The 42,892-nt window shown below is 51.8% G+C and carries 27 protein-coding genes; 8 read left to right on the top strand and 19 right to left on the bottom strand.

Annotation, left to right across the window (positions count from 1 at the left end; genetic code table 11):
• Positions 1-123: 123 nt before the first annotated feature.
• The 6 genes from QEH52_RS14300 to QEH52_RS14275 form a co-directional block, all read right to left on the bottom strand.
• A complete protein-coding gene (locus QEH52_RS14300) occupies positions 124-1,962 on the bottom strand; it encodes an ABC transporter substrate-binding protein (RefSeq protein WP_308951338.1) in 1,839 nt (612 codons plus the stop codon).
• Between the two features lie 18 nt (positions 1,963-1,980).
• The gene (locus QEH52_RS14295) at positions 1,981-2,889 is read right to left on the bottom strand and encodes a tetratricopeptide repeat protein (RefSeq protein WP_308951337.1); all 909 of its coding nucleotides are present in this window, start codon (positions 2,887-2,889) and stop codon (positions 1,981-1,983) included.
• Positions 2,890-3,059: 170 nt separating this feature from the next.
• Positions 3,060-3,935 (bottom strand): hypothetical protein, encoded by an 876-nt coding sequence (locus QEH52_RS14290; protein ID WP_308951335.1) that lies wholly within the window; start codon positions 3,933-3,935, stop codon positions 3,060-3,062.
• 353 nt (positions 3,936-4,288) lie between these two features.
• Entirely contained in the window at positions 4,289-7,240 is a 2,952-nt protein-coding gene (locus QEH52_RS14285) for a glycoside hydrolase family 16 protein (protein WP_308951333.1), read from the bottom strand.
• A gap of 11 nt (positions 7,241-7,251) precedes the next feature.
• Positions 7,252-8,655: a GH1 family beta-glucosidase gene (locus QEH52_RS14280; protein ID WP_308951332.1), complete on the bottom strand. Its 1,404-nt coding sequence runs from the start codon at positions 8,653-8,655 to the stop codon at positions 7,252-7,254.
• Between the two features lie 136 nt (positions 8,656-8,791).
• Positions 8,792-10,966 carry a golvesin C-terminal-like domain-containing protein gene (locus QEH52_RS14275; RefSeq protein ID WP_308951330.1) on the bottom strand — a complete coding sequence of 725 codons (2,175 nt, stop codon included), beginning with the start codon at positions 10,964-10,966 and terminating at the stop codon, positions 8,792-8,794.
• Positions 10,967-11,534: 568 nt separating this feature from the next.
• Between QEH52_RS14275 and QEH52_RS14270 the strand changes: the two genes are divergently transcribed.
• Positions 11,535-13,301, top strand: coding sequence for a GH1 family beta-glucosidase (locus tag QEH52_RS14270; protein WP_308951328.1), 1,767 nt, complete (start codon positions 11,535-11,537; stop codon positions 13,299-13,301).
• Positions 13,302-13,315: 14 nt separating this feature from the next.
• Here the strand turns inward: QEH52_RS14270 and QEH52_RS14265 are convergent, their stop codons facing one another.
• Both QEH52_RS14265 and QEH52_RS14260 read right to left on the bottom strand, forming a co-directional pair.
• Positions 13,316-13,936 (bottom strand): hypothetical protein, encoded by a 621-nt coding sequence (locus QEH52_RS14265; RefSeq protein WP_308951327.1) that lies wholly within the window; start codon positions 13,934-13,936, stop codon positions 13,316-13,318.
• A gap of 92 nt (positions 13,937-14,028) precedes the next feature.
• Entirely contained in the window at positions 14,029-17,715 is a 3,687-nt protein-coding gene (locus QEH52_RS14260) for a hypothetical protein (protein ID WP_308951325.1), read from the bottom strand.
• Positions 17,716-17,912: 197 nt separating this feature from the next.
• Between QEH52_RS14260 and QEH52_RS14255 the strand changes: the two genes are divergently transcribed.
• Both QEH52_RS14255 and QEH52_RS14250 read left to right on the top strand, forming a co-directional pair.
• On the top strand, positions 17,913-18,053 hold the full coding sequence (locus QEH52_RS14255; protein WP_308951323.1) for a hypothetical protein: 141 nt from the start codon (positions 17,913-17,915) through the stop codon (positions 18,051-18,053).
• A 67-nt stretch (positions 18,054-18,120) separates the two neighbouring features.
• The gene (locus tag QEH52_RS14250) at positions 18,121-19,476 is read left to right on the top strand and encodes a sulfatase family protein (protein ID WP_308951322.1); all 1,356 of its coding nucleotides are present in this window, start codon (positions 18,121-18,123) and stop codon (positions 19,474-19,476) included.
• Between the two features lie 113 nt (positions 19,477-19,589).
• Here QEH52_RS14250 and QEH52_RS14245 read toward each other — a convergent pair whose 3' ends face one another.
• The gene (locus QEH52_RS14245) at positions 19,590-20,480 is read right to left on the bottom strand and encodes an AraC family transcriptional regulator (protein ID WP_308951320.1); all 891 of its coding nucleotides are present in this window, start codon (positions 20,478-20,480) and stop codon (positions 19,590-19,592) included.
• Between the two features lie 113 nt (positions 20,481-20,593).
• Here QEH52_RS14245 and QEH52_RS14240 point away from each other — a divergent pair, with 113 nt between their 5' ends.
• Positions 20,594-21,538: an SDR family oxidoreductase gene (locus QEH52_RS14240; protein WP_308951318.1), complete on the top strand. Its 945-nt coding sequence runs from the start codon at positions 20,594-20,596 to the stop codon at positions 21,536-21,538.
• A gap of 19 nt (positions 21,539-21,557) precedes the next feature.
• Here QEH52_RS14240 and QEH52_RS14235 read toward each other — a convergent pair whose 3' ends face one another.
• The 6 genes from QEH52_RS14235 to QEH52_RS14210 all read right to left on the bottom strand — a co-directional run bounded on the left by QEH52_RS14235 (position 21,558) and on the right by QEH52_RS14210 (position 29,796).
• The gene (locus QEH52_RS14235) at positions 21,558-23,912 is read right to left on the bottom strand and encodes a glycoside hydrolase family 31 protein (RefSeq protein ID WP_308951316.1); all 2,355 of its coding nucleotides are present in this window, start codon (positions 23,910-23,912) and stop codon (positions 21,558-21,560) included.
• An 87-nt stretch (positions 23,913-23,999) separates the two neighbouring features.
• The gene (locus QEH52_RS14230) at positions 24,000-25,784 is read right to left on the bottom strand and encodes a polysaccharide deacetylase family protein (RefSeq protein ID WP_308951314.1); all 1,785 of its coding nucleotides are present in this window, start codon (positions 25,782-25,784) and stop codon (positions 24,000-24,002) included.
• A 10-nt stretch (positions 25,785-25,794) separates the two neighbouring features.
• Positions 25,795-26,835 (bottom strand): polysaccharide deacetylase family protein, encoded by a 1,041-nt coding sequence (locus tag QEH52_RS14225; protein WP_308951312.1) that lies wholly within the window; start codon positions 26,833-26,835, stop codon positions 25,795-25,797.
• A 130-nt stretch (positions 26,836-26,965) separates the two neighbouring features.
• Positions 26,966-27,634 (bottom strand): SGNH/GDSL hydrolase family protein, encoded by a 669-nt coding sequence (locus QEH52_RS14220; RefSeq protein ID WP_308951310.1) that lies wholly within the window; start codon positions 27,632-27,634, stop codon positions 26,966-26,968.
• 10 nt (positions 27,635-27,644) lie between these two features.
• Entirely contained in the window at positions 27,645-28,823 is a 1,179-nt protein-coding gene (locus QEH52_RS14215; RefSeq protein ID WP_308951308.1) for a glycoside hydrolase family 130 protein, read from the bottom strand.
• Between the two features lie 70 nt (positions 28,824-28,893).
• Positions 28,894-29,796, bottom strand: coding sequence for a helix-turn-helix transcriptional regulator (locus tag QEH52_RS14210; RefSeq protein WP_308951306.1), 903 nt, complete (start codon positions 29,794-29,796; stop codon positions 28,894-28,896).
• 100 nt (positions 29,797-29,896) lie between these two features.
• Between QEH52_RS14210 and QEH52_RS14205 the strand changes: the two genes are divergently transcribed.
• Positions 29,897-30,673 carry a hypothetical protein gene (locus QEH52_RS14205; protein ID WP_308951305.1) on the top strand — a complete coding sequence of 259 codons (777 nt, stop codon included), beginning with the start codon at positions 29,897-29,899 and terminating at the stop codon, positions 30,671-30,673.
• A 432-nt stretch (positions 30,674-31,105) separates the two neighbouring features.
• Here QEH52_RS14205 and QEH52_RS14200 read toward each other — a convergent pair whose 3' ends face one another.
• Complete coding sequence (locus tag QEH52_RS14200) at positions 31,106-32,143, bottom strand: LacI family DNA-binding transcriptional regulator (protein WP_308951304.1); 1,038 nt, start codon at positions 32,141-32,143, stop codon at positions 31,106-31,108.
• 23 nt (positions 32,144-32,166) lie between these two features.
• On the opposite strand from QEH52_RS14200, the gene QEH52_RS14195 reads away from it, so the two are divergent.
• On the top strand, positions 32,167-32,883 hold the full coding sequence (locus QEH52_RS14195; protein WP_308951303.1) for a hypothetical protein: 717 nt from the start codon (positions 32,167-32,169) through the stop codon (positions 32,881-32,883).
• 137 nt (positions 32,884-33,020) lie between these two features.
• On the top strand, positions 33,021-34,412 hold the full coding sequence (locus QEH52_RS14190) for a sulfatase family protein (protein WP_308951302.1): 1,392 nt from the start codon (positions 33,021-33,023) through the stop codon (positions 34,410-34,412).
• A 78-nt stretch (positions 34,413-34,490) separates the two neighbouring features.
• Here the strand turns inward: QEH52_RS14190 and QEH52_RS14185 are convergent, their stop codons facing one another.
• From QEH52_RS14185 to QEH52_RS14175, 3 genes are all read right to left on the bottom strand, one after another.
• Positions 34,491-36,884, bottom strand: coding sequence for a glycoside hydrolase family 94 protein (locus tag QEH52_RS14185; protein WP_308951301.1), 2,394 nt, complete (start codon positions 36,882-36,884; stop codon positions 34,491-34,493).
• Positions 36,885-36,905: 21 nt separating this feature from the next.
• The gene (locus QEH52_RS14180) at positions 36,906-39,248 is read right to left on the bottom strand and encodes a GH36-type glycosyl hydrolase domain-containing protein (protein ID WP_308951300.1); all 2,343 of its coding nucleotides are present in this window, start codon (positions 39,246-39,248) and stop codon (positions 36,906-36,908) included.
• A 161-nt stretch (positions 39,249-39,409) separates the two neighbouring features.
• Positions 39,410-40,462 (bottom strand): LacI family DNA-binding transcriptional regulator, encoded by a 1,053-nt coding sequence (locus QEH52_RS14175; protein WP_308951299.1) that lies wholly within the window; start codon positions 40,460-40,462, stop codon positions 39,410-39,412.
• A gap of 136 nt (positions 40,463-40,598) precedes the next feature.
• On the opposite strand from QEH52_RS14175, the gene QEH52_RS14170 reads away from it, so the two are divergent.
• Positions 40,599-42,242 (top strand): autotransporter-associated beta strand repeat-containing protein, encoded by a 1,644-nt coding sequence (locus tag QEH52_RS14170; RefSeq protein WP_308951298.1) that lies wholly within the window; start codon positions 40,599-40,601, stop codon positions 42,240-42,242.
• The last annotated feature ends 650 nt before the right edge of the window (positions 42,243-42,892 follow it).

Genomic DNA, 42,892 nt, shown 5'->3' with positions numbered 1-42,892 from the left:
AAGAGCTTACTCTTTTGAAAGAGCTTGGCACGCATTTTACCCTTGGCATGAGCGTCAGGCACAGGGATCGGAGGAACGTCGGATTGAATGGGCATCTAGAGATATGCTGTTAGAAAGTATGTATTAATACGATGGATACTCTTCTTCGGGGTAGAGCTCATGCCACCAGCGCTCGACATGAGCACCTTCGCCTTGAGTCAGGCCGATATAGAAAAGTGCACGTTCGCGTTGGCCTGCGCTTTCGGAGCCAAGTTCTACATTTAAGCGTTCGACGGATAATGTGCGGTCATTGGCGCGCGTGTTATCGACCGCATCTTGTTTGGCTTTGAGCCAAGCTCTGCGGGTGCCGATTTTCGGATTATTGAGTACCTCGGCCATACGGGCTTTAAACTCTGCGGCTTCAATGTCGCCCGTCAGATACAGTTTCATACTGTGACCGTATGCATTACGAATTGAGGCCGGTGCGTCGTAGCGTTGCATGTTGAGAATAAAACTCTTAGGGAAGCCTTGCACGATCGGAATGAATGCCTGCATGGTGGCCGGCGGTTTCGCTCCGACGATCACAGGCAACCACTCGGAACGTTGATTGAAGGCTTCGTTGATTCGGTGCGAGGAAATATACTGTAAGAAGTCGAGTGCCCAATCGAAGTTAGGGCTGCGTTTATTAATGGCAAAGGGCACACCGCCCTTTGCATCGGCTTCCGTCACCCGTTCATCGATCCAATTATCCCAGCGTTCGCCAGGGGCTGCGATGAGGCTCGGGGCGACTTCGATGGGGAAGCGATCTTCAATCTTATCGCGACTATTGACGCCCTTGTAAATGCTAGAGGCATCCCAGCCGCCCGCGTAGTAAATGGCAGCCTGGCCGAGCACAAAGCGACGGCGAGCTTGCTCACGATCCAGACCGAGGAAGCCATTTGGGTAGTAACTGGTGAAGAGTTTGAGGAGTTTAAAAAACTCGAGAAATTCCGGAGAGTCGAAGTCCCATATGCCTCGTTCGTAGCCAGCGATGAACTCCATGGTGTTTAGGCTAGACCCCAGATCGAGACTGAGTGATTTCCAGTTTCTAGATAGAAATTGCTCACCGTAAATGTTGCCGATTTGGTCGAGGCCGTAGCTACTCGCCGAAATGGGTGTCAGATAAGGCTGTTGTGCCGCCTCCGCATATTGCTTTACCGCTTGGCAATAGAGCATGAATTGCCCCAGTGTTTGCGGGACCTGATCATTTTCTAGCCATGCGCGACCCGCAGCTTGCGGAATGAAGCCCTCTGTCTGCTGGGGACTGCGCCATAGTGGCTGAATCCATGCATCGTTTGCAGTGGCCGCTGCCAAAGCAAAGGATTTGACCGCTTGTAGAATTTCTAAATTATAGAAAATGCGGTACCCGCCCCAAGAGCTGATGGGGATGGTGTAGTAGTCGCTCAGTGATGGATCGTAGGCACTCTGCATGCCATCGAAGTAGGTGTCGCGCCATGGTGCATTGGCGAGGAATTGAGATAGCTCATTCGGCAAGTTGGGCACTTGATATTCGGGAGCATTGTATGGGTTGGGCTGTTCGACGTAGCTCCCTAGCGGTGTGAAGAATTTGGATAGTGCGTTGCCTTTAATGGTTGCGGTGTCTCGTTTGACTGCGATGTCAGGCGCAGTTCCACTAATCATGTGTACGTATATGAACTGATTGTAGAACTTTGAAGGCAGCGCCAGCTGTGCAATCTCGATATTGGCAGCTTGTACTTCCGGACGCGCGTTGTAGGTGTCGATGGCCCACTGCATACTCTCTCGGAAGCCCGGTTCTAATTGCCAGTGTGCGATACGAATGACGCGCTTGCCCGCTGCGTCGGCCTCGGCACTTGTATTCTCATCGGTGATGAGGTAGAAGCGGACTGCGCTGAAAATAAAGGCTCCCAGCAAGAGTGCGACTGCGATCCAATTTAGGCTAAAGTTTTTAAAAAATCGTTTCATCTATGGTGGCGCTCCGTGTTATCTGCCTAGGCGAACTTCGGCGAGTTCGGGAATGGTGATGTTTGCTTCCGGGTGTTGCTTGGCGATTTCGATGATACGCTTGCGTGCTACACTGCCGTAGACACTGCGTGGGTGTTCTTCGACGAGTTCGGTAAATGTCTCGGCGGCGGCAAGGTCTTGCTTCGCTTCTTGCTGCCAGAGCCCGAGTTGCCAGAGCGAGAGATCGGTATCAGAGCTGCGTGGGAATCCAAACTCTTTGGCAGCAGAGTAGTGTGTGATGGCGGGTTCGAGCTCATCTAGATAAAATGCATACAAATGAGCGATGTATTGCTCGATAGTTCCGATCCACTGGCTGCCTGCTTGCTCTTTGGTCAGCTTTTCCAGTAGTTGAATCGCTTGTTTCACTTGCTGTTCGTCGAAAGAGCGAGCGAGCGATTGAGCCTCCAGCAAACTCGCACGCACGGCCATTTCAGTGCCCGGGAATTTATCTTGTACTCGTTTGTAGTAGGCCTGTGCTTGTGCTGCGGCATCGTCGGCCTGACTGAACTCGGCGATTCTACCTAGGTCGATTAGGGCACTTGCTGCCAGATTGTGTTGTGGCGCTTTTTCGACTAAGGCGTGAAAGAGCACTTTGGCATCGTCGATTCCTTGCTGTGTGCTGGGAGCTTGATGCCAAGTCGCCAGTGCCAAACTATATGTCGCGAGCGGCCAGTCCAAATCCTCGGGGCTGATGTGCTGCGCATGTTCGAGTAAAATGGCATGAGCTTGATTGAAATTAAAGGCGCGCAGCTCGCTGATTCCGGTTTCGAGGGGGTCTTGTGTCGCTTCAGTTGAGCTGCTTTCGCTCTCGGGGGCACAGCCAGTCGTCCACAGCAGGGTAACTACACTGAGAATAAGGGCGCATCGTATGAGTTTGTGTGGATTCATCGTACGATGTATGCGGGGATTAGGTGTCGTTAATTTAGAGGTCATTCGATGAACTATTAGTATAGCATAGCTGCTTTGTATCTTGGTAGTCGCCAGCTGATGAAACTTATGTGTTTCTCCGACTACTAGAGCCGATGTTTTAGCCTAGACTCCGTTTTTGTTGGTGCGTTCTATTCAGAGCTGAGTTGTCCTTGGTCTTGATACATTTGCCAAAATAGAATCCAAGGGTCCAACAAGATCGTCTCTCCGTAGTCATGGACTTTAAATACGAAATGGCTGTGTTCTGCGTCACCTGACCACACGCCTGCGCCCCACGCAAATTGTTCTCCTGGTTTGAGCGGTTTGTGCTCTTGGACCGTGAGTTCCGTCATGTGGTGCGCCTGAAGGATCCACTCGGATCCATTCTTCCAGCGGTGCATGCCGCGCCAGCGATTATTGTTATGGCCCATCTCTACGCTGTTGAAGTAGTAATGATCGTCGATGTTGAAGGGCGCCCATAGTGGAGTGCCTGCAGGATGATTGATGTCCAAACCTCCATGGGCGGAAGCTCCATTATAGGCTCCTAGCCAGCAATCTTCTCCTCGATAACATTGCTCAATCTTTAATCCACCTTTAGGTAATGGGCACCAGGGATGGATTAGCTCGGGGCAAATTCGTAAGCTCGCATCCTGGATCGCAAAACGGGCATGTTTGCGGGGGCAACATTCGCCGTGTGCCTCTGTGAGGAATTCAAAGATGTCTTGCACGGCATCGAACCAGATACGTAGGCCGTCGATCTCCCATGGCTCGTAGAAGCTGCGCTGGGTGGACACCTCGCGTTCGAGGCTGTGTTCATGATCGTTGATTTTTAGCACGCATTTGAAGCTGTAATCCGTCCGTGCGGCGTGTTCTTCGACTTTTAATTGCTTTAGCGTCGTCCGTAGCACGCGTGCGGAGGTGCTGATTAGTTCGATGCGTATGATCTCTCCGGAGTGTAGTTCAAACTCCTCGATTTCGCCTCGATTCATTTCGAGTGCCGTCAGTGTATCTTTTGCTTTACGTTTCATGGCTGCTGGAAGATTGATTTTTCGGCCTAATTAGAGATGGGGGATGTACATTTTAAATAAAACAGTATAACTTATCTGCGGTGGTGATGTTAGCGTTGTGCTGTATTGCCATGTGTCATTCGCTGATCAACACTGGCACGAACCCGCATAGTTCCGATCTGTTGGGGTATCTTGCCTGCGTAGAAGCTAAGCTCTTTTTCAAATCGATATAAAGAGCTCATGGTGTCAAACGGACAAAACCTTCAGCGCTATCTGCATGATGATCGAGATTCTCGAATGATTTTATAACGAAAAAGCCGGCCACCTCGATAAGGTGACCGGCTTTGAAAAATGTCTTGTTTCCGTGCGTTTATTTAAAGGCGTTCTTTAAGCTGCCACGCGCGCACGTAATCGATCTTGAAGTAGTCCGGTAGGCTTGCGCGGTCGACGTCTTTGGTGGCCCAGCGGCCCATTTGGAGGTTCAAAATGAGATAGCTCGGGACATCAATAATCCGTTCGTTTTCCCAGACGCATTTAAGCTGTCCATCGATGTACCAACTCAATTTGCCTGGTTCCCATAGTAGGCCAAAGGTATGCCAACCATCTGGAGTGGGGCCGTAATACATGTGGCTATAGCTCCAGCTTTTGTGGTTTTGGCCATAGCCATCCCAGTGGGTCGCAACGTTATTGCGACCGCGGCCCCATTCTGTGAGGTATTCGAGAATGTCGATTTCCATGCCTTGACCGTGTGCATTGGCTGTGGTGCGACGTTCCCATTTGCCGAGGCCGCTTTCTTCGCCACGGTCGGGCATGGTCCAGAATGCAGGCCATAAACCACGTGCTTTGGGCAGCTTCATGCGAGCTTCCATGTAGCCGTAGCATTGGGTCCATTTGTCGTAAGTGGTGACTGCGCCTGAAGAATATTCGCTGGTCGGTAGCTCGGGGTCATCGTGGTGGTGGCCGGTTCTCACTTCTGCTTTGATGACCATCGCTCCATCTTCGATATAGACATTATCCGCGGTATTGCGTGCTTCGCCGGGGTGCAGGGCATCGTGGGAGAGCTTGTAATTCCAGACCTCAGGGTTGGGTGCAGTCCCTTCTTCGAAGTCCTCATCGAATGTGACGACCCAATCACCTTCAACAGGCGGGCGTGTGCCCAGCCATTCCGGTGGCGTGACAGGCGTGTTGCGATCTTCGAGAGAGGAGGTCCACGCAGCAGTAGGAGTTGATTTCGGGCTGCCAAATGCGCGTAGGTTTTTCAGTAGCAGTGTGCTGTCTTGCTTCAGGTGAGCTTGAAAGATTTGAACGCCAGAGATCTTTGTCGGATCGAGTGGATATTTGGGGCTCTCTTCCGTGCCACCGAAGTAGAGTTCGAGTGTCTTCGTCTCGCCTGGTTCAAGTGTGATTTTCTCATTGTTCCAAGGAGATTTATTTTGAGGAGTTGAGGGATTGTCCACTCGCATGGTGATGTTGCTGAGCTTACGGTCGCTGAGGTTAGTGATATCGACTTTGATACCACCAAAGGTTTCCATATTCCAGCCACCATCGGGGCAAGGGAAGGTCACGTTGGGGTAGTGTGTGCTGGAGTCGAAGTCCACCTTGAGTGCTGGCGAGCCAGTGCTCTCATCGTAGCTGACGCTAGTGTGGTTTTGACCGAGCTGTGAAAGGTCCGCTTCGGCGTGGATCTTATAGAATACACCGTCGATTGCAGGCACATTGAAGTTGGTGGAACCGGATGCACCGCCACTGCTCTTAGCCACACAGTTCAAGCTGAGTAGCTGTAAGTGTGGTGCGGTGCTGTATTTATCAGTGGCAAACAGTTTGATTTGCGTGATCTTGGATGCATCGAGCGGGAAGCCTGGAGCATTATTGTTGTTTTGACCAAAGGTCACACGCAGGTCTTTAGTCTCGCCCGGTTGTAGGGTAATCTTGCTGGTGTTCCATGGCTGGTTTTTCCAGTGACCTTTGTTATCTACGCGCAGCGTCAGGCGTAGCTTCTTGGAGCCTGCATTGTGCAGTTGTGCATTCACACCGCCAAAGTTGGAGAGATCAATCGTTTGGCCCGCTGCGAGGAAGTTGAGCCCCGGATACTGGGTGTCGGTTGCAAATTTGATGTCGACGGCCGGTGCACCTTGATGGCTACCTTTGCTCAATACCGTTCCGGTCTGCTCGATATGAATATTGTTGATGTCCGAGCTCGTCGGGTCGAAGAGCACCCCGTTTTGAACCTTCACAGCACTGCCCGTGGCAGCGTTTGCAGATTGCACAGGTTTGATTGAGAGCAAGCGCAACTGAGAGCCAGGTTTGGGAGAGAGAGCCATCAATTTGACATTGATTATCTTTGCTGGATCGAAGCCAGTGCTAGGCTTTCCGAATTTCATACCGAAAGGAACAGTCAAAGTTTTGGTGTCTCCCTTGGCAATGGTCAGCTGAGCCGTGCTCCATGGCTCGTTTTTCCAGTGGCCTGCGTTATCGATGCGTAGGCCGAGTCGGATCGACGAGTTGCCAGTGTTTTCGATCACAGCTTCCACTGCATTGTATGCAGATAGGTCCCAAGAGCCGTTGTCGCTCTCGAAGTTAATCGCGGGATACTTGCCACCTTCTGGAAAGCGCACAGTGAGTGCTTGCCCGTCGACTGATATCTGTGGGGCTTCCTCGATTTTGATACCATCGACACCTTGCGCTGGGTTGTAAATCGTGAGGCCGCCACTGCCGGTGTTGCTGCTTGTGGATGCTTGTGTAGGTTTCGCCTGGGGGGCGGCCTGTGTCGTGGCTTTGCCCACGCCCTGAATGGACTTGATCTGGATACTGCCATTTGTGGGCGGTTGGCTAACAAAGAGTTTCACCGCGCTGATCTCACTGCTGTTCAACTGGTAGGCAGGCTTCCCAAAGGATTGACCGAAGGTCACCCTCAAGCGAGTGGAATCGCCGGGCGCTAGCCACGCATTATTGCTATTCCACGGCTCGTTTTTCCAGTGGCCTTTGTTATCGACTCGCATGCCTACATTGATACGCGCACTGCCCGTATTGACGATCTCTGCTTCGAGGCCTGCGTAGGCGGAGAGGTCCCACCCGTCGGCAGGCACCGGAAGATTGATGCCCGGGTATCCGCTACCTGTGGGAAAGGCGAGCTCTAGCACTTTGGACTGGTCCAAGTCGATGATGGATACACTCGCCTTGTTTTCTGTCAGAAAACTCGAGAGCTCCGCCGATGCGGGGGCCATGACTACCGGGGATGCCGGCGTGGTGCTGGCAGCCAGTGGTAGCGTAATAGCGGTGAGTAGCGTTAATAAACGCAGATTGAAAGCTTGTTTCGTGGAGATCATATGGGGGGGGATTATGTGGATGCGAGTGCTGGGGAGGTGGAGACGACAGGTGTCTCATGCAAAGTCGCACCATTGGATTTAATGACATCGCGATACCAGTAAGCCGAGTCTTTAAGTGTGCGAACCTGAGTATTGTAATCAACATGGGTTAGGCCAAAGCGGTGTTTGTAGCCTTCAGCCCATTCGAAGTTATCCATGATGGACCATTGGAAATAGCCACGCACATCGACGCCGTCCTTAATCGCGCGCTCTAAGCCAAGCAAGTAGCGTTGGAGGAAGTCGATACGGTGCGTGTCGTGTACGCGGCCATCCAGTGAGACCCAATCCGGCATGGTTAGACCGTTTTCGGTGATGACCACTGGCAATTTGTAGCGCTCGGATAGGTATTTTGTGCCCCAGTAGAGCGCGTCGTCAGATCGCTCCCATAAGAAGTGCGTGCGTGGGCCACCAACTTCCTTTTCAGTTAGTTCAGGTTTTCCGTCGGGACCTGCTTGTGTTTCACTGCCGTGATAGATATTGCAGCCGTAGAAATCGAGCGGTTGTTGGATGGTGTCAAAGTCAGAATCCTTGAATTTCGGTAGGTGCTTTGCGTAAGCCTGAAGCCCTTGTTCGGGGTAGTGCCCGAGCACAGGCGCGTCGCCCCACCAGCGGTTATTCCAGCAATTATCGCTCCAGACGCCATCCATTGCCTTATACGCAGCTTCGATATCTTCAGGTTTGTCGCTGGCAGGATAGTTGATGCAGCCGACAGGTGCCCAACCAATCGAAGGCGTCTTTTTAGCGCGTGCACGAATGGTTTGTACGGCAAGGCCGTGAGCGATCAACGAGTTATGACCCGCCTTGAGTACTTCACGCATGCCGAGCTTCAGGCCGGGCGCATGGTCACCATGTAAGTGGCCTAAACCGATGAAGCATTGTGGTTCGTTGAGTGTGATCCAATTGCTGACACGGTCTGAAAGGCGATCAACGATGACTGCGGTGTATTCCGCAAACCATTGTGGGCTTTCCGGGTTGAGCCAGCCGCCGCGATTAAACAGTTCCGTGGGGTAGTCCCAGTGGAAAAGTGTGACCCACGGATCAATGTCTGCAGCCAAGAGCTCGTCGATGAGGCGATCGTAAAAGCCGAGTCCGGCTTCGTTGATCTTGCCTGTTCCATTGGGGATGACGCGTGGCCAAGAAACAGAGAGACGGTAGGCTTGTAGGCCCACTTCAGTCATTAATTTGACGTCATCTTTGTAGCGATTGTAGTGATCGCAAGCAACGTCGCCGGTGTGCCCTTCCCATACTTTTCCTTTTTGATGCGCGAGCATGTCCCATACGGACTCTCCTTTACCATCGGCTTGCCAAGCCCCTTCGATTTGATAGGAAGCGGCGGCGGCGCCCCAAGTGAAATTTGACGGGAATGATGTACTCATGTGAATGTTTCTATTGATCTGTAATGTTTACCACGATGCTTGAGTGGGGCGTGGGCTATTTGTGAAGGCCCTAAGATAGCACTTTTGCCTTCAAACTAGTTAGCTGTCTGCTGATTGAGTATGTGTCTTATACTGATTAATTACCGACCCGTAGTAGGCGTATGCCATCGGCGATCACATAGCCATCGGTGCCATCGGTTCGGATTTCGACGCTGCCGGTGGTGGCGGCATCGAATTCTTTTTCGCCTAGCAGTACCCATTTGCCGCCATCTTCCTGTTGATTTACAGTAACTGTGGTGGTGCCATCGCTGCCTGTCAGGTCGATGGGCACATTGGTGGCTCTGTTTGTATAGCTAGTCCAGCGAGCATATACCCAATAGGTTCCAGAGAGGGGGACATCGATCTGATAGTTGAAGGACTTGTTGCCCTTGTCTGTGTTGCCGTCATGCGAATAATTACTGCCGTAGTAGCCGTTGTTGGTGCTAGAGCTGCTCCATGTGCCCGTTTGGCTGACCTGGGAGCTGTCCGTATTGTCGATGATGAGTTCGCTGATGGTAATCGGAGTGCGTGTGCCAGTCCATGCGCGAACCCAATCGACTTGCATGACTTGATCGTCTATGAGGTCAGTGACGCCGTTATTATCCCATCCACCGAGTTGCATGGAGAGAATCATGAAAGCAGGCGCACTTGGAATGCGGGAATTGCTCCATTCAGCAGTCTTTCGTCCGTCAATGTAGAACTCGAGTAAGTCGTCTTGCCAGTAGACGCCATAGGTATGGAAGTCGTCTGTTGTGGCTGGGTAGGTGATTTTCCCCCAATTGGTATGTTGATGCTGAGAGCCGTAACCATCCCAGTGAGTGGCGTGTTGGGTGGTGTCTTGGCCCCAAATTCCCAGTGATTCCATGATGTCGATCTCCATGCCGTCGCCGTAGGTGTGAGTGCCGGAACCGTAACTGTCTGAAACGAAGTTTTCTGTCGCGCTCCCAAAGTTTGTGTCGGCGTAGCTGCCCCGGCTGACGTGGGCATCCTCGCTTACGTAGTAGGTGACGCCATTGATGATCAATTGCGGTCGATCCGCTTGATTCGCAGCTTCCTTACTGTGGAATTTTACCGATCGGTTGCGCATAAATGTATCCGCCAAAACAATACTGATAATCTTGTCGTCGTCCATTTGCTCACTGACGAAATCGGTAATGTCTAGCGTGACCTCTTGGCCCACGGTGTTGATCTCGCCCCATTTTTGTTCGATCCAAACAGGATCTGCGGCCGGTTTATTATTCCAGGTGAGAGTGGATTCGTTCCATGAATCATCACGCAGCTTCATGTAAACCAAGTTATTCGGGACGGAGCCCTGAGTTTTAATTGCAGATGCCTTTAGTTTAAGCACCGCACTGGTGATTGTCCCGGGGCTTGCATTGCTGAGGTCAAACTTGAGGTAGGAGCGATAGTAGCCTTCCAACCAGCCGTAATTAGCGCGGTCAGGCATCATCCAGAAGGCGGGCCATAAGCCTTTGACTGCTGGATATTTGATACGCGCCTCAAAGTATCCATACTGTTGGCGATACACATCGTAGGTGCTCACTTGGCATCCGGAGTTACTATAGCTACTGCCCCCTATACTGCCGGAGTCGGTGCTCGCTTTAAGATTCAGGTATCCATCGGCTACGGTAACATTCTTATGGTTGTTGCCGCCGCTGCCGGGCATGCCGGCATAGGTGGTGGCAAAGCGCCATTTGTTTCCGTCTAAAGCCGTGCCATCAAAATTATCTTCAAAGGTGAGTTCCCAGTCCCCTTCAATAGATGGGACTGGTTCGACAGGCTCTGGAGCAGTCACAAAGCGCACGGCATCGGCGATCACGTAGCCATTGGTCAATTCATTGCCGATGCGGACAGTGCCCGAGTTGCCGGCATCGAAAGGGTAGGTGCCTAGCAGGACCCATTCACCGCCGTTGGCTTGCTGATTCACTTCAACATAATCGATACCTGAGGAGTGTGTGATGTCGATTGGGACGTTGCTGGCTCGGTTTGCGTGCTCGGACCAAATCGCATACACTTCATAGGAGTCGCTGCTAGGCAAGGTGGGGGCGAAGAGCACACTCTTGGCTCCCTTGCTGGTATTGCTGTCGTGCAAGTAGTCTGCACCATAGCGATCGCTGGAGTAATTGCCGGTAGTCCATGTTCCGGTGCTTGTGACGCCGCTCGGCGCGGCATTGTCTAGGATGATTTCGGCGGCATGAACTTCGCTGCAAACACATGCAGTGAGTAGGGCGCGCAATATGAATTGGGGGCAGCTCGTTTTTTTGAGAGGCATAGTGGGGATCTTATTTTGGGGTTAATTTGAGTCTTTCGGGTAGTCAAAAGACTTCAGGCATAGAATATACATCAGAACATGGACTTTAGGGGAGTCAGTCGCTGTTTAGGCATGTGGGGATCGCTGACTTTGGGTGTGCTTAGCGAAATTATTACAAATTTTCGCTCAGTTTGGCGGCAAGTGGAGGCGTAGGAAGCCTTTGTCCTTTGCCTTTACATCGATGGATACTTTTAGGGTTCGGTCTGCGCTTTCGCTTTCGTAGTGCAGCGTCTCGGAACGGTTGCTGAGTGTAGTCCGTAGCTGCAGTCGATGAACCTTTTATCGTGAAAAATGCTGCCATTCTCCATGTGTCAAAGGCTTGCTCCGCACTCGAGGCTTGAAGCGCGTGTTGCCGACCACATCGAAAGTGCATGAAGTGTTAGCCGTCTGCTAGCTAAATATGTGTGATTTGCTGATGATTTGTCTTCTATTGGCAGTTTACTCTTTTTTTATTGAACAGCATTTGACAAGGAGTGTGCTTTGTGGGTTTGTGGGCCTTGGTATGATCCATTCCTCTGCTACCTGAATTATGACAAAGAGCTCGAGCCTATTTCCTGAAGATTTCATGTGGGGAGCATCGACTTCCTCCTATCAAATTGAAGGGGCGCATGATGCGGATGGCAAAGGTGCGTCTATTTGGGATGCGTTTGTGCAACGTGAAGGCCGTATTTGGCGTGGGCAGAGTGGGCGAGTCAGTTGCGATCATTATCATCGCTTTAAGGAAGATGTTGGGCACATGCAGATCATGGGGCTGAAGGCTTATCGTTTTTCCATTTCGTGGTCGCGTATCTTGCCTAATGGCACCGGTGCCATCAATGAGGCTGGGGTCGCGTTTTATGATGCCTTAATTAATGAGTTACTTGATAATGGCATCGAGCCTTGGGTGACGCTTTACCATTGGGATTTACCCTACGAACTCTTTCTCAGAGGCGGTTGGCTTGATCGTAATAGTTCGCTTTGGTTTGCGGAGTATACGAAAGTTGTGGTGGATCGTTTTTCGGATCGAGTGAAGCACTGGGTGACGATCAATGAGCCGCAGTGTTTCATCGGTCTAGGGTATCGAGATGGTTTGCACGCCCCCGGGATGACTTTGAGTTTTAAGGAATGCCTGATGGCAGGCCATAATGCGCTGTTGGCACACGGACGATCGGTGCAAGTGATTCGTGAACATGCGAAGCAAACTCCGATCATCGGCTGGTCTCCATCGGGTTCGGTGTACCGACCAGCTACAGGTAGCCGAGATGACATTAGCGCGGCGCGTGAAGCGACCAGTGCCATTTATTCTGATAATGTGTGGAACACGCGTTGGTGGTCGGACCCCGCGATTCTTGGGCACTACCCCGAGGAAGGCTTGAAGGCTTATCAGCAGGCATTGCCGAGTTTTCCTGCATCGGATTTTGAAATTATTCAGCAACCGCTGGATTATTACGCCTGTAATATTTTTCAGGTTTCGTCTGTCCGCATGAGCGATGAGGGCACGCCGGTTGCCGTCCCACTGATAGAGGGTGAGGAGATCACGCTTTACGAGTGGACGCAGCATTCCGATAGCCTCTACTGGGGGCCACGTTTTATACATGAGCTCTATGACCTACCGCTGGTGATCACGCAGAATGGTTTCTCGACCTTAGACCGAGTGAGTTTGGATGGCGCAGTGCATGATAGCAATCGTACGGACTTTATCATTGGGCATTTACTGGCCCTGCGAAGAGCGATGGATGAGGGGGTGGATGTGCGCGGTTACTTCCATTGGTCTCTACTTGACAATTTTGAGTGGCAAGAAGGGTTTAAGCACCGTTTTGGTTTGATACATGTGAACTATCAGACCCAAACTCGAACGTGGAAAGATTCGGCTTACTGTCTGCAGAAAATTATCGCTTCGAATGGCAACAGCTTGAAGGAGTATATGCATTCAGACTCGGAGCCCGTGCCTTTTGTGGTTAAAGAAGCAAAGCGCTATATCGATGCCAATTTGGCGGAGACCTTTAATGTGAAAACGATCGCAGCTCATTTAAACTGTCACCCGGATTTCCTAAGCCGACGCTTTAAGCAGTTTGTCGGTACCAGTCTGAGTGAGTATATTCGGCAAATTCGTTTAGATTTTGCACGTAATTTATTAAGAGACCCCGATGTCCATATCGGAGATGCGGCGGATCGAGCCGGCTTCTCGGATCGCATCCATTTCAGTAAAGTATTTCGTAAAGAAATGGGGATGACCCCCAGCCAATATAAACAGCAATTCCGAGTGCCTGTGGGAACCCCAGTGGCTGAAGTGGCCAAGAACCCTCGTCTGACATAAAGGGGGAAGAATCATTAGCGGACGTATTGGCGGCCTTGGTCGTCGGTGCGGATTCTCTCTCTCATTTCTCGGTCAATAATTCCAAGTGGATTGGGGTCTCGCTTAGATGGGGGGATGTCGACTAGAAAGAGTGTAGTGCGGTAGTTATTACCTGTTGTTTGAGGTGCTGAACGAACGACTAGCCAGCCTTCATCCTGATCGTTGGCTGCGACTTTAAGCCAAGTCTTTGAGGTCTCTGGGTAGGGGATGCTTCCGGACTCCGCCGTGTTCAGCAGCAGGTTTTTTCCGGCAAGTTGAACCGCGAGTTGACGTTTTGAAAAATTATAAACGCGATATGTATTGGCTGGGAATTTTTCCAATGAGTGATCCATGACCACTGTTTTATATTCCAGTATGGAACCCTCGGGGTTACGGATGAGGAGAATAATGTAGGGCCCCCCGTCTGATAGTTTTGCCTCAGCCAATGTGGTTTTAATCGGAGGCAAGTTGGGATCCTCAGGATTGGGAGTTTCTTTGTAAAATACGACCTCTCCACTCTTCGGTGCAGGATATAGTCGAGAGAACGATCCAAGGCTAGTTCTTAGAACGACTGGCTCTTTATCGATATCGAAAAGCACAGTCTCGAATGATGCCATAGAGAGGACCCGGAATTGAGCCGGTTCTTCGGGAGCTGTCTGCGCAGTGCCATTTGATAGTAGCAGGCAGAAGGAACTGATAAGTGTAAGTGCTAGATGTCTGATGCTGAGAGCCATTGGAGGGATATGATTTTGAATTTACGGCCGAGTGTTTGATTGATGCTTCCATCTGTGGGGGCTTCATAGGCCTCTAAGGAATCGTCTACGTATTCGGGCAGACGTTGAACCACTGCTTCACACCAAGCCTGCCCGTCGACGACATTGGTCACTGGATTCACTGTCTCCCCATAAGTGCGAATCGTAAAGGTGTCTGAGCGAGCGCTGAGACTCGCTCCGATTTTGGCTAGGATGTCCGCCTGAGTTATGTATTTAGGAGCAAAAGCGGAGCGATTACCGACAGGGCTTGAGGGGCTGTCGCCGCCTTCGAGCATAGATTTGTCGTATGCATTGGTATACTGCGAGTTTTGATTGTGCTTACTGCCATCACCAGTGGCGAGTTCATCTTCTTGCCAGAAAGTGTTGGGACCTGCATCATTGGCTGCAAAAATACCAGTTTCTGTTCGATCGATTGCTGCTTGTAGCGGTCCTTTAAAGTTTTCGTGTTCCCACGATGCGTCTGTAGCTTGAGGGGCGCCATCATCTGTATTTGGATTGTCGTAAAGGCGTCGATTTACGAAGTCAGCGACTGATACGAATGGGCCACGGTTGCGAATTTCGGCGACGATATTGCGGGCGAGCTGGGCGATCTGGTTCTCGTCAAGCGTGCGATAGCCTTTCCATGGGTCGTCAGGATCATTGTCACCGTAGGGGCGACTGAAGCGCGGGAAAGAGGCATCTAGTTCGGGATTGGAGCCAGAGTCGGCATTTTCTGGGGTGAAATCCAGTTGTTTGCCTCCACCTAAGACTGCTCGCCAGGCTTGTTCGGATGTTGAATTGATATTGAAGCCTCCAGCCATCACCAGTGCGGCCGCCGACTTATCTGGGTCTTGAAGATCAATACTGTTTGAGTGGCGTTGATAGCGGGTATTGGGAAGTGCGTCTGGTACCGTGCCGGTGGCAGGCACTGTCGAGAAGTAATATTGGTCCCAGAGCGTACGATTGAGTAAATACGAAATGTCGTAGTATGCATTCATATCTCTCCTTAGAGAATAATTGTTGTCCGTAGTGATCTCATCAATGCGTGTCAGCTGATAACCGATCTGGTCTGGGTGTTTATTGTGCAGGTGGTAATCTGCTAAACTATTTCCAATGGGGTAGGAGGGGTAGCTGCCAAAAAAGGACAAGTTGGCGTGTTGTAGTTGTCCAATGGAGAAGAGATCTTGATCTTCATAGGGAAACTCAAAGAGCATGACATCGACAGCAGTGTTACCGTTGATTGAATCAAATCCAGAGCCTGCGGAAATGCGTTCTGGGGTGGATGAAGCTGCGTTGAACTTTTGCCATTTAACATTCTGCGCGGTCATACCAGATGTGGCGATGAATAGTACGTTAAAATTTTGATCTCGTATCGTTCGCCCGGTTCGCGTCGCACGCATGTTGCCTTGAGCGATCCAGCGTGTGGTGAACATAAATTGATCTTCATTGAATCGAGCGGTTAGGCCTGCTCCAGAGAACAAGGCATGGCCTAAGGCCACATAGGCTGGTTTATCCAATGAGTCGTATTCGAGGGGGTCTGCCAATTGCAGGATTTGATCCGCTTGACTATCGGTCCAGTCAATCGATTGATGTGTGTTATACCAACGTCGATTAAACTTATCACCAGTCGGAGCGCTGCTGGATGGGTTTTTCAAGCGATCGTGGTTTGGGCCAGTCGAAGCTTCCTTAAGTGTCCAGCTGGCGTAGAAAACGTTGTCAGCATCGACAGGTTCGCCCAGATACATGTTCCAACCGCCGCTACTGGTTAAGCTAGAGCCATTTGTTGCGATGAGTTGGTAGGCGACATCTTCTTCGCCTGCCTCAATTAATAATTGCGGCTGAGTGCCACTGCCTGCTTGTTTGAAAGGTACTGTTACGTATGAGTATTCGTTGGGCGCTTGATTTTGAAGCACGTTTTTCTGAGTATAACTTTTACCCGATTCAGTCTCTGGTAGTGAAAAAATCAAGCTTTGCCCAGGAGGGATATCTGGACAATCCAGTCGAAAACGTATAAACATTTGTTGGTTTTGACTATCACCCAGGCGCGAAAAGTCGAGTTGTTGACTGGCATCAACCATAGCTCCATCGGTTCCTGTCGCTTTTTGCACTTTAACATTAACGTTGTGAGTCGGGTAGCAGCCCACTTCGTAAGTGGATGCTTTGATTGTGAAGTTATAAGGATTCCAAAGAACCACTAGTGGATAGAGCTTGAGGAAAATGTTATCTCCTGCCTCAGCTACGTAATCGCCACTCGGTTTGCTTAGACCCATTGCAAAGCCCATAGCGTGGTATGTCAGAATGGGGGCGAGGCCGACGTGGTCTTCTACTCCATTTGTATTGATTGGAACACGGTCGGATTTGTCATGCGCAGGTAGAATTGGGTCGATTTCTCCGGAACTCGGGATGCGTGTTTGATAGAAGGTGCGTAGGTGCTTCCACGTCGGCATACCGTAGTTCTCCGAGAAGCCTCCTGTAGCGCCTGAGTGTCGCGGCCAAAGGGTGTTGGTATCGTAGGTTGGGTCACTGGAGGCGGGACTATAACTCTCGTCCAGTAGGATGCTCAGGTCGCGTTTCAGCCCCCCTGCATAAGTGTCCGATAAAACTGAGAGCGAATAAGGAGTGACATCATGGAAGCGGTATTTGAGTGCGTCAGCCATTGTATCTGTATCACTGGAGATGAGTGCCGCATGGGCCGGAGATATGATCGAGTTGAGGGATTGGTCAGGCGTGTAGAGTGTGTCAATCAGTGGCCCGCTGGAAGCAGAGCTCTCAGACCAGTCCTGATTATCCAATGCCATGAGCTCGATGGCCGCACGTTCTGTGTTTGAAAATGCGTTACGCTGTTGTTCGACTTTTTCTGAAAATGATAAGGAGCTATCAGTGCCAGCCTGTGGTAAATTGATACGGGCCTTCATGCCATCGTCGCTGACCCACCATGCGTAGCGGTTGGCGGTGCCGTTACCTGAGTCGATGTCCACCGTCGGGGCCACTACGTAGTCGACGGGTGTATTGGAAGTATCTAGCGACGAGTGGACGCTATTAGGGCCGACCAAAAGGCGAGCTGGTTGTTCGCTGCCAGATGTGTCTGTAATCGTGAGTGTGGTGTCGGTGGCTTCGGTTGTCGCGCTCAGGCCTGTGACGGTGCCCAATGGCGTGGCCGTCACATTCGGTTTGCTTAGGATTTGTCCCTGACTGCTGACATCAGAATCGGGGCTAAAGTCCGATTCACTGCCGCTGACGAGCCAATTCAGTAAACGAGCGGGGGAGCCCTTCGAACTGACAATATTAGTGTCTGTAAGGTCTGCCGGGATTTTTTCAGGGCTTAAGTTATAGTCCGCTGCCACGGCGCTTCCATAAGCACCGATCCAGTGAGAATTGGGCGTGTCGGCTCCGTTCTCAACGTCGGCTCGGGCGGTGGTGCGTTGATCGGGACCGGTGTATTTCTGTAGTTGGCCAATGGCTACATTGAGTGCGAGGAGTGCATTCTGCTCCGCTTGAACTTGCTTGATCGCGATTGAACTCGACTGTGATTCGATTTTCGTGAGCGCGATAATGGATAGCATCAGCAGCAGCACGAAGGCCATCAATGAGAGTGCAAGCACCAGAGCAAAGCCATGCTCCTTTTGCTGGCGTGGCTTATGCATGTCTGGTTGCATCTCTGGTAGAGGCTGTTTTTTTTGTTTGGGGCACATTAAAATTACAGGGCATTGTTAAATTTGGGCTGATTAAACGAGGCATTATGTATAGAATAGCATCTCTAAGAGGGGCGGTGTTAGGCTTCTGCTGATTCAATATTAGTTCATTGCTGACTGTATTTTGAAGTTCGATCGAGCGCAAAGTCGTGAATCGTCTGCGTCAGGCGACTGCTTCGATGCGAAAAGACGGTGAGAATCGAGTTGCGATTATCAGTTCCAATGCGGAAAAAGAAGCTTCACCTCGTCTCGGACAAGCGGATGCGGTGCGTCCGAAAACGATACGCTGATTGCAGGGAGGAGGGCGGTAACTTTGCGTTGCATCATGCTATTAGCGGCATAATTTAATCTTCTTGTATGTCAGTAGAACACCCTAATATCCTTTATTTCGTCTGTCACGATCTTGGGCGGCATCTGGGCATTTATGATGCCTTGGTGCAGAGTCCGCATTTGGATGCCTTTGCACATTCGGGCACGACTTTTACTCAGGCTTATTGCAATTCGCCGTGTTGCAGTCCGTCGAGGGCCTGTGCTATGACGGGGCGTTACGCCCAGAGCACAGGGGCCATTGGCTTGTCTCATATGGGCTGGAGTTTGCCGCAGAGTGAATCCACGATCACAGATTATTTAAAAGCAGGTGGCTATGAGACCGCACACGCAGGGCTCGCGCACGAGCGCCTACCAGGCGAGAATGCCTACGAAGTGGAAATGGAGAAAGAGTGGGACGACTGGCAGGCTCACCGTGCGGTCGATCACGCGATCAAATATTTGGAATCCCGGGATCGTTCGCGGCCTTTTTACCTAAACATCGGCACCCAGCAGGTGCATGACACCGCATGGCATTTGGCCGATGAACTCTATGGTGGCGCCGTAGCGCCGGAGGATGTGCATGTGCCTTTGCAGTTTCCGGATACGAAGGCCACGCGCTGCGCTTTAGGCAAGTTTCAAGCCGCGATTCGTTTTTTGGATACACAGTTCCAGCGCTTGCTTGATGCCTTGGAGGCCCACGGTTATGCCGACAATACGATCGTGGTGTTTACGACGGATCATGGCATGGCCGGTTTGAGGAGTAAGGGCACACTATACGATCATGGTACCGAGACGGCCTTAATGCTGCGTGGCCCGGGGATTCCCGCCGGCAAGCGGTTCAGCGATCTGATCCCTAATATCGATATTCTGCCGACCTTGTTGGAAGCCTGCAATCTACCGGTTCCCGAGCAGGTCGAAGGACGTAGCTTCTGGCCCTTGATGCAAGGTAGAGTCTATCAGCCGAATGACGCCATTTTTATAGAACGGAACTTTCACGGGCAATCCAAGGGAGGGGGCGTTCCGGGCTATGAGGATCGCTATGACCCTGTGCGCTCCATCCGCACCCGGGACTTTCATTATTTGCTACATTGTAAGCCAGAGGCGAATCTGCATCAGTGGCAGGTCTTTGAGATTCCTCCGGAACACCGTGGTGATGACTCTCGCTTTTTCAGTGCCTGGCCGGCTTTTGATCAGCCGCGCGGCGAAGAAGAACTTTATCACGTCGCCGTGGACCCGCTGGAAAATTTCGATGTCGCGCAGCGTCCTGAGTTCCGCGAGATCAAGCAGCAACTCAAAGAGCGTTTGCTGGAGTGGATGACGGAACGGCAGGATTTCGCGCTAAGTGGGGATGTGCCTGAACGCCTGCACGCACCCGGGTGGGGTGAGTTTGATCAATTGTCTTGAGCATTGTGACAATGTCCTCCCATCCTGCCACGCGCTAGGACTTGATTTTTATAGGACGGTAGCAGAACGAAGCAGCAGTTAATGTGAAGCTGTAAACCTACATAAGAGTCTCATCATCTGATCGCATACGCTGGATTGGATTGGCACCACTGCCTCGGCGATAGACCATACATGCGCTTAAACTCGCGACTGAATTGAGAAGAACTGACGTAACCCACCTCCATCGCGGCTTCGGTGACATTCATTCCGGTGGCGATCTTCATGGCAGCAGTGTTCAAGCGCATCGACTTGATAAATTGGATGGGCGACAGACTAGTCGCTTGCTTGAACTTGCGGTGAAAGACTGCTCGGCTCATTCCCACCTGAGCGGCCATTTCTTGGATCGAGACCGCTTGGTTCAAGCGTGTTGATAAATACTCAATGCAGCGCGCGATTTCATTGCCCACACCAAAAGCGCGCCGCGCAGAACCGCCGGCTTCTCCCTTCAAAGTCGCGTAGTGGAGCTCCCGCAAGCGCCCCTCTCCAAGGACGGCTGTATCCGCGGGGCTCTCCCCTAATTGCAATAAACGCAGCAAGGATTCGGTAAAGGCATCATCCCAATGAGCAAGTGCAAATCCAGGTGGCAAGGGGCCGCTCTTAGGCTGCCGAATAGCTCCTGACGCATTTTCCATCTCTATGGCCAATTCAGTCATCACACGCGTATTGAGTGCAATCATCACGCCCAGCAGTGGGTTGTCAGGCGACGCAGTCGGCGTGCCAGCCTCGACTGGCATCGATAGTGAGCAACACATATATTGACTGCTATCGTAGACATAATGGCGACCATCTAAGATTACTTCCTTAGCCCCGCTTACGATAGCGATGATGCTGGGCTGATAGACCGCAGGGGAGCAGCGGAGCGGCTCAGTCACGCGAAAAACTTGCACGCCCTTTACTCCAGTTTCCAGGATGCCATCTTCATCAATCCGATCTTCAATAAGTTGCTTGATTAAGTCTTTGCGCATGCGAACAGCCTAGCACGAAAATCCGCGGAAATAAAAGCCAATGATACAATTAGGCATGTTTAAGCGATGATCACGCCTAGTTTTTCTCGGATCTAAGAGTTATAGTAGGCTGTATGACCAATACTACAGTGCAAACACAGGGCTGGACGCCCGATCAAATCAACTCCCTCGCGGGCAAGACCTACCTGATTACTGGGGCCAATTCAGGCGCTGGCTTCGAAGCCACACGCCTGCTCCTCACCAAAGGGGCCAAGGTGGTGATGCTCAATCGCAACCTAGAGAAGTCCTCCACCGCCATCGCAAAACTGCAAAAAGAATTCGGGCACGATGCCGATGTGAGTTTTGTGCGCATGGATCTGGCGGTCTTGGATTCCGTACGCAAAGCAGCGGCGGAGCTCATGGCGACGGTCCCTCGCATAGACGCGCTCCTTTGCAACGGCGCCATCGCTCAAGTAGCCAAGCAAGAAGTCACTGTGGACGGCTTTGAGAGTCAGCTGGGAGTGAACCACTTCGGGCACTTCTTACTCTGCGGCTTGCTGTTCGAGCGGATCGAAGCATCAAAGGGACGCATTGTAGTCGTCGGTAGCAATGCCTATAAAATGGGGCTCAAAAAGATTCAGTTCCACGACCTCAATTTTGACAAGAAATACACCGCATGGAACGCCTACGCTCAAAGTAAGCTGGCGCAAATGAGCTTTGGCTATGAATTGCAGCGCCGCGTGCAAGCTGCTGGTAAAAGCGTGCAAGTTCACGTCTGCCACCCAGGCGCCTCCCGCACGAATTTATTAAAGGACACCGCGAGCTGCTTTAACAAAGTCCTATGGGCCATCCTCTCGCGCGTGATCGCGCAATCCGCTGAAAAGGGTGCTTGGCCTGAAGTGATGTGTGCCACACAAGACGGGCTGAAGCCACAAGCGCTCTATGGCCCCACCAAACGAGCGGATACCATCGGCCCAGTGGGCGAATGCAAGCTGGATCCACTTGCGCTGGACCCGGAAATGGCCGATGAACTTTGGGCAGTTTCTGAAGAGAAGACACAGCTAAAGTGGTCGCTGTAAGCTCATCGACAGGCTAGAGTCATTCTGGGGCCGCCATGACTTTTAAATTAAGTGAACACCCGGCGAAGTTTAAATCAAAGGATGTCATAGAAATCACTTCATCGTTGAGTCGAACGCACTTGAATTCCTCCAGAACCATCAATCGGGCCTGAATCGCACCAAAGCCGGACTCAGCTTGCTCGATGCCGACATTCAGCTCGCCGTTGGCGACCTCAACGTTGACCTGTAAGCTTGAACGCTCGCCGTGTTGATAGGCTAAACTGCGTCCGTCATCTGCCGTATATTCATAGCGGAACTTGGCCTGAGTCTTGGCGGAAGCCACGATTAACAAGTCGACCGTGCGGAGATCTGTGCGATGACTCTCAGGGCTATCACGACGTAGTGGGATCACCGTGCCTTCTCGCAAATAAATGGGCGTGGTGCGGTCATTGCGTTCGACAGCTTCCAGCTGTTGATCGCCTGCATACCATTTTTGTTCAAAAGGAGCATACCAAGACTGTCCTGCCGGCAGTGGCACGGCTCGATGTGTGTTGTCTTCATCGACGAAGGGGGCCTGCAAAATGGCCGGTCCCGTCATGTAGGCATCCTCCACACGGTCCAAGTCCACCGATTCAGTGGATTCAAAATCATAAATCAATGGCCGCATGATCGCTTCCCCGCATTCAGCCTGTGCGACGAATAGATTATACAGGTAAGGCATCAACAGGTAGCGTAGTTGGATAAAATCCCGACAGACCTCTAAGGTGAGTGTATCAAAGGCCCAGGGCTCCTGATCGATTGTCGTTTTTTCACAGTGGTTTCTGAAAAAAGCGCCGAGGCATGCCGCCTTGGTCCAATCGCGCAGTAGCTTCGGGTGGGTGTCATGACCAAAACCACCAACATCCGCTCCGTTGAAGGGGATCCCACTTAAAGCGAGGTTCAGACTGGTCGGAATCGACATCCGCAAATAGTGGTAATTGGCCACGTTGTCGCCTGTCCAAACGGCCGCATATTGACCGCCGCCTGTGCTACTGGAGCGGGTGAGTAAGAAAATGCGCTCGTTGGGGTGTGCTTGCTCGAAACCCGCCCGTGTTGCTTTGGCCATGCCGGTGCCATATTGATTATGGAAGGTTCGGTGCGGGTGCTCCCCCTCTGCGCCCCAGAGCATGTCATAGGGGTTGGATTTGCCGACAGAGGGGTCGTTCATGTCTAACCATGCACCGATGATTCCAAGACTGGCAAAGGCTTCGACTTGAGCGGCCCACCAGGCTTGGGCGTCGGCGCGCGAGAAATCTGGAAAGACAGTCAGCCCAGGCCAAACCAAGCCGATAAAGTCGTCGCCTTCTGGGTTTTTACAGAATATCCCGGCTTCTTTACCAGACTGATAGACTGAATAATCGGGGTCTAACTTCACGCCCGGGTCGATGATTGGAACGACCGGGTGGCCCGCATCTAACATCGACTGAAACTCGCTCGCAGGCTCGGGGATCAAGTTGTCATCGGTGGTAAACACCCGGTATCCGTCCATGTAATCGATGTCTAGCCAGAGCCCATCCACGGGAATCTTGTGTGTCTCGAATTTCTCTTGAAGGCCTTGTAGTTGTTTTACGGATTCATAGCCCCAGCGACATTGCTGATAACCAAGCGACCAGATCGGAGGCAGCGGTGTGACGCCGACTAATTGTTGAAATGAGCGAGTCAACTCCGCCAAGCTCTTGGCCGCGAGTAGGAACAGGTCCGGTTGTCCGGATTCCGCACCGATGACCACCGAATCGAGGTCGTCTGTCTTCACAGTCGCAAAGGTCTCGATGTTTTGTTTGGCACCCACCGAGATGAAGGCTGATTCCGGGTTATTATAGAGTAATCCTACCCAAGCATTCTCTGTTTTAATGATCAGATATGGAATCGACACGTAGTATGGGTCCGGGCGGCCATCGACGACTTGCTGCATCGAAAAGTCGGCCCATACATCGGTATTCCAAAACTTTGTTTGCATTCCGGTATGCTCCAATGGGAGCAGCTTGGACCCAGCACCATAAAAGCGATGTGAGGGGTTATACCGAAAGCGGAACATTGAAGCTGAGCCAGATTTACCGAAGCTTCCTTTGGGGTATGCTTCGAGCATCGGAGTGCCATCGCATTGACTGAGAGCCAAGGCACCATTCGCTGATAGTTCCAATCGATAGTTCGATTCTGCGGATTCGGGGTAGCAGTAGTCTACTTGTGAATGATTCTGTTCCCAATCGCCACCTTGCACAGTGATTCGAAACACGTTGGAACCATACTGACGCAGATTTACGGGGCGTGTGTCGTTCGCAAAGGCAAAGCCAGACGCTGGCTGATAGGCATCGCTGAAACTAAAGTTGTGGCTGAAGGGATATTTATTGAAATACATGAAATAGCATTGGTTTGACCGGGCGCTAGTATGTCTGCCATGGATGTGTTTTTGTAACAGATAATTCTATTCTGAAACAGGCCAATGCTATTGATTGGGCCAAGTCAATTCCACGCGTCCGTTGCTTGCAGGAATGTCGCGACCTTGCCAGCGGACGGAGGTAACGCCATCGGGTAGGTCGAGGCTGAGTGGCATACGTTCGGCCAGCCATGGGTGGAGCCATGGACGTTGTAGTTTCATCAGGGTTCTATTGGCGCTGCTGGATTCGATGGAGAGATCGATGTTGTCTTGTGCCCATAGCCATAAAGCAAATTCATTATTGGAAGGATACCATGCGGACGGTTCACCGGCAAATTGTGCGACGAAATCATCGAACTTTTGCCAGCCCGCCTCGTTCTTGCCGATCTGCCAGCTGTGACCTTTTAAGTAGAAGACGCCGCCCTCTTGTTCGAGGAATTTGGGCCAGTCGGCGACAAGTGCTTTGTTGCCGCTGCCCCAGAGGCCATTGGAACGCATGACTAGCGGCTCGTCGATGTCCTCGATGGTCTGGCGGCGAGTCAGTTGACTGCGGCCAATCCAATAGCCGGCTTCGCGCACCGCTTGCAGCACGTAGTCGCCATCCTCGCTCTGAGCGGGGAAATAGCCGCTGGGATACGAAAAGGCGATGACTGGGTGGCCAAGCTGGTTTTCGAGCATCAGCCGCATGGAGGCCATGTTTTCGAGGGCGCCTTCGGGAGTCATGGTGTTGAGGGCGGTATGAGAACTGCCGTGTGAGCCGATCTCTGCGCCCATCGCTTCAAGCTGGTCCATAAACTTGAGCGCAGGGGAGTTGCCATTGAGCATGAATGTGGGCTTATAGCCGTGCTTAATGAGAATTTCGGCGCAACGTAGGTCTTCAGGTTTGCCGTCGTCCCAGGAGGTGAGGACGGCTCTTTCTTTACCTTGTGGAAATTGGGGAAAGGAAGGTGCCGCGCCGGAGAGGTTCGCGCCGTGTAGCTCGAGTGTTTCGATAACTGTGCGGGTGGGATCCACGGTGACAGCGAGTTCGCCTTCGATTCCATAATCTCTGTTGCGCGTGACCTTGTGTTTCATGAGGACAGTGGAAAAGAGGTCTTTGGTGAGGATCTTGACGCTCTGGAGTGGAGAGCGAATGTGGAAAGAGACCGAGTAGACACGTCTTTTTTTCCATTTATCAAGCTTGTAAGAGAGCGGGATCGGGAGACCTTCAGAGCCTTCGACGACAGCCTCGCCTGCTTGCGTCATATAGCCGCCGAGGGACCAGTTTCCGGTAGGTAATGGAAAGGGTAAGTTGACCGAACCGTCGTCGGCCACGGGCAGCTCGATGGTAATGGCATCGCTTGGGGCCAACTGTGTCGGGGATGCTTGTTCGAGCGTGATTCGACTGACCGGCCAAGTGTTATTCCAACGCCAGAGATCGCCTTTCGGATCGATGCGCACGCTTTCGCTGGGAGTGCTCGTATGAATCCAGAATTCGAAGCGTTGGGCTTCGCCTGAAGCAACGTAATTATAATTGGAGGCCACGAAGACGGAAGGATTCTGCCCGCCGACCATCATGATGCTGATATCGCGATTGGCGTAGCTTTGTTTATGATCACTTTCGACGACGCCGTGCCACCAGCCTGCGGGGAGAGGGGTGTCGAGTTTCCATTCAATGTTTGCGTCTCTGGATTTTTCAAAGTTAGCCTCACAGGATCGGTCCAGGGTCACGCCCGTGCTGATGACTTTTCCGCCGAAAGATTGTTCCGGAAGTAGCGTGATACGGCCGTCGATTAAGCGAGGAGCTTCGGCTGCTGAGATGAGCGGCAAGCATAGTGCCAGAGAAAGTATCAGTTGTGTGAATCGTGTGTGCATGGGAGGTCGATTAAAGTTTTACGGGTGTGATTTGGATCTGCGGGCCATTCGGCAGCGCGTCGAAGGTGAGTTCGCCATCTTCGGCGGAAGCGAGCCATTTGGATTCGCCTTGGGTGATGTGACATTGCTTCCAACTCGAGGGCACTTTAGTGATGAGGGTCAGCGGTAGGTCGTAGAGCTCAGGATCCACATCGGCGGACAGTTTCAATTCGATCTTGGATTCGTTGGCATTCAACACTTCGACGGTCGCAGCCTCACGCTCGGTTTTGTATTGATGCCAGGAAATGTGGTCGGTGACCCAGAGCTCGTTCGCCGCTTGTTTTTCGGCGAGATCGTCCAGTAGCGGAAAGAAAATGTCCTGCTTGAGTGCCCAGAAATCCTGCCACTTGGCGCCAATGCGTTCGACACCGTGCAGGATGAGATACTCCGTGCCTTGCGTGGCGATTGCTTTTTCGGCTAGCGCAGTCATTTCTTCCAATTCTTGCAAATGATACACCGCACCATGATCCCTAAACGTGGGGCGCCGGATCATGTTGTCCTCTTCCAATACGCGAATCAGGTCCTCTTTCGGCAGCGTCCATTTACCCTTCTTCACGCCTGGTTGGGCAAAGGAGATCAGGCGCTTGGGCTTGCCCGGAATGGGCTGCAGTTCTTCGCGAATGATACGGGTGCATTCCTTGATCTCGGTTTGTGCGTGCTGGTAGTCGCGCACCCCTCCATGAGTCATGGTGTGGTTGCCGTAAATAATGTAGCCGCCTTGGATGGCCTCGGCCCATTTCGCGGCAATTTGTTTATATTCACCTTTGTCGGGCACCATGTAAAAGGTGGCGGTGAGTTGGCGCTCTTGCAGTGCCGGCACGCCGACTTGGAGTTGACCGGGCCAACCGTCGTCGAACATTAGCATGAATGCGGCCGTGCGGTTATCTTTCCATGTGGCCACCTGGGTGTGACCGATGCTTTCGTTTGCTTGGCTGGTCGTGGCCAGCGAGAGCGTGCACAGGGCGAGTAGCCGACAGAATTGTTTCAATACGCGAGTGGCTGAAGTAAGCATGATATTAGGGGGGGCTGTGCTGGGGGAGGAGAGGAACGAGAACGGCAATAGTTTCAAGCTAGGTATGTGATCAAGGCTCGCCGGCTTCGAGCTTCGCGGAACTTTAACAGTAAGTTTGCTTGGTGCTTTGTTATTGAGCCGCTTGGTTCACGACAATACCGCAGGCTTTGAGAGCTTCACCAGCGATAATCATCGCACCAAGATGACTAAAATGTAGGCCGTCACTATAAATGCTATGTCCTTGATACTGCTCATATAGTTCCTGCGATTTTGCTTTGAGTGGTGTGCCGATATCGATCAGCTGCACTGTCGACATGCTATTGGCTAAGCGAGCTTGGACTTGGTAGTAGGGCTTACGTTGTGCTTCCTTAGTTCGCGCTTCTTCACTGGCACCGACACAGGCTTGTATATTGTGCAGTAAGACCAGTTGTCCGCCCCAAGCTGCGAGCTTTTCTACATAGCACCGAAGCGTTGATTCGAAGTGATCCAATGGAATGGCTTTACTCGCATCGTTACTACCCAGAGTCATAAACACCCAGTCGGGACGAATTTTTGCGATGCTTGCATCAAAGCGGCGCTCCAAATCGAGGCAAGTCGAACCGCCGACTGCGGCGGTCCGAAAGTTGAGTTGCAGGTCCGGCCGCCATGCGAAGAGGAGTTCGGAAAAAACGTCGGACCAAGAGCGGTGGTTATTGCTGATGCGCAGCCAAGGCCATTGGTCGAGTGTCGGCTCGGATCGCAATGCCGTCAGGCTGTCGCCGTCGAAGGCGATGGTTTGCTTCGCTTCTAGACGAATCATGGTGCGGCTCTCAAAGAAATGCTTGGTTGGCGCGGATCAACTCAAGTCGTTGCTCCACGCAGGCTGCGCTGCGGAGGGGATCGACGGGAGTGTTGATTAATACGTCGGTGAGACGCTCCACAGTCGTGGTGGCCACGTGGCAACGTGTGTCCGAACTCGCGTAGTAGAGGTAAATGTCGCCATTATCGCGTGTGATCACGCCATTGGTGAAGGCGACATTGGAGACGTCACCGATGCGTTCTTCGCCTTCAGGCGCAAGCAGGTATCCGCCCGGATTGTGGGTCATACGCCAAGGCTCGTCCAAGGCGGTGATGAAGCCGTAAATGACATAGCGCAGTCCAGCCGCGCATCCACGCACACCGTGCGCGATATGCAGCCAGCCATGCTCGGTCTTGATGGGGGCGGGGCCTTGTCCGTTCTTCGTTTCTTTGATGGTATGATAGGCGCGTTCGTTGATGATAATCTCTTCGTCAATGACTGCGTTTTCGATATCCTTACATAAGCCCCAACCGATTCCACCGCCGTTGCCTGCATCGATAAATCCATCTTGTGGGCGGGTATAGAAGGCGTATTGACCGTCCACAAATTCGGGGTGAAGCACCACATTGCGTTGTTGTGCGGACTGGGTCTTCAAGTCCGGCAGCCGAATCCAGGTTTTCAGGTCTTTCGTCTTCGCAATGCCGCATTGAGCGACGGCCGAGGAGAGGTCGCCGGGCTGGGCGTCGGGGTCTTTGCGCTCGGTGCAAAATAGGCCGTAGATCCAGCCGTCTTCATGGCGCACCAGACGCATGTCGTAGGTATTGGTGTCTGGCTCGTCGGTTTCTGGCATCACCAGTGGTTCATCCCAAAATTCGAATTGATCCACTCCGTTAGGACTCTCCGCTACCGCGAAAAATGATTTGCGATCAAAGCCTTCCACCCGACCAACCAAAAGGAATTTGCCGTCCATTTCGATCGCTCCCGGGTTGCAGATGGCATTGATGCCCAGGCGCTCCAGGAAGTGTGGATTGGTTTCAGGATTATAATCATAGCGCCAGTGCGGCGGCACGTGTGCCGCCGTGAGTACGGGATGCTTCCAGCGCTCATACCAACCATTGCTCCAGTCCGGGTTCACCTGATTCGGAGTTTGAATCAGCGCTTGATAGTTTTGGGTGATGCGTTCGCGACGTGTTTGATAGGTGGTATTCATTGTATGTATTTAATGAATGTTTACCTTCGCCGTTTCCTGATAAGAATCAAAAGGTTATGAACTGTAACAGTTAGGCCATGTTTTTGCTGCTTGCATTGCCTTGTCCTCTTGTCCGGTACTCGCTCGGAGACAGATTCGTTTTCGCTCGAAACCAGCGCGTGAAGTGGGCGGGCGACTTGAATCCATGCTGATAGGCGATCTGTTTGACCGGTGTATTCGAGTGGTGTAGCAGATACGCCACGGTCTCCATCCGTCGACGATCCAGATATTGACGAGGTGTTACGCGAAATCTCTGGACAAACATCCGGTTTAGCTGGCTTACACTCAGTCTGACTTCGCGCGCCAACTGTTCCAGATCCGGCCTCTGATCAAATGAATACTGATCTAAAATTGACTGAGCCTGGAGCAGGCGAGGATCCTCCTGTTGTAAGGGGATCGGCGACAGCCCGACCTTGAAAAGCGCCTTTGCACACACGGTCAGCCATCGTGCGAAGCCTAATTGTACCCGCAGGTGAGGAACCAACGCCTGGCTGGGTTGTGTCCGGATGGGGGCCATTGCCGCCTCTTGGCGATCCACCTGACGAAGTAATCTTAGCGTTTCCCGTTCCAGTTCCGGAATACGATCCGCTTCAAACACTTCCGCAGTCTCCGGCTTGAACAGCGCATTCCCTTCAGGCCACTGCATGCGATAATGAATGGAGAGGATCTTTGCATTGTCACTGAAGTCCTGCTGGCGAGGACCCGTTGTCGGCAACACCCATTGTCCCGGGTGTCCCGTCACATCTCCCGTTTTGGTGCGAATCCGAACAGTTCCCGAGCGCATGAGGAACATCGATTGCCCTGGATAATGACTTGATTGATGACGATACTGCGGTGCCACCCTTCTCTCATAAATCCAGTTCAACTTCGTATCCAACAAGGTCTGTTCCGGGTGTTCGGGGGTCGCACCTCTAATACGAGGGCTCTTTTTCATGCGCAAAATAGTCAACTAATACGGCAATCTGGCAAGTGTTTCCCGTTGTAATATTTTCGGCGATTCTAAACATAAAGTTTTAACCTAAGGATTCTTACCAATGAAAGCTATTACATACCCTCTCACTCTCATTTTTGCCGTCTCGCATGCTGGCGCGGCGACCATCGCGCAATACAACTTCAATAGTGGCAGCACACCTTATGCGGATGTTGCCAATGCATCGGGCTTAAGCGCTGGAGACATCGTTCTAGGTGACCAAATGGATTCGGCCCCCAACATCACAACTAATTACTCCTCGGAAGGCGCGGGAAGTTTATTTGTTGCTGGTTCGGCTGCGAATGCCGGTTCTGGCTCCACATCGACCGCTTGGGGGAATGCGAACACTAATGGCCTGTATTTTGAGTTCACCTTGACGCCCGATGCGGGCCAGACTTTGAATCTGACAAATCTTGAATTAGATGTTGCTGCTAAAGGTACCGATGCATTCAGATTGGGTGTAACATCCTCATTGACAGGTTTCGACTATGCGGACCGACTGACGATCACTACAGAAAGTTCATCGGATGCGGATTCGATCCCCAATGTCCTGCAATCCAACCTCGACGGTATTAAGCTTCTAACCGATACTGGGGTAGACGAAGATTGGGGGGCTGGTGAAGGTACCATTATCGATCTCAGTAGTTCCACTTTTGATAATATTTCTGCGCCCGTCACTTTTCGCATCTATGGGTTTCAATTGAATAACAATACCTCTACGAATGCGATCTTCTTCGATGACATTCAAGTCAATGGCACCGTCATCCCGGAAGCTAGTAGCTTTGCCTTACTCGCAGGATTTTGCACAATGGGCTTAGTGATGGTTCGCCGTCGCCGTTAAACGCGAACTCTGTTTCACAAAGGGTCATCTCATTTGTTTGAGTTGGCCCTTTTTCGTGGAGCCTTCACTTGTGTAGGCGATCTAATCGCGTAATCATACCCATTCGAAAAAAATTTTGGTCCTAATAGATACGTCTTTTGTAACCTCGGTTCTCGGAACCGGGGCGATGCCGATATGTCTTTTGTAACCTCGGTTCTCGGAACCGGGGCGATGCCGATCGCCCCCCGACTGTGTCCTGCATAGCTGAAGGCGACGCATGGAAACAAAGTTTCGAGGCTACACAAAGGCCAAGCTTATAGATCATATATTCTTAGAAGTAGTATCATATGTGGCTTGCTCCTTTCGAGATGGCGTTCAGCAAACGATAGCCCTGATTGCTATTGAGTGATGAAACCGGCCGACTGATCGGGTAACGGTTTATCGTAGATGCCGCTATAAGGTCGCTCCGCGCTGCCAGGTGCTTTCAATCTGTATCGTGCGGGGATCGGATTCGATATCCAGTGCTTGCCGACGCAGCTGGAAATCGAGTAAATCGACAGCAGCAGAAGCCATCGTGCGGATGGGCCGTTTGATTCCGCTGGTAGTTTTATCATCAGGAGCCAGCCGCATCACCGCGTAGGGGATAGCGCGCAGGACCGAAGGGATCTGTCTTAACCTAACACTTTGTGAATATAAGATGGCGTCCGTTTTGGGAAACGCGGGTAGGGTATTCGATTCAGTGATACACTGTATGCTCAGGTTGACTTCGGGATGGTCTTCCCGATATAGGGCGGCAGCGGCTCGCTCGCGAGTGACCTCACGTGAGCTTATCAATCGCTCGCGATAGAGGAAGGTTATCTGACGGTAGCCTTGTTCTTGGATTCTACCGAGGGCCGTTTGGGTCGAGGCAAAAGTATTTTCGATGATTCGATGGCCTCGTGGTTCGAAAAAGAAATTGCCATAATAGACGCAGGCTTCGCAAGCGGATCGGAGTCTTTCAAAGTCCAGTTTCGGAACCGTCGATTCTTCGTGGATTTGATTGATTATCAAGCCACGGATGTTACGTGCCTTGAGTTGGCGGCATAACTCGTCGGTTGTCATGGATGGGGGCAGCACGATCACGGAGAGAGCGAAGCCCGCCTTGTGGGCAAGGTCTTTGCAGTTTTGCATGTAGACTTGGTTCTCTTGGAAGGATGCCGCCAGTTCGGTCATTAGGAAGCCCCAATTCATGAGGGAGCGTTTCTCCGACTTGCGCCAGCGCATCTCTGACAAAGTCGCTAGCGCAGCATCACGCTGGTAGTCCAGTTTTTGGGCTAGGGCTTGTACGCGTTCACGGGTGTTTTTCCCGATTTGCGGGTCGCCCCGCAAGGCGCGACAAACAGTGGATTTGTGAAGCCCCAGCTGGTCTGCCAGGTCAGAAAGCGTAATGCGTGGCATGCTGTGGTGTAATTGATCGAAACTGGTTGCGTATTGCAAGACTTGTCTTCCCATTTTGCCTAAGCGAGTGTCGAAGTATGAAATCTTACCTCTACCCTCTCGCTATAACTGCAATGACTCTCTCTTTACCAGTATCCGCCGCCATTGTAAGTGGCGATGTCTTGGTGTTTGACGTAGGCCCTTCTGCCTCTGGTTCGGAGACAGCAGGCAATTGGAATAATTTGTCTGGTAGCTCTTCGTCTGTTAGCCCTATAACGGACGCTATACGATTCTCCGATGGTGCTTCTACTGGAGTGGGGCTGGCACTTTCAGGTCTCCTTTCCGGGAAAGTCGGAATCGGTGGGATCGACGATGTGACTGGCCCGAGTAACTTTTCCTCGCCGGGCTTTATTGGCAGCGGTGCGATTCCGGAGACCGCTTATCAGGATCTGGCATATTTTAGTAACGAAGACGGAGCCAATTCCTTTACCTTTAGCGGATTAGATAACAGCCTTAGTTATACGCTCTCATTTATCAGTCGAGTGAATGCCGGAACTGAAAGACCCTCGCTTACTTGGGATATCGGAGAGGGCCAAGCATCGGTAGCGATTGATCCGGAAAACAATACGAACATTTATTCCTTTTCGGGCTTAAGTACCGATGGCTTGGGAAAACTTGTCGTGAGCATTCCGATATCCGGATCAGACACTGCCCATCTCAATGCGATCGAACTGATCGCCATTCCTGAGCCAAGCGCATTCTCTTTAGTGATGGGATTCTGCGTATTGAGTTTCCTTGGTCTCCGTCGTCGGTAGGCTTTACTAAGAAAACCTAGTCAGCCCTTAGACTCATCCATGGAAAGATGGGTGGGACTTTCGAGGGGATGAAATAGAAATTATTCAGCACTGAAGGTGCACGCTCCTAAAGCGTGCACCTTCGCACAATTACAGATATGTCCAAACGACCTAATGTTATTCTTATTAACTGTGATGACCTCGGCTATGGCGACCTTGGATGCTACGGCTCGCAGCGCAATCAATCTCCGAACATAGACAGACTCGCCAAGCATGGCCTTAAGCTGAACAGTTTCTACATGATGAGCCCCGTTTGTTCAGCATCGCGCGCGGCCATGCTGACAGGTTGCTATCCGCAGCGCATAGGTTTTGGGCCGCATTCGGTGCTTTTCCCAGGAGCAAGCAAGGGAATTCATGAGACTGAAGTAACCTTGGGGCATGTCGCCCAAGCTGCCGGCTATCAGACTAAGATTATTGGTAAGTGGCATTGCGGCGACCAGCCGGAGTTTCTCCCGACGAATCGCGGCTTTGATGAATATTTTGGCATCCCTTACAGCAATGATATGGGGCGCCAACTTAACAATGAGGGCGTAATGCGCGAAATTCCGCGTCCACCGCTCCCTCTGTTGCGGGACAATCAAGTCATCCAGCAACAGCCTGATCAACGGGGCATCACCGAGCGATACACGGACGAGGCGGTTCGCTTTATTGAGGATCATCAAGCAGAACCGTTTTTCCTCTATCTGGCACATATGTATGTGCATGTGCCGCTCTTCGTGCCTCAGCAGTTCTTGAAGCAATCTAAAAATGGAGCTTATGGTGGCGCGGTTGCAGCCATCGACTGGTCCACGGGAGTGATCGTGGATCGACTTAAAAAACTCGGTCTATTCGAGAACACTTTAATTATTTTTACCAGCGATAATGGCTCGCGTGCCCGTGACGAGGGCGGCTCCAACGCACCTTGTAACGGGACTAAGGCAAGTACGTGGGAGGGCGGTCAACGCGTGCCCTGCATCCTGCATTGGCCAGACGGGATACAGCCCGGAAATGTCTCCGATGAACTGGTGCGCTCGGCGGATTTTCTTCCAAGTATTGCCAGCCTAATCCATTCGCCCTGCCGCCCAGACAAAGCTATAGATGGCATTGATCTAAGCGGCTTTATCACAGGTCAGACGACTACGACTGGCATCGATACCTTTTACTATTACAGCTTCGCCTCTCTTTGTGCTGTCCGAAAAGGGGATTGGAAGCTGCATCTAAGTCGTCGCGACGAACCGAATCTTTGTGAGTTGTATAATCTCAGAGTCGATGTTGGCGAAACAAAGAATGTTGCCGATGCCAATCCGCATATCGTAGAGGAACTTCAGCGGCTTGCAGAGGGAGTTCGCTTGCGCTTTGGGGATTCAATTCAAGAAGTCGAGGGCTCCGAAGTTCGTCCGTGCGGCCATTCGGATAATGCTGTTGCACTCACGGAATATGATCCGACACATCCCTACATGATCGCTTGCTATGATTTGGCGGATGCCGATATGAAAACGATGGAAGGGTAGGGGATGGTCGAATCAATCCAGTGAATGCTCTGCGTGCTTGCTGACTCTTGAATTCTAGGGATGCTCCAAATGAGGACCTTAAAGAGTCACAACAACTTTGTTAGTCGGTTCCATTCGTTTGTCCGGGATCAAATCACCGTCCAGTTCTTGGCCATTTAATTCAATACGGGCGCTGCCGTTGCCGTTTTGGATGGTGATGTCGAAGTGCTTACCGCGGAAGTGGCGGCTGACTCTGACTTCTGGCCAATGCGAAGGTAGCCCCGGGGCGATTCTTAGGCCGTCATAGTCGGGGCGTATGCCTAGGATGTACTGGGTGGCCGCGTGGTAGTTCCAAGTGGCGCTGCCGGAGAGCCAGGAGACGCGGCCCGCTCCGAAGCGTGGGCTAAATGAGCTATGCGTGCTTTGGCATACCACATAGGGCTCCACCTCACGCACGTCGGCTCGCTCGTTGTAGCTCGCCGGCATCGAAGCTTTGAAATATTGCCAAGCTTGATCTCTATTTCCGAGTTTAGCTTCCGCCATGACAGCCCAGCCTTGGGTGTGGTTGAAGATGCCTCCGTTTTCCTTCATCCCGGGATTGAAAAGAACGCCGAGTGCTACCTTCGGGTCCGTCTTCACATAGGGAGGCGTGCAGAGCATAACACCAAACTCCGTCGCTAATTGATCTTTCAGTGCTTGCATCGATTGTTGTGCGCGCTTCGCATCGGCGTGTCCGCTGATGATGGCCCAGGCCTGTGGATTCATGAAGATGGAGCCTTCATCATTTTCTTTGGATCCGAACTTCAGTCCGTCGTCGCGATAGGCGCGCAGATACCATTCACCATCCCACGCGTGTTCTGCCAGTGCGGCGTCGTAGCTGCTCAACTTCTCACTGGCCCAAGCGACCTCAGTTGGTTCATCCAGTCGCTGGCAGATGTCAATATATTCGCGCAGCGCAAAGCGTAGTTGGAAGGCAACAAATATAGACTCGCCGGCTTCGCCCAAGCGCAGGCAGTCGTTCCAGTCGGCGTGTAAGCCACAGGGAAGACCGTGCGCACCGCAGCGCTCGAAGTTGAACTCCATCGCGCGCCGCATGTGTGCCAGCACCGTGTCGCTGCCGTGGTCGGCATAGGGCAGCACTTTGTTATAAAAATCGAGGTCGCCTGATTCTTTCACATATTCTGGAATCGCGTTGAAAAACCATAAACAATCGTCGGCCCGGTAGTGATCGGGCTTTTGCATGGCGCCGGGTGTGTGCGCAAAGGGCTTGACGACGGGCAGTGCGCCGCCATTGGCAAGTTGTCCTGTGAGCAGTAGCTCGATGCGGCGGTGTGCTTCGTCGAGTTCGATCGCCATGGCTCCTAGCATGTCTTGCATGGTATCACGGAAGCCCAAGCCATCGCGCTCGCCTGCATAGACGAGGCTAGCGGTGCGCGACCAATAGAAGGTCATCAAGCAATTATACGGAGCCCAGGTATTGAGCATGCTGTTGAAGGCCGCGTCCGGTGTTTGCACTTGTAGTGAGCGCAACTTGTCGTGTGTTACACTCTTGACCGCGGTCAGCGCTGCTTCGATGTCTTGAGTCTTGGCCATTGCTGCCAATGCGGTACGTCCTTCGTCCTCGGCTTTGCCCACTCCAAAGACGCAGGCGAAACTCCGGCTTTCGCCGGGCTGGAGTTGGACTTCGATCTCAAAGGCAGCCACGGGCATGTCGCCGGCTGCGGTTGAGTTGCTGCACTGCCCTTGCTCGACAGCTGCGGGGGCGGCATAGCTGCCATAGCTGCCGAGGAAACTGTTTAGCTCGGCATCAAATGCGCGGGCATCAATCCCCGCCAGTCCGAAGAAAGTATGGCGTGCCTGATCCTTGTTTTCAAAATGCTCGGGATCAGTCGGCATATTGATATTACTGCCGATATCGATCAGGTTTTGGTTCCCGTGGGTGGCGCTGATATACTGTGTGTATTGCAGGTTTTTCGTGTCGTCTTCCGCACTCCAGTTACACTGCGGTTCGATGCAGGGAAAGAGCTTTAGATTACGCGGACGATCGCTCTCATTACTGATGGTGACTTTCCAAACCTCGTAGAGTGCCCCTACAGGTGTGAAGTAGGTCACCGCGCTGGCGATCGAGGCATAAGTGGATTCTATGCTGGTGTAGCCAGTGCCGTGACGACAGGTGGTTTTAAATTGATCCAATGGTTTGCCGACTGGCATCCAGGAGTTGCTCCAATAATCACCGTTTGATTCATCGCGTAAATAAAGATAGCGACCGTTGAGTTCGCCTGGCATGGAATTAAATTTGTAGCGGGTCAATTTACCCTGCGCAGCGGAGCGATAGAAGATGTAGCCAGCGGCGTTGTTGGTGATCACGCCTCCGAAATGTGCGTTGCCAATATAGTTGCTCCACGGGCGTGGTGTATTGGCTTGAGTGATGACATATTCGCGCTGGGCGTCGTCGAAGTGGCCGTAGGAAGTTTGCTGGTCGGATGAGTTCATGTTGAATGAGTGCTTTGTGTCTTAAAATTGTATGCTGACGTCGTAATGCGGCTCGCCATAAGGCAGTCGTGCTTCTTGGCTGCTGGTACCGTTAATACAGATTTCCAGCGGTCCGGTCTGTGGACTGCGGCGTAGTTGAATGTCGTAGGTGGAGCCTCGGAATCGTCGGCGTATTTTAGCCTCATTCCATTCGTCGGGCATGCAGGGATCTACAACTAGCCCATCGGCTGTGGCACGAATTCCGAGGATGCTCTCGACCATTATCCATAGCATCCAGGGGGCGGTTCCGGTGGAAATGTTGCGACTGGATACGCCGAATTCGCAGCTGTCTTTCAGGCCAAAGTAGCAGTTCGGCACAAAAATCGGTGCTTGGCTATTTTTGCTGGGCGGGTTCTTGGCATTGAGCGGCAGGTTGAGCATCAACTCTTTCAATGCGGCAGAGCCATTACTTAAACTGCAGTCAGCATAGGATTTAAACATGCCTGCGTGACAGTAAATGGAGCCATTTTCAGTAGTGCCCGGTTGTTTGATGCTGATACGTCCCCAACGCTCATTCCATTGACTGAATGCAGGGGCCAGCAACAACGCACCTGCATCGGTCTCCATCGATTGGATGGCGTCTTTGACTGCTGGTAAGCGATCCTCACTCACGTAGCCGGCCATGATCGCCCAGGTCTGGCTGTTCAGGAAGATCTTCCCTTCGCGATCTTTCGGTGTGCCGAGCGCGACTCCTTCGTCGTCAAATCCGGTGATCAGCCATGAGCCGTTCCAGCAGTGAGTATGGACCGCACGGCTGAGCTCCTGGTCCAGCGCGTGTAGGGCCTCGCAGTGCATCGGTTGTTCTAGGCGCAGCAGCACTTTGTGCAGCATCTGTGCGGCGACGCCGAGTGCACAAGTGGTCCAAGTGGATTCTCCCTTGCCCCGACGGCCGGGGCCATTAATGGGGTCGGTCCAGTCGCCATCGCCAAAGAGACACAAACCATGGGCACCACGGTTTTTAGCTAATCGATCCACTGCGCGTATCAGATGCTCCAATACGCTCGCTTCTTCCTCGCTATCATGGAAACCGAAGCGTTCGTTCAGGAAATCGAGGCAGTCGTTTTGATTGGCAATAATCAGCGTGCAAATGACTAACCAGATGCCGCCATCCTGATAATCGAGCGCGCACACTTCGCTTTGATCGCCATCGCCAGCGGTCCACCATTGGCGCAGGTAGCCATCTGTATTCTGTAAAGGGATGCGCGTGCGCAAATAATCGAGTGCCGCGCTGGGGTCGAGTAGGGCGAAGCCCATGCAGTCTTGCAACTGGTTACGTATCGGGAACCCGCCCGCCAAGCGATTGAGACGACTTTGAAAGACGACTTGTTTCTGCAGCCAGTAATTAAAAAATGTGTTCAGCGTGGCGTCAGGTGTTTCAATGCACAGATTGTCGCGGTAGCGCTCTTGTTCCGCACGCACAGCTTCCAATGCTTCATCAAAGCGGGCGAGCTCGCTGTATTCTGTGCGTAGGGCGGCCACATCGGCTTCGTTGCGCTCGACTCCTATGAAAAATCCGATCTCCTTGCTCGCGCCCGGTGCCAGCTCGATAGAGTGGTGGAGTGCGCCCACTGGAAATTCCGACAAGCAAGGCTTCCCCGAGCACTGGCCTTTCGCGACTGCAGCTGGGATCAGGTCGAAGCGTGGGCCGCCGTAGAAGATGCGTTCGTTGGATTCGCCCGAAGTCGCAGGTTCGGTGCTAAACATGAAGCGCAATGTGTGCTGGTTCTGCAGGCGTGCATAATCCTTATAGTGTAAGTGATGCGGGAAAAACTGGCTATAACAAGTGCTGTGTTCACTTGAATACCATGCTTTGGAGCGCATCACGCCGCCATCTTCGAAGGGGAACACGGTGAACAACGAGAGCTTACGTGTATGCGCACTGCGATTGGTCAGTTGAACCGTCCAGAGCTCACGACTGCCCGATACAGGAACAAAGCCGCGAACCATGGAGGCGATCTCCGCGCGGTCTCCCTCATAGCGACAATGACTCGGCGTCTGGATCGCCTCGAAATGATCCATCTGTTTATTCAGTGGTTGTTGGGTGAGGTTCCAAGTGTCCTCACTCACTTCATCTTTTAGATAAAAATAACGATAGCTCGCCGGTAGCTCGCGAGCGGGAGCTTGCAGCACGCGTGTGCGCCCTTGTGCGCATTGGTCGAGTTCGATGTAATAATCCTGATTAAACAGATAGTTCTTCCATGCTGCAGGCGGATTTATACTGTGAATGTGTAGCTCGCCCTCGTTTGGCTGTAGCTCAAATAGACCTGGTTGGTGCGAGAGCAGTGAAGCTAACGCTGGCTGCTGTGTTGCTGTTTTTGGCTCCATGATTATTGGGGTCTTGTCGAGGCTTAGTGCCACGATCGGTGCAAAATGAATATTTTAATTCCACCCGCAGCTATCATGCGCGGGGGATTTAAGGGACATTTATTCTTTTGCGATGGAGCTCAGGTTCACAAGGTCGCGTGAACTTTATCAGTTAGTAGCTTTTAGCTGGGTGGTCTTTTCGAACGGCGCTTTCGAAGTGTTTTTCCTTCTTTCCAAGTGCCGCGAATGAGCGTGCTAATCGCTTTGGATTGATTGCCATATAAGTTGCGAAGTAAATTTGTGTGTAGGCGGTCGACTGCAGCTGCACCGATGGCTTGTAGGTCCTGGGTGTAGGATGAGACTGTTTGATCATGCAGGGGGAGACGGCAGTAGCTCGTTAGCCCGATGTCTTGGGGCACGCGTAGTTTGCGCTCTTTTAGTAAAGATCGAATGTCGTCTGCGTTATCACTGATAATTACGTCGGGCTTCTGTTTATCAAACCACTGCCAAAACTCTTCAGAGTTATAATATTGGGGGAGTAGCGGTTTGATTTTAACTAACGTCGGGTCACGGTAATGTTCTCCTAAAAATGTATCTAAGGATTCGTGTAGTAGTCGAGCGCTACGTTGCTGAAGCATGGCAAGGCCGATCCGTCGGTAGCCTCGGCAGCGTAACTCCCCGATCGTGAGTTGCATTGCCCGATGATGGTCGAAGGAGAACTGATCCAATTCCGGCTTTACCAGCGATGTGCCCAGAGCGACCGATACGAAATATTTCCAGGTCAAGTCCAGGCATCCATATTCTTCGGGCATGGGCGCAATTAGTAGCCCCTTAATGCCACGATTGAACAGTATCGAGCTGGCCTGACGTTGGCTCATGTCATTCTCGCGTAGCCAGAAGGGCACCACTTCGTAGCCAAATTCTTTGCCGCGCTCTTTGGCGCCGATTAAATATTCTTCGGCGAAGGACCAGGCGGCATCTTCTTTCTTTTCGTAATTGGTGATGTAGGCTAGCTGTGCATAGGCGCTGGCGGGGCGTTGCCTGCGGCGATAGTCCGCGAGGGCTGACATTGCGGGGTCGGGTTGGTAGCCCATCTTTTGAGCGCAGTTCTTGACGCGCGTGCGAGTTTCGTCGGATACGCCCGGCATATCCCTCAGGGCGACAGAGACACTCATGCTAGACAATCCTAGTTTGGCGGCAATGTCTTTGATCCGGGCTGGTCTTGGTGCGGGCATTTGGTGGTCGTGTGTGGGGGAGTGGAGACTGATTAATCAACCTAACTGATAAGTCTTAAAACTGTTTGTTGTGCAATTATATTCGTCTCATAGTCACTGAGTTTTCTACTTGCTAACCTATCAAATTACCTCTATTATGAATCATAAGAAATACGTAAGAAATCACCTGTTACTCACGCTTCCATTGAGTCTGATTGGTTTTTCTACCACGAACTTACAAGCGCAAACCTGGACAGAGACTGCATCTGGCACATATAATTGGGACGATAATGTGAATTGGGGAAGCAATCCTTTTCCAAATGCGATTGATGCAGTTGCAGATGTTTCTATCGACCAAGCCAATCCGCAGACCGTTGATTTAAATCAAGCGATTACGGTGGGGACGCTTAACTTCGAGGACAATGGTGCGACGACCGGCAACAGTACATTTAACATCGCTGCAGGCACGGGCGGGAGTTTGATTTTTCAAACATCCTCTGGTAATGCCTCGGTTTCGTTGACCGCGCCCTCGACTGCGCGTAGGCCTAAAGTGACCATTTCCGCGGATATGGTGGTGAACAGTAATACCACCTTTGATACTACTAGTTCAGGGAGCACTTCCAAAGAGTTTGTGTTGAGTGGGGATCTGAGTGGTTCAGCTTCGATTACTAAGTCTGGCTCGAAAGGTCGGTTAAGGGTGTCTGGCGATAACAGTGCATTTACGGGCAACTGGATTCTTGAGGGGGGTGTGTCGACTAGCTATTTTCAAATTAGTGCCGACAATAGCTTAGGCGCAGTGCCAGTGACAGCGACCAATAATATTATTGTGAATAATACCAACACCATTGAGTTCGGCTCGGGCACCTATACCATACATGAGAATCGTAATATCTTAGTAAACAGTGGAACACTTCGCGTAGGACCCTCCGTTTGGAATTCGTATGTGACGATTGCCGGGGACATCAGCGGAGCAGGAGGTGTGGCACGAGTTACCGATAAAGGTGCCGGTGCTTATATTCAGCTCTCAGGTAATAATACCTATACTGGTAAAACTTCGGTGACGAGCGGCGCTCTGCGCGCTGGTTCCACCACTGCCTTTGGGGTGGATTCAGAAGTCGTCATGGGAACCGGGACCTACGATAAGCATGGTGTGTTGGATTTAAATGATTTCGACAACTCGATCGGCTCGCTCTCCGGCGGTAATGCGACTAAGGGACTTGTCGATCTAGGTACGGCGACGCTCACGACTGGCAGTAATGATATGTCGACCAATTATGCGGGTGTCATCTATGGCACTGGTGGGGTAACCAAAGTGGGGACTGGCACCATGACTCTAGACGGGGAGAATACTTATACCGGTGCGACTACAGTGACTGAAGGCTCCTTGGCACTGGGTGCTTCCGAACGTTTGAATGATGCGAGTCGCCTGATACTCGACGGAGGTACTTTTGCCACCGGCGGTTTTTCGGAGACAATGGGCACGGTCGTGCTGTCTGAAAGTTCCATCATCGACCTCGGTGCAGGTGATTCGGATCTGTCCTTTTTAGACAGCAGTGCTGAGGTTTGGACCGACTCGATTGTCTTGAGTATTCTAAATTTTGATGAAGGTGTGGATAGCGTGCGCTTTGGCACCGATGCCTCTGGATTGACTAGCACTCAGCTCTCCCAAATTACGCTCAACGGTGGTGCTGCTTTTATCGATGCCAGCGGTTATTTGACTGCGGTTCCTGAAGTGGGTAGCTTCGCACTAATGGGCGGTCTATTATCTTTAGGTTTCGCTGTGACACGTCGTCGTAAATAGTTCTTTAGGGATAGAATATGGGTAAGCGTCCGACGTGCGTCAGTGCGTCGGGCGCTTTTTTGTACATAACATGGCATTCAGCACAGCTTTGTGAGCATCATGAACTGAAAACATTTGGGCCCATGAAATACATACTTTTATTTTATCATTGTTTCAAATGCCACCTACTACGTGAGTGGCAATGATCGCACCGCCATTGTCCGAACGGATACTGATTTCGGAAACGCGGCCTTTATCATAGACGATACTGAAGTGCAAAATCATCGAGCCAGTGTTTTTCTGGTTGATTCCAGCTTACACTCCTTTGCCATTGAGAAGATACTTCTCTTAGAAAGAACCAGCAGCAAATCGATGTCTCTTTATCTTCAACTTTCCTGATCACCGTCACTAATTCTGAGATTAGACAATACATCCGCGAGGGCGAGAATCAAGACAATGGCTCTCCCAAGACGGATATCTTTATCGTTGATCAGGACGGAATGGTTGATCCTCAGACTCCAATTATTTGGGACTTCGAGAAGATTACGAACCTTACAGCACTTCCCATAGATGAGGGGGTGTGATTAAAAGTGCGGGGAGATCGGGCTCTCTTCGTAGCGGGGTTCTTCAGACCCCGTATCCGCAGCCAAGCAGGCAACTAAGCCAGGCGT

The sequence above is a fragment of the Thalassobacterium maritimum genome, assembly GCF_031127805.1.
GTDB classification, from domain to species: Bacteria; Verrucomicrobiota; Verrucomicrobiia; order Opitutales; family Coraliomargaritaceae; genus Thalassobacterium; species Thalassobacterium maritimum.
This window is presented reverse-complemented; position numbering and strand designations above follow the sequence as displayed.

Excerpts from the sequence above, each read along its gene's own strand:
- QEH52_RS14190 (WP_308951302.1), top strand. The coding sequence starts at position 33,021 with ATGTCCAAACGACCTAATGTTATTCTTATTAACTGTGATGACCTCGGC.
- QEH52_RS14175 (WP_308951299.1), bottom strand. The coding sequence starts at position 40,462 with ATGCCCGCACCAAGACCAGCCCGGATCAAAGACATTGCCGCCAAACTA.
- QEH52_RS14225 (WP_308951312.1), bottom strand. The coding sequence starts at position 26,835 with ATGCTTACTTCAGCCACTCGCGTATTGAAACAATTCTGTCGGCTACTC.
- QEH52_RS14300 (WP_308951338.1), bottom strand. The coding sequence starts at position 1,962 with ATGAAACGATTTTTTAAAAACTTTAGCCTAAATTGGATCGCAGTCGCA.
- QEH52_RS14280 (WP_308951332.1), bottom strand. The coding sequence starts at position 8,655 with ATGAGTACATCATTCCCGTCAAATTTCACTTGGGGCGCCGCCGCCGCT.
- QEH52_RS14220 (WP_308951310.1), bottom strand. The coding sequence starts at position 27,634 with ATGATTCGTCTAGAAGCGAAGCAAACCATCGCCTTCGACGGCGACAGC.
- QEH52_RS14245 (WP_308951320.1), bottom strand. The coding sequence starts at position 20,480 with ATGCGCAAAGACTTAATCAAGCAACTTATTGAAGATCGGATTGATGAA.
- QEH52_RS14250 (WP_308951322.1), top strand. The coding sequence starts at position 18,121 with ATGTCAGTAGAACACCCTAATATCCTTTATTTCGTCTGTCACGATCTT.
- QEH52_RS14270 (WP_308951328.1), top strand. The coding sequence starts at position 11,535 with ATGACAAAGAGCTCGAGCCTATTTCCTGAAGATTTCATGTGGGGAGCA.
- QEH52_RS14210 (WP_308951306.1), bottom strand. The coding sequence starts at position 29,796 with ATGAAAAAGAGCCCTCGTATTAGAGGTGCGACCCCCGAACACCCGGAA.
- QEH52_RS14185 (WP_308951301.1), bottom strand. The coding sequence starts at position 36,884 with ATGAACTCATCCGACCAGCAAACTTCCTACGGCCACTTCGACGACGCC.
- QEH52_RS14285 (WP_308951333.1), bottom strand. The coding sequence starts at position 7,240 with ATGATCTCCACGAAACAAGCTTTCAATCTGCGTTTATTAACGCTACTC.
- QEH52_RS14265 (WP_308951327.1), bottom strand. The coding sequence starts at position 13,936 with ATGGCATCATTCGAGACTGTGCTTTTCGATATCGATAAAGAGCCAGTC.
- QEH52_RS14235 (WP_308951316.1), bottom strand. The coding sequence starts at position 23,912 with ATGTATTTCAATAAATATCCCTTCAGCCACAACTTTAGTTTCAGCGAT.
- QEH52_RS14180 (WP_308951300.1), bottom strand. The coding sequence starts at position 39,248 with ATGGAGCCAAAAACAGCAACACAGCAGCCAGCGTTAGCTTCACTGCTC.
- QEH52_RS14170 (WP_308951298.1), top strand. The coding sequence starts at position 40,599 with ATGAATCATAAGAAATACGTAAGAAATCACCTGTTACTCACGCTTCCA.
- QEH52_RS14205 (WP_308951305.1), top strand. The coding sequence starts at position 29,897 with ATGAAAGCTATTACATACCCTCTCACTCTCATTTTTGCCGTCTCGCAT.
- QEH52_RS14295 (WP_308951337.1), bottom strand. The coding sequence starts at position 2,889 with ATGAATCCACACAAACTCATACGATGCGCCCTTATTCTCAGTGTAGTT.
- QEH52_RS14240 (WP_308951318.1), top strand. The coding sequence starts at position 20,594 with ATGACCAATACTACAGTGCAAACACAGGGCTGGACGCCCGATCAAATC.
- QEH52_RS14275 (WP_308951330.1), bottom strand. The coding sequence starts at position 10,966 with ATGCCTCTCAAAAAAACGAGCTGCCCCCAATTCATATTGCGCGCCCTA.
- QEH52_RS14260 (WP_308951325.1), bottom strand. The coding sequence starts at position 17,715 with ATGCATAAGCCACGCCAGCAAAAGGAGCATGGCTTTGCTCTGGTGCTT.
- QEH52_RS14230 (WP_308951314.1), bottom strand. The coding sequence starts at position 25,784 with ATGCACACACGATTCACACAACTGATACTTTCTCTGGCACTATGCTTG.
- QEH52_RS14200 (WP_308951304.1), bottom strand. The coding sequence starts at position 32,143 with ATGGGAAGACAAGTCTTGCAATACGCAACCAGTTTCGATCAATTACAC.
- QEH52_RS14215 (WP_308951308.1), bottom strand. The coding sequence starts at position 28,823 with ATGAATACCACCTATCAAACACGTCGCGAACGCATCACCCAAAACTAT.
- QEH52_RS14290 (WP_308951335.1), bottom strand. The coding sequence starts at position 3,935 with ATGAAACGTAAAGCAAAAGATACACTGACGGCACTCGAAATGAATCGA.
- QEH52_RS14195 (WP_308951303.1), top strand. The coding sequence starts at position 32,167 with ATGAAATCTTACCTCTACCCTCTCGCTATAACTGCAATGACTCTCTCT.